The sequence below is a fragment of the Deinococcus sp. KSM4-11 genome (assembly GCF_004801415.1).
GTDB lineage: Bacteria > Deinococcota > Deinococci > Deinococcales > Deinococcaceae > Deinococcus.
Genome location: NZ_SSNX01000004.1, coordinates 112,122 through 167,049, shown reverse-complemented (window position 1 = coordinate 167,049; position 54,928 = coordinate 112,122). Strand labels below are relative to the sequence as shown.

59 protein-coding genes and 3 tRNA genes (1 of these 62 running past the window's edge) are annotated in these 54,928 nt (G+C 65.5%); 29 read left to right on the top strand and 33 right to left on the bottom strand.

Translation table 11 applies throughout. The features are described 5' to 3' along the window. Position 1: 1 nt before the first annotated feature. Complete coding sequence (argR, locus tag E7T09_RS13095) at positions 2-472, top strand: arginine repressor (RefSeq protein ID WP_240741780.1); 471 nt, start codon at positions 2-4, stop codon at positions 470-472. Positions 473-496: 24 nt separating this feature from the next. Here argR and E7T09_RS13090 read toward each other — a convergent pair whose 3' ends face one another. The 6 genes from E7T09_RS13090 to mqnP all read right to left on the bottom strand — a co-directional run bounded on the left by E7T09_RS13090 (position 497) and on the right by mqnP (position 5,406). Continuing rightward, on the bottom strand, positions 497-2,068 hold the full coding sequence (locus E7T09_RS13090; protein ID WP_240741779.1) for a cell wall metabolism sensor histidine kinase WalK: 1,572 nt from the start codon (positions 2,066-2,068) through the stop codon (positions 497-499). Between the two features lie 209 nt (positions 2,069-2,277). Continuing rightward, positions 2,278-2,955, bottom strand: coding sequence for a response regulator transcription factor (locus E7T09_RS13085; protein WP_010887388.1), 678 nt, complete (start codon positions 2,953-2,955; stop codon positions 2,278-2,280). A 45-nt stretch (positions 2,956-3,000) separates the two neighbouring features. Continuing rightward, a complete protein-coding gene (locus E7T09_RS13080; RefSeq protein WP_136389643.1) occupies positions 3,001-3,585 on the bottom strand; it encodes an adenylate/guanylate cyclase domain-containing protein in 585 nt (194 codons plus the stop codon). Between the two features lie 114 nt (positions 3,586-3,699). Then, positions 3,700-4,155 carry a hypothetical protein gene (locus E7T09_RS13075; protein ID WP_136389642.1) on the bottom strand — a complete coding sequence of 152 codons (456 nt, stop codon included), beginning with the start codon at positions 4,153-4,155 and terminating at the stop codon, positions 3,700-3,702. A 79-nt stretch (positions 4,156-4,234) separates the two neighbouring features. Then, positions 4,235-4,537, bottom strand: coding sequence for a hypothetical protein (locus E7T09_RS13070; RefSeq protein WP_136389641.1), 303 nt, complete (start codon positions 4,535-4,537; stop codon positions 4,235-4,237). Next, positions 4,519-5,406, bottom strand: coding sequence for a menaquinone biosynthesis prenyltransferase MqnP (gene mqnP, locus E7T09_RS13065; RefSeq protein ID WP_136389640.1), 888 nt, complete (start codon positions 5,404-5,406; stop codon positions 4,519-4,521). The genes E7T09_RS13070 and mqnP overlap by 19 nt, the downstream gene beginning before the upstream one ends. A 136-nt stretch (positions 5,407-5,542) precedes the next feature. On the opposite strand from mqnP, the gene E7T09_RS13060 reads away from it, so the two are divergent. The 3 genes from E7T09_RS13060 (at position 5,543) to E7T09_RS13050 (ending at position 5,852) form a co-directional block, all read left to right on the top strand. Then, positions 5,543-5,619: transfer RNA gene (locus tag E7T09_RS13060), tRNA-Pro, on the top strand. Positions 5,620-5,655: 36 nt separating this feature from the next. Beyond that, positions 5,656-5,729, top strand: a tRNA-Gly gene (locus tag E7T09_RS13055). A 46-nt stretch (positions 5,730-5,775) separates the two neighbouring features. Then, a tRNA-Arg gene (locus E7T09_RS13050) sits at positions 5,776-5,852 on the top strand. Positions 5,853-5,948: 96 nt separating this feature from the next. Here E7T09_RS13050 and E7T09_RS13045 read toward each other — a convergent pair. Beyond that, positions 5,949-7,034, bottom strand: a complete 1,086-nt coding sequence (locus E7T09_RS13045; protein ID WP_240741778.1) for a site-specific integrase — start codon at positions 7,032-7,034, stop codon at positions 5,949-5,951. A gap of 291 nt (positions 7,035-7,325) precedes the next feature. Continuing rightward, positions 7,326-7,547 (bottom strand): helix-turn-helix transcriptional regulator, encoded by a 222-nt coding sequence (locus tag E7T09_RS13040; RefSeq protein WP_168734837.1) that lies wholly within the window; start codon positions 7,545-7,547, stop codon positions 7,326-7,328. 143 nt (positions 7,548-7,690) lie between these two features. Here E7T09_RS13040 and E7T09_RS21920 point away from each other — a divergent pair, with 143 nt between their 5' ends. From E7T09_RS21920 to E7T09_RS13005, 8 genes are all read left to right on the top strand, one after another. Then, positions 7,691-7,852 carry a hypothetical protein gene (locus E7T09_RS21920; RefSeq protein ID WP_168734836.1) on the top strand — a complete coding sequence of 54 codons (162 nt, stop codon included), beginning with the start codon at positions 7,691-7,693 and terminating at the stop codon, positions 7,850-7,852. 2 nt (positions 7,853-7,854) lie between these two features. After that, positions 7,855-8,178, top strand: coding sequence for a hypothetical protein (locus E7T09_RS13035; RefSeq protein ID WP_136389637.1), 324 nt, complete (start codon positions 7,855-7,857; stop codon positions 8,176-8,178). A gap of 109 nt (positions 8,179-8,287) precedes the next feature. After that, complete coding sequence (locus E7T09_RS13030; RefSeq protein ID WP_136389636.1) at positions 8,288-8,515, top strand: hypothetical protein; 228 nt, start codon at positions 8,288-8,290, stop codon at positions 8,513-8,515. A 511-nt stretch (positions 8,516-9,026) separates the two neighbouring features. Further along, complete coding sequence (locus E7T09_RS21915) at positions 9,027-9,203, top strand: hypothetical protein (RefSeq protein ID WP_168734835.1); 177 nt, start codon at positions 9,027-9,029, stop codon at positions 9,201-9,203. A 176-nt stretch (positions 9,204-9,379) separates the two neighbouring features. Then, positions 9,380-9,832 carry a hypothetical protein gene (locus E7T09_RS13025; protein WP_136389635.1) on the top strand — a complete coding sequence of 151 codons (453 nt, stop codon included), beginning with the start codon at positions 9,380-9,382 and terminating at the stop codon, positions 9,830-9,832. A gap of 627 nt (positions 9,833-10,459) precedes the next feature. Next, positions 10,460-11,197 (top strand): hypothetical protein, encoded by a 738-nt coding sequence (locus tag E7T09_RS13020; RefSeq protein ID WP_136389634.1) that lies wholly within the window; start codon positions 10,460-10,462, stop codon positions 11,195-11,197. A 352-nt stretch (positions 11,198-11,549) separates the two neighbouring features. Beyond that, positions 11,550-12,407, top strand: a complete 858-nt coding sequence (locus E7T09_RS13015) for a hypothetical protein (protein WP_136389633.1) — start codon at positions 11,550-11,552, stop codon at positions 12,405-12,407. An 892-nt stretch (positions 12,408-13,299) separates the two neighbouring features. Beyond that, complete coding sequence (locus tag E7T09_RS13005) at positions 13,300-13,587, top strand: hypothetical protein (RefSeq protein WP_136389631.1); 288 nt, start codon at positions 13,300-13,302, stop codon at positions 13,585-13,587. A gap of 44 nt (positions 13,588-13,631) precedes the next feature. On the opposite strand, the gene E7T09_RS13000 is transcribed toward E7T09_RS13005, so the two are convergent. From E7T09_RS13000 to E7T09_RS12940, 13 genes are all read right to left on the bottom strand, one after another. Beyond that, complete coding sequence (locus tag E7T09_RS13000; protein WP_136389630.1) at positions 13,632-14,111, bottom strand: hypothetical protein; 480 nt, start codon at positions 14,109-14,111, stop codon at positions 13,632-13,634. Next, a complete protein-coding gene (locus E7T09_RS12995) occupies positions 14,108-14,323 on the bottom strand; it encodes a hypothetical protein (protein ID WP_136389629.1) in 216 nt (71 codons plus the stop codon). The genes E7T09_RS13000 and E7T09_RS12995 overlap by 4 nt, the downstream gene beginning before the upstream one ends. Next, the gene (locus tag E7T09_RS12990) at positions 14,320-14,574 is read right to left on the bottom strand and encodes a hypothetical protein (RefSeq protein ID WP_136389628.1); all 255 of its coding nucleotides are present in this window, start codon (positions 14,572-14,574) and stop codon (positions 14,320-14,322) included. The genes E7T09_RS12995 and E7T09_RS12990 overlap by 4 nt, the downstream gene beginning before the upstream one ends. Then, entirely contained in the window at positions 14,571-14,846 is a 276-nt protein-coding gene (locus E7T09_RS12985) for a hypothetical protein (RefSeq protein WP_136389627.1), read from the bottom strand. Before E7T09_RS12985 ends, E7T09_RS12990 begins: the two co-directional genes overlap by 4 nt. Before the next feature lie 363 nt (positions 14,847-15,209). Beyond that, positions 15,210-15,920 carry a hypothetical protein gene (locus tag E7T09_RS12980; RefSeq protein WP_136389626.1) on the bottom strand — a complete coding sequence of 237 codons (711 nt, stop codon included), beginning with the start codon at positions 15,918-15,920 and terminating at the stop codon, positions 15,210-15,212. Beyond that, entirely contained in the window at positions 15,917-16,225 is a 309-nt protein-coding gene (locus tag E7T09_RS12975) for a hypothetical protein (RefSeq protein ID WP_136389625.1), read from the bottom strand. Before E7T09_RS12975 ends, E7T09_RS12980 begins: the two co-directional genes overlap by 4 nt. Further along, positions 16,225-16,974 (bottom strand): hypothetical protein, encoded by a 750-nt coding sequence (locus E7T09_RS12970; protein WP_136389624.1) that lies wholly within the window; start codon positions 16,972-16,974, stop codon positions 16,225-16,227. Before E7T09_RS12970 ends, E7T09_RS12975 begins: the two co-directional genes overlap by 1 nt. A 174-nt stretch (positions 16,975-17,148) precedes the next feature. Then, a complete protein-coding gene (locus E7T09_RS12965; protein WP_136389623.1) occupies positions 17,149-19,224 on the bottom strand; it encodes a hypothetical protein in 2,076 nt (691 codons plus the stop codon). 269 nt (positions 19,225-19,493) lie between these two features. Then, positions 19,494-19,892 carry a hypothetical protein gene (locus tag E7T09_RS12960; RefSeq protein WP_136389622.1) on the bottom strand — a complete coding sequence of 133 codons (399 nt, stop codon included), beginning with the start codon at positions 19,890-19,892 and terminating at the stop codon, positions 19,494-19,496. A gap of 429 nt (positions 19,893-20,321) precedes the next feature. Then, positions 20,322-20,570, bottom strand: a complete 249-nt coding sequence (locus tag E7T09_RS12955; protein ID WP_136389621.1) for a hypothetical protein — start codon at positions 20,568-20,570, stop codon at positions 20,322-20,324. 265 nt (positions 20,571-20,835) lie between these two features. Beyond that, positions 20,836-21,216: a hypothetical protein gene (locus E7T09_RS12950; RefSeq protein WP_136389620.1), complete on the bottom strand. Its 381-nt coding sequence runs from the start codon at positions 21,214-21,216 to the stop codon at positions 20,836-20,838. Next, positions 21,207-23,840: a hypothetical protein gene (locus E7T09_RS12945; RefSeq protein WP_136389619.1), complete on the bottom strand. Its 2,634-nt coding sequence runs from the start codon at positions 23,838-23,840 to the stop codon at positions 21,207-21,209. The genes E7T09_RS12950 and E7T09_RS12945 overlap by 10 nt, the downstream gene beginning before the upstream one ends. 181 nt (positions 23,841-24,021) lie before the next feature. Continuing rightward, positions 24,022-24,384, bottom strand: a complete 363-nt coding sequence (locus E7T09_RS12940; protein ID WP_240741777.1) for a helix-turn-helix domain-containing protein — start codon at positions 24,382-24,384, stop codon at positions 24,022-24,024. Positions 24,385-24,599: 215 nt separating this feature from the next. Here E7T09_RS12940 and E7T09_RS12935 point away from each other — a divergent pair, with 215 nt between their 5' ends. From E7T09_RS12935 to E7T09_RS12905, 7 genes are all read left to right on the top strand, one after another. Continuing rightward, a complete protein-coding gene (locus E7T09_RS12935) occupies positions 24,600-25,526 on the top strand; it encodes a hypothetical protein (protein WP_136389618.1) in 927 nt (308 codons plus the stop codon). Between the two features lie 598 nt (positions 25,527-26,124). Continuing rightward, complete coding sequence (locus tag E7T09_RS12930) at positions 26,125-27,126, top strand: LacI family DNA-binding transcriptional regulator (protein WP_136389617.1); 1,002 nt, start codon at positions 26,125-26,127, stop codon at positions 27,124-27,126. 151 nt (positions 27,127-27,277) lie between these two features. Further along, the gene (locus E7T09_RS12925; protein ID WP_136389616.1) at positions 27,278-28,561 is read left to right on the top strand and encodes a glycoside hydrolase; all 1,284 of its coding nucleotides are present in this window, start codon (positions 27,278-27,280) and stop codon (positions 28,559-28,561) included. Between the two features lie 8 nt (positions 28,562-28,569). After that, positions 28,570-29,253 carry a glucosamine-6-phosphate deaminase gene (locus tag E7T09_RS12920; RefSeq protein ID WP_240741776.1) on the top strand — a complete coding sequence of 228 codons (684 nt, stop codon included), beginning with the start codon at positions 28,570-28,572 and terminating at the stop codon, positions 29,251-29,253. Then, positions 29,250-30,239, top strand: coding sequence for an N-acetylglucosamine kinase (locus E7T09_RS12915; protein ID WP_240741775.1), 990 nt, complete (start codon positions 29,250-29,252; stop codon positions 30,237-30,239). The genes E7T09_RS12920 and E7T09_RS12915 overlap by 4 nt, the downstream gene beginning before the upstream one ends. Beyond that, positions 30,239-31,048: an MOSC domain-containing protein gene (locus E7T09_RS12910; protein WP_136389615.1), complete on the top strand. Its 810-nt coding sequence runs from the start codon at positions 30,239-30,241 to the stop codon at positions 31,046-31,048. Before E7T09_RS12915 ends, E7T09_RS12910 begins: the two co-directional genes overlap by 1 nt. Before the next feature lie 167 nt (positions 31,049-31,215). Beyond that, entirely contained in the window at positions 31,216-32,124 is a 909-nt protein-coding gene (locus tag E7T09_RS12905) for an EamA family transporter (protein WP_136389614.1), read from the top strand. A 1-nt stretch (position 32,125) separates the two neighbouring features. On the opposite strand, the gene E7T09_RS12900 is transcribed toward E7T09_RS12905, so the two are convergent. After that, positions 32,126-32,479: a VOC family protein gene (locus tag E7T09_RS12900; protein ID WP_168734834.1), complete on the bottom strand. Its 354-nt coding sequence runs from the start codon at positions 32,477-32,479 to the stop codon at positions 32,126-32,128. Beyond that, positions 32,476-32,811, bottom strand: coding sequence for a DNA-binding protein (locus tag E7T09_RS12895; protein WP_136389612.1), 336 nt, complete (start codon positions 32,809-32,811; stop codon positions 32,476-32,478). The genes E7T09_RS12900 and E7T09_RS12895 overlap by 4 nt, the downstream gene beginning before the upstream one ends. A 109-nt stretch (positions 32,812-32,920) precedes the next feature. On the opposite strand from E7T09_RS12895, the gene E7T09_RS12890 reads away from it, so the two are divergent. From E7T09_RS12890 to E7T09_RS12860, 7 genes are all read left to right on the top strand, one after another. After that, positions 32,921-33,706, top strand: coding sequence for a histidinol-phosphatase HisJ family protein (locus E7T09_RS12890; protein ID WP_136389611.1), 786 nt, complete (start codon positions 32,921-32,923; stop codon positions 33,704-33,706). Between the two features lie 57 nt (positions 33,707-33,763). Then, positions 33,764-35,509, top strand: a complete 1,746-nt coding sequence (locus E7T09_RS12885) for a helix-hairpin-helix domain-containing protein (RefSeq protein WP_136389610.1) — start codon at positions 33,764-33,766, stop codon at positions 35,507-35,509. Positions 35,510-35,652: 143 nt separating this feature from the next. Then, complete coding sequence (locus E7T09_RS12880) at positions 35,653-36,807, top strand: ABC transporter substrate-binding protein (RefSeq protein WP_136389609.1); 1,155 nt, start codon at positions 35,653-35,655, stop codon at positions 36,805-36,807. 74 nt (positions 36,808-36,881) lie between these two features. Further along, positions 36,882-37,856 carry a branched-chain amino acid ABC transporter permease gene (locus E7T09_RS12875; RefSeq protein ID WP_136389608.1) on the top strand — a complete coding sequence of 325 codons (975 nt, stop codon included), beginning with the start codon at positions 36,882-36,884 and terminating at the stop codon, positions 37,854-37,856. A gap of 4 nt (positions 37,857-37,860) precedes the next feature. After that, positions 37,861-38,790 carry a branched-chain amino acid ABC transporter permease gene (locus tag E7T09_RS12870; RefSeq protein WP_136389607.1) on the top strand — a complete coding sequence of 310 codons (930 nt, stop codon included), beginning with the start codon at positions 37,861-37,863 and terminating at the stop codon, positions 38,788-38,790. Beyond that, the gene (locus tag E7T09_RS12865; RefSeq protein ID WP_136389606.1) at positions 38,787-39,554 is read left to right on the top strand and encodes an ABC transporter ATP-binding protein; all 768 of its coding nucleotides are present in this window, start codon (positions 38,787-38,789) and stop codon (positions 39,552-39,554) included. The genes E7T09_RS12870 and E7T09_RS12865 overlap by 4 nt, the downstream gene beginning before the upstream one ends. Before the next feature lie 7 nt (positions 39,555-39,561). Next, on the top strand, positions 39,562-40,263 hold the full coding sequence (locus tag E7T09_RS12860) for an ABC transporter ATP-binding protein (protein ID WP_370293949.1): 702 nt from the start codon (positions 39,562-39,564) through the stop codon (positions 40,261-40,263). Between the two features lie 65 nt (positions 40,264-40,328). On the opposite strand, the gene E7T09_RS12855 is transcribed toward E7T09_RS12860, so the two are convergent. Continuing rightward, complete coding sequence (locus E7T09_RS12855; protein WP_240741774.1) at positions 40,329-41,510, bottom strand: tetratricopeptide repeat protein; 1,182 nt, start codon at positions 41,508-41,510, stop codon at positions 40,329-40,331. A gap of 241 nt (positions 41,511-41,751) precedes the next feature. Beyond that, complete coding sequence (locus E7T09_RS12850; RefSeq protein WP_136389604.1) at positions 41,752-42,540, bottom strand: hypothetical protein; 789 nt, start codon at positions 42,538-42,540, stop codon at positions 41,752-41,754. Between the two features lie 163 nt (positions 42,541-42,703). On the opposite strand from E7T09_RS12850, the gene coaE reads away from it, so the two are divergent. Then, the gene (gene coaE, locus E7T09_RS12845) at positions 42,704-43,339 is read left to right on the top strand and encodes a dephospho-CoA kinase (protein WP_136389603.1); all 636 of its coding nucleotides are present in this window, start codon (positions 42,704-42,706) and stop codon (positions 43,337-43,339) included. 1 nt (position 43,340) lies between these two features. Here the strand turns inward: coaE and E7T09_RS12840 are convergent, their stop codons facing one another. From E7T09_RS12840 to E7T09_RS12810, 8 genes are all read right to left on the bottom strand, one after another. Continuing rightward, on the bottom strand, positions 43,341-45,002 hold the full coding sequence (locus E7T09_RS12840; protein ID WP_136389602.1) for a CTP synthase: 1,662 nt from the start codon (positions 45,000-45,002) through the stop codon (positions 43,341-43,343). 113 nt (positions 45,003-45,115) lie between these two features. Next, a complete protein-coding gene (locus E7T09_RS12835; protein WP_136389601.1) occupies positions 45,116-45,955 on the bottom strand; it encodes a PilW family protein in 840 nt (279 codons plus the stop codon). A gap of 10 nt (positions 45,956-45,965) precedes the next feature. Continuing rightward, positions 45,966-46,478, bottom strand: a complete 513-nt coding sequence (locus E7T09_RS12830; RefSeq protein WP_136389600.1) for a prepilin-type N-terminal cleavage/methylation domain-containing protein — start codon at positions 46,476-46,478, stop codon at positions 45,966-45,968. Positions 46,479-46,497: 19 nt separating this feature from the next. Next, positions 46,498-46,959 carry a type II secretion system protein gene (locus tag E7T09_RS12825; protein WP_205747013.1) on the bottom strand — a complete coding sequence of 154 codons (462 nt, stop codon included), beginning with the start codon at positions 46,957-46,959 and terminating at the stop codon, positions 46,498-46,500. After that, complete coding sequence (locus E7T09_RS12820) at positions 46,956-49,007, bottom strand: DUF4900 domain-containing protein (RefSeq protein ID WP_136389599.1); 2,052 nt, start codon at positions 49,005-49,007, stop codon at positions 46,956-46,958. The genes E7T09_RS12825 and E7T09_RS12820 overlap by 4 nt, the downstream gene beginning before the upstream one ends. A 288-nt stretch (positions 49,008-49,295) precedes the next feature. Continuing rightward, a complete protein-coding gene (locus E7T09_RS12815; RefSeq protein WP_136389598.1) occupies positions 49,296-51,425 on the bottom strand; it encodes an ATP-dependent RecD-like DNA helicase in 2,130 nt (709 codons plus the stop codon). Positions 51,426-51,450: 25 nt separating this feature from the next. Further along, positions 51,451-51,585, bottom strand: coding sequence for a hypothetical protein (locus E7T09_RS22460; RefSeq protein ID WP_255578431.1), 135 nt, complete (start codon positions 51,583-51,585; stop codon positions 51,451-51,453). Between the two features lie 208 nt (positions 51,586-51,793). Beyond that, a complete protein-coding gene (locus tag E7T09_RS12810) occupies positions 51,794-53,581 on the bottom strand; it encodes a diguanylate cyclase (RefSeq protein WP_168734833.1) in 1,788 nt (595 codons plus the stop codon). Positions 53,582-53,677: 96 nt separating this feature from the next. Between E7T09_RS12810 and sbcD the strand changes: the two genes are divergently transcribed. After that, positions 53,678-54,856 carry an exonuclease SbcCD subunit D gene (gene sbcD / locus E7T09_RS12805; protein ID WP_136389596.1) on the top strand — a complete coding sequence of 393 codons (1,179 nt, stop codon included), beginning with the start codon at positions 53,678-53,680 and terminating at the stop codon, positions 54,854-54,856. Between the two features lie 31 nt (positions 54,857-54,887). Further along, positions 54,888-54,928, top strand: the 5' end (the start) of a protein-coding gene (locus E7T09_RS12800; protein ID WP_136389595.1) for an AAA family ATPase. It continues 2,701 nt past the right edge of the window; 41 of the gene's 2,742 nt are visible here — the first part of the coding sequence; the start codon lies at positions 54,888-54,890; the stop codon falls past the right edge of the window.

The window sequence follows — 54,928 nt, the reverse complement described above, 5'->3', positions numbered from 1 at the left end:
CGTGCCCGCCGCGCTCAGCAAGGAACAACGCCAGAAACGCATCCAGGACATCATCGCCCGCGAGGGGATCTCCACGCAGGGGGAACTCGTGCAGCGCCTGCGCGAGGGCGGCATTCAGGTCACCCAGGCGACCATCAGCCGCGACATCAACGAGCTGCGGCTGGTGCGCGTCCCGGTCGGCAAGGGACGCCACCGCTACGCCCTGGCGCAGATGACCGGGCACAGCAACGTCGAGGGCGAACTCGCGCGGCTCTTCCAGAACTTCGTGCACGACATCGACCGGGGCGAGAACACCCTGGTGATCCGCACCGCCGACGGACACGCGACCGGCGTGGCCATGCTCCTCGACCGCCTGCGCCGTGACGACATCGTCGGCACCATTGCCGGTGAGGACACCATTTTCGTCCTGGCCCGCACCGTCGCCGAGGGTGAGGCGCTGATGGAAGAACTGCACGAACTGATGCTGGGCTGAGCGCCTCCGGCGCCACCAGGCCCGTTACGGCACGTCCTCGTCATCCAGATCCGGCAGGTCGCCCACCGGCAGCTGCACGTGCACGGCCGTGCCCTCGCCCACGGTGCTCTCCAGCCAGATGCGCCCGCCGTGGGCGTCCACGATCCCGCGGGCAATGCTCAGGCCCAGGCCCGCGCCGCCCTGATCCCGGCTGCGGCTGTCCTCCAGGCGGTAGAACCGGTCGAAGAGGCGTTCGAGTTGATCCTTGGGAATGCCCGGCCCGTCGTCGCGGACGCTCAGGCGCACCTGCGCGCCGTCCAGCACCGCCTGACTCTGCAGGGTGATGGTCGTGGATCCGGCCTTCAGGGCGTTGCTCACGAGGTTGATGATCACCTGCTTGAGTCGATCCGGGTCGCCCTCGAAGGCCACGTCCTGACCCATCACCTGAATGGTCGTGTGCTGCGCCTGCGCGAGCGGCCCGAGTTCCCGCGCCAGTTCCGACAGGAACAGCGTGGACAGGATCGGGGCCTTCTGCATGACCAGCGCGCCACTGTCGCTGCGGGCCAGTTCCAGCAGGCTGGCGATCAGGTTGGTGAGCCGCTCGGACTCGCTGCGGATGATGTTGAGACTCTCCTGCTGCTGCCCGGTCGGACTGGTGCGACGCAGCAGATAACTGGCGTGCCCGCTGATGGCCGTCACCGGCGTCCGCAGTTCGTGGCTGGCATCGCTGGTGAATCGCCGCTGCGCCTCGAAGCTCGCCTCCAGGCGGCCCAGCATGCCGTTGAGCGCCTGTGCCAGCGACTGCACCTCGTCGCCCGTGGCGGGCACCGGAACGCGCTGCGCAAGGGTCTGCCCGCCGATCTTCTCGGCCGCCCGCTGCACCAGCCGCAGCGGCTGGAGGGCCTGCCCGGCCAGCAGGAAAGCACCCGTGCCCGCGATCACCAGGCCCGCCAGGAACAGCAGGATGATGACGCTCCTGAGCTGGTTGAGGGTGGTGGCCAGGTCGTCCACGGGGCGGCCCACGAACACCAGGCTCAGCACGCTCTCCTCATCGCCGGGCAGCGCGCTGGTCGCCTGACGCACCGGAGCCAGCACGACCAGCAGCCGCACCATGACGGGCTGCGCGTTGAACGAGTCGCGGCGCGGGTAGTTCAGGTACAGGCGGCCACCGCTGGAGCGGATCAGCTCGGTCAGCTGGTCGTCGGTCAACTTGACCGGGAACGCGCAGTCGAAGCCCAGGGAACGCCGGCTGAAATCCTCCACGCGCCGCAGGGTGGCGAGCGTCGCCGCCCGGTTCACGCCCCCCAGCGCCTCGACGAGTTCCGGATGGGTATAGAACAGCAGCTGCTCGACCTGAAGGTTCGAATTCGGGAACTGGTAGCGGGCGGTGAGGCTGGCGTCCGACAGGGGCGTGGTCTCGGCGTTCGACGAATCGCAGGCGCTCAGGGAAATACTGGTGGACGTATTCGCGAAGCGTGAATATTCGCCCAGGAGTTCGTTGTCGAGGGTGTTGAGCAGGCTGGTCCGCATCAGGTACAGCGTGGTAACGCCCACCATCAGCAGCAGGGCCGCCAGCAGCGCCGTGTAGAACAGCGTGAGCCGCCAGCGCAGCGTCACGCCGGAACTCCGTACTGGTCAACCCTGCCCGTGCCGGGGATCATGCGCGGCAGTGTAGCGGGCCTTCAGATGTGATGCTTACTGCCGTCACTTCTCAAGACCTCGGCGCGACCTCTCCAGGGCACGACCAGCGACTGACGATGCCCGTTCCGTCCACCCACCCGTTGGTGTTGGCTGTCCACCAGCAGTGATGCTCGGTTCAGGCCGGCTTACTCCTCGCGCAGCACGTAGCCGACGCCGCGCACCGTGTGGATCAGGCGGCGTTCCCCGCCCTCCTCCAGCTTGCGCCGAAGGTAACCGATATACACGTCCACGACGTTGCTGCCGCCGGTGTATTCGGGCCAGACCTTCTCCTCGATCTCGAACCGTGAGAAGACCTTGCCGGGATTGCGGGCCAGGAGTTCCAGCAGTTCGAACTCCTTGGCGGACAGTTCCACGCGGCGTCCACCGCGAAAGATCTCGCGGCCATCGAGGTTCATGACCAAGTCGGCCACGCGCACCTCGCCGGTCACGGCCGGATTCACGCGCCGCAGGTGGGCGCGCACGCGGGCGAGCAGTTCCTCGATGGAGAAGGGCTTGATCAGGTAGTCGTCGGCGCCGCTGTCGAGGCCCTCGACCTTGTCCTGAATGCCGTCCTTGGCGGTCAGGATGATGATCGGCGTATTGCTGGTCTTGCGGATGCGCCGCGCGACCTCCAGGCCGTCGAGCACGGGCAGCATCAGGTCGAGGATGACGAGATCGGGGTTGACTTCACGGAATTTGGAGAGACCGGTCACGCCATCAAAGGCCACCTCGGTGGCGTAGCCTTCGGCGGCGAGTTCCAGCTCGATAAAACGGGCAATGTCTTTTTCGTCTTCGATGACGAGAACCAGGGGCTTACGTTCCATACCCGCAGTCTATGGACGGCTCTCATGAGAAGAGGGCCGTGGCGCTTAATCAACTTTCATGCGCACGGCGCTGTCCTGGCGCAGTGAGAACGTCTCACACGCGGCACCAAACCCCTGCAATGCCATGGGCGCGCGGGCCTCGCGGATCATGCCCCGCAGGTTCATGCCGGCGATGTTGCCGCACACCAGCGTCTGTCCGGGAACGGCCGCGTCGCACAGGCGGCGGGCGTAATTGACCGGCAGGCCATAGGCACTGCGCTGGCCGCCCACCATGCCGGTCAGCACCTCTCCGGCGGCTACGCCTGCCCTCAGGCGCAGGTCGACACCCAACAGACCCGCCAACGACAGCCGCGCGGTACGGTCATGGGCTTCCAGGGCGGCCAGACAGGCGTGCTCCGTGGAGGGAGCGTCCCAGTACGCGAGCACGGCGTCGCCCTGGTGCTGAAGGATCTGACCGCCGCGCGCCTCGAAACTTAGGATCATGACCTGTACGAACTCGGTCATCAATGACATGTAGTGCGGCAGGGGCAGACGGTGCGCGAGTTCGGTGCTGCCGACCAGATCCACGAGTACCAGGCAGGCTGCCGTGGTGGCGGCGGGCACGCTGGAGAGGGGCAGCAACTTGGCCATGGGATGAACACATCATGGCGGAGGTATGAAGAAAGTTAAAGGGAGATTTCATTCAATATTTAATGAACGCGTTCACAAATGGTTGCCCGCGATCCGAGCCCCAAGAGCCCCACATCAGCGGAAGGAGACGCCGCCATCTTTGCCCAGCACGAAGCCATGCATGGGCGGAACGGTCCGGAACGAGACCCACTCGCCCACCTGCACGTTCGGACCCCCCACGAAACTCGACAGCACCAGCGGCAGCCGCGCCTGAACCACCCAGGTGCCACGTCCGACCGCCAGGATCCGGCCCCGGCCCTCCACTCCCGAAACGCCATGAATGGATAGCACCTCCGCCCGTTCCTGATCGTCCGGCAGTGCGGTCAACTCGTCCAGGATGCCGTGCACCACCACGCTGGCCGGGCCGGGGGGCGCTGCGTAGGGCCCACACCGGTCGAACAGATACAGCACCCGACCGCCGGAGGCGAACTCCAGCAGCGGACTGCCCTCGACCTGCGCGTACAACGTGCCGATAGCCGCGAACTCCGCGAAGCGCTCCATGAACTCACGCTCAGAACTCTCCAGCGTCACCGGACACTCCGGGCGGGCACACACGCGCCACAGTCAGGAGGCTCCGGCTGAGGGAACGGCGAACGAACGGCGGGACTCATCACGGCGATTCTAGCGGGCTGCTGCCGCCCTCTTCGTCCAGCCACGCCAGATCCGGGCGTACCAGCCCGGCAGCGTCCAGCCGCGCGTCCGCCCGCTCCAGCGCGAAGGTGCCCTCGACCTCACGCTGGATGTGGATCAGCACCAGTCCGCGCAGGCGTTCCAGCACCGCCCACTCCACGGAGTCTGGCACCTGCGCGTCGCGCGCGCGGGCCAGCACGGTCAGCGCCCAGACCTCCTGCCCCTCCCGCATGGCCCGTACCGCGTCCGGCGGCACCACGTCCCTCAGGTCAGGGTGCGCCACGCCACATCCACGATCACGCCCGCCAGCATGGTCAGGGCCAACCACATGTTCGCGTCGAAGAACGCCACGTTCACGCGGCCCAGATCCTGCGGATTCACAATCCGGTGTTCGTACAGCAGGATGGCGCCCATGATCAGCGCCGCCAGCACGTACCAAAAACTCGCGCCCGTCACCACGCCCACCAGCAGCAGGCCCGCGAAGGTCAGGGCGTGGCTGACCGCCGCGATCCGCAGTGCGGCCGGAATGCCGAAACGCGCCGGAATGCTCTGGATGCCGTTCGCCACGTCGAAGGCGTAATCCATGGTCGCGTAGATCACGTCCAGACCGACCATCCAGAAGATCACGACGGCCCACAAGGCCCACGCCCCCGGCGCGAAGTGCCCTGTCACCGCGATCCAGCCGCCCGCCGCCGCCGCTCCATCCGTGATGCCCAGCCACACATGACACAGCCACGTGAAGCGCTTCGTGTACGGATACCCGATCAGGAACACCACCGCGAGCGGCATCAGCAGCAGACACAGCGGATTCAGCTGCGCCGACGCGACCGCCAGGAGCACCAGACTGACCACCACCAGTGCCCACGCCTGGGCAGGCGAGACCTTCCCAGCCGGCACCTCCCGCAGCGCCGTGCGCGGATTGCGCGCATCGATGAAGCGGTCGATCACGCGGTTGGCTCCCATAGCCGCCGTCCGGGCCGCTGCCATCGCCACGGTCACCCACAGCAGTGTGTGCCAGCCGGGCCATCCTGTCCCACGCGATTGCATGCTCGCCAGCAACATACCCGCGTAAGCGAACGGCAGCGCGAACACCGTATGCTCGAACTTCACCAGATCCAGGAACGTCTTCACGCGCGTGTCGCCGCTTACCATGCCGCCCTCACAATGCCGCAGGATACGCCCTGCCCGGATCTGAACGCCGACCAGACCTCACGCTTGCCAGACCCCAACCCCACCCGCTGACGAATCCGCACTTCGTCTGCTATCATTCCGGACGCGCGCATGGGAACGAGGCGTAGCGCAGGCCGGTAGCGCACTTGGTTTGGGACCAAGGGGTCGCTGGTTCGAATCCAGTCGCCTCGACCACCCGCCCGGGCAGGCAGGCCGGGCCATGCGCGCAATGCGGGATTGGTGTAGTGGTAGCACAGCAGCCTTCCAAGCTTCTGGCCTCGGTTCGAATCCGTGATCCCGCTCCAGCCTGAAGCTCCCCCACGGGAGCTTTTTGCATTTCACCACACGCACGCGCCCTTAGCTCAGCTGGATAGAGCAACCGCCTTCTAAGCGGTCGGTCGCAGGTTCGAGTCCTGCAGGGCGCGCCACGAGAACCCCGTCTAGTACGGGTTTTTTGTTTAGGGTGTGCGTGCCCAACCGATCCAGATCGCTCCGTTGTGCCCAACGCGTGCCCAACGGAGCTTTCACTTGCCCTTCTCTGAGGGACTGATGAGAGCCGCAACGTCTAGAGTCATGTCCGCCCGCTCGTGCTGGAACACCGTCCGGTATCGATCCAGGGTGAAGGATGCCTTCGCATGTCCGACGTGAGCGGACACGACTTCGACGGGCCGCCCGCTGGCCGCCTGCAGGGAAATAAAGGTGTGCCGGAGCACGTGCGTCCCCAGGTAACGCACCTTCGCCTGATTGCACAAGACACGCATCTGCTTATAGACCGTGTCCGGCAGGATCGGCCCGCCTATCGTGTTTGTAAATACCGCGTCACTGGCCACGTACCGTCTTCCCTGCGCTTCTACGTCCAGCACAGGCCGTTCCTGCCACTCCTGCAGAATGATCAGAGCATCCCCACTTACCGTAATCGACCGGCGAGAGCGGGCCGTCTTCGGGGTCGTCCGGTGCGCCACACCACCCAGGCTCACGAGCGCTTCCCGAACATGGACTACTCCCGTCTTCGCATTGACGTTCTCCCACCGCAGGCCCAAGGCCTCCCCTACGCGCAGACCAGTCGCGAGCATGAAACAGAACACGCTACCCACTCGATCTGGTCGGGCCACCTGATAGAAGGCGCCTGCTTCCTTCGCGGACCAGGCTATCACCTTCTCTTCCTGCGCGGCCGTGCGGGTGTACGCGGGCCGTGCCACATCCGCCGGATTCCTCAGCAGCTCGCCATGCCTCACGGCGTCAGCAAAGGCCCGGTGAAGCAGGTTGTGCACCTGGCGCTTCATGGAGTCACCCAGCGGCTTTCCCTTCGTCTTGTCTTCCGTGCGTGTGTCCTGGAAGGTCAACCCGGCATACAGGGCTTCGAGGTCGCGGGGCGTGATCGTGCCCAGCCGGCGCTTCCCCAGGCCGGGAATGATGTGCCGCTGAATGAGGCTGTCCTGGGCGGCGGCATACTTCGCGGCCAGATTCCCCTTCCGCGCGGCGTGCCATTCGTTCAGATAATCCTTCAGGGTCGTCTGGGCGTTCACGGTGAATTGTCCGCGCGCCGCATCTGTCCGCACGCGGCTCAGGGCGTCCTCTGCTTCTGTCTTCGTGGCAGCGATCCCGGACACACGCTCTACTTCCCCAGTAGGCAGTTCCACGGTCGCCCGCCACTGAAACCGCCCGGAGGGAAGGCGGCGGATCGATCCGCGCCCGTTCCCGCGTTTGGCCTGCTCTTCCTTCCGCGCCATGCCGCTCCCATCACGCACTAAAAAAGGATCGATTCAACGTGCACCACCTGCATAACGTACACCGGAACCGTCTAGGACGACATTTTTACGGGTGAACATTGAAAAGGCAAAGTACACCTGGGCGCGCAATGTACACCCGTCATTTCTGCCGCTTTGAGGATATGGCGGTCTTCAGCGCACTACTTCCAGTACGTCCGAAAGCTCTACGCGCTTACCAGTCAGCTTCTCCAGACCGCCAATCAACTTTCCGAGCGTGTCGAATTCCATGCCCTTCATCTCGCCGCTGGAGATGGCGTAGGCCGTCGTGCGGGAGAGTCCTGATGCCTTCCACAGCGCATAGGTGCTCTTCCCCGAGTCCTCTAAATATTCTTTGACTTTCCAGCGCACGTTCACCCTCCTAGTGTGGCCCCTGCCGGGCTGCACCCATATTACCAGAGGTCTTGAACTATTACCAGAGTTCCGGTACTATCCAGACAGCAGAAAAGGGGCCATCGCCGTAGGAAGCCAGACCCCTTTCTGCGAACCAGGAGGTTCGTATGGCAGTTTACGCAGAGCGCCTCACAGAAGTTCCCGTCACGCTCACCGTCACGGAGCTGAAAGCCCTTCTTGAGTGCGTCCGTGAAACACCGTTCAATGCGCCAGGCCAGAGCAGCGCTGCCAACAAGATCCGTGCAGCCCTCAAGGGGATGAACGTGTGAGCATGCCTGTCCTGACAGCGTTCAACGTGACTCCAGCCCTAAACCTCACGCTGACCATCAAGCACGAAGGGCGCACTATCCGTCGGCGCATTAGCCTGAAGGGTAAGCACGCCGGCATGACCTCCATCCACTTCTACTCTGGAGTACTGCGCTTCCAACGCGACCAACGTGTTACCTACGACGAAGTGAGCGATATGGAGACGGTGTGGGCCGTAGGTGGCCTCTGCCTAACGGCGAGCCGTGAACTCGCTGAGCAAGCTGTCCGCGTCCTGTGGGGGACAAACTACGCCCTTACCAACTGGGCGTGCGAACGGCAGGGTATTTGAAGTCACGCTGCCCGACCGCCGACGTTGATGGTCGGGCAGCGTAGCCGATAGTACAGATGCACCCATCACTGTTAATGCCGCCATCAAGGCGATCCACGTATCCTAGTGAATGGCTAAAAAACCTGACGATACCAGCCTTGCTGTAATCGCCCTCATTCCCCCACCCATTCAGCGTCATGCGGAAGACGTGATGCAAGGGCGTGAACAAATGATGCCCCGCACGACGCAGGTCACTCCTACCGTGACTGTGGTTCATGGCGGCACGCCTCAGCGCCGTGCCGCTGCGCTGGCGTGGGTGGCCGCCATGCTCGCCAAGAAAGGGAAGGTGGAGAAGTGAGCAGGCCAGACGTCACTATTACCCCGAACTCGACGGCCGCCCGACGTGCGGCCCTTCTTGACTGGATCAAAGCTGGCCAGGATGCACGTAAGGAACGGAAAGCATGACGAGAAACGCTTCAGCCTCCACTCAACTATCGCCCGCGCCTGTCACTCCCGCCCCCCGTCCTACCACCGTGCCGTACGTGTCGGAGCACAACCCGGCTGCGGGCCGCCGCGTGCTGGCCATCCTCGGCAAGTACAGCGCCCTGCTCGGCGGTCGCAAGTGACCATCGAGCAGGCGCTCTGTGAGCCACACGCACCTGCCCCTCGTCCTGCACCCATCATCAAGGTCGAGAAGAATCCGGCAGCAAACCTCCGTGTCCGCCAGATCCTCGCGGAGCTAGCCGCCGCTAAGGGCGTGAAGCTGTGACGTCTCCGGCTCATCAGGCCGTCCCCTGCCCGCTGTCGCCTGCCGCCCGGATGCGCGAATGGATCAAGCGCAACGTCAAGCCCGCTGCGGAGCGTGCGGCATGACCACATCAAAGGCCAAAGCCATGTGCGGCGCAGCTAAACCGGCTCTCTGTGAGCCACAGATCCCAGCCCCCCGTCCTGCTCCGATCATCAAGGTCGAGAAGAATCCGGCTGCGAACCTCCGTATCCGGCAGATCATGTCGGAAGCCGCCGCGCGCATGGGCGTGAACCTGTGACCAAGCCGGCGGGCTTCTGGTAGGTCTTGCCCTGCCGGTTCGTCGCCCCGCACCTAGGGCCTTTCTTGCGGCCGTCTCGCGTAGAGGGGCGTGGATTCATCATGGGCTACCTCAGGGGGTGGAGTCATCATGGGGGAGAACGCAACGCGCCGGGCCGCGTGTTGCTAGGCTGAGGAATGGACAGCTTTGACGAACAGTTACAGAAGCGGTTGCAAGCTCGCGCTGACGCTGAGGCCGAAGAGAAGCGCAAGGTAGATGAGCAGGACAAGATCGCTCTGGAACGTGCAGAGCGGTCAGCGACAATCGTGCGCGGCTCCGCCGGGATTGTGTTTAAGAACATTGCTGAAAGCCTTCGGATTCGGGGTTTGGAAGCCGAAAGCTCAGTATCCAGTGTGGAAAAACTTGCAACAATCCAGCATCAAGCGACGGCGACCCTGGAGGTAAAGACAAAAACGGGGCCGCAAAAACGGGGCCGCATCATCGCAACAAAGCATCCCCAGCGCGATACCATCAACTTGAATATGAGTCCCAATTTCGGGGCCATAAAAGACGTTGAATTTGAGCACACCAATAAAGCCGGTATCGAACAGGCTGTCCAAGGATGGGTACTTGATCTGTTAGACAACTGATTCCCAGTTGATAGCGTTCTACGGTTCTCCCTTTCTCTCTGCATCAGCGGGTATACGTACCCAGTACCAGTCACTGTCGGTGGCCCACAAGTGGCGGGTTTCCTCTCGGTAGCGCTCGCCTTCCTTGCGGGCTTCAGGTGTGGCCTCACCGCGCCAGTCCTTGCGCCGTCGCTCTCGCATGGGCGGGCCTCCGGGTCGGAGCGGTGGGCGGTGGGCTGGTAGCTTGAGGGATGCCCAGGCTCAAAGGGATGTACTCAATGGCGGACGCTCTACGGGCTGACGGATCTACCGTGTTCGTGTTCCGACCCGATGATTTGGCGAATTGCCCTGCTGGGATGCACCCCGATGATATGGGCATCCTGATTGATGCGTTCAAGCAACGGGATACACACATTGAGGTTATGACTGGCGATGGCCTGCTCAGCGGGACAGTCGCCAGAGAGCGAGGCCCATTCAACTCACCTCTTAAGTACACGGTGCGCGGAACCCTTGTACCGGACACGCGCTCGAACCTCTTGTCCTGAGTTGCTGGAGAGAGCGCCCAGAGTCGAACTGGGTAATACGCGGATCGCCGACTGGAGCAAACGCAGTTGCGGGGACGCAACTGGTGATTCACTATATTTCTAGATGGCAAAACGGAAGCCGAATCCAGCAGTAACGTTTGCGTTTCGTGTCGGCTGGCGCAGCTGGCTCGTGCCCCCTCTAGATCCGAACTCTGGTATTTTGCCCGAACTCTTGACCAAATCTCCGAACAATTTATACGTACGCTATTCATATCTAAAGAAAGCTGGTTACAACTATACCTTCAGGAATTCCAGCGGAAATATTGACATCCACATACAAAGTGAACTCTGGAGCCGAGCAGTATCAGAGATGTATGAGTGGAAAGTGGCACAGGAAGACGAGCTATTAGGTAACGAGCGCCTAGGAGTGTGGCGTAAATCTTCAGGGGCTTCCGGTCAAGAACTATACGCAAGGGCATGCTCTACCGCATCCGCTAAATACATCTTAAGGAACGCATTAGAAAAATGTATTGTTCAGGCTACCTCCAAAGGCCATGACTACTCGATTAGAGCCCAATCTCCATCAATGTTCGCAATCTCATCAAAAAGAACATACCCATATCCACAATATGGCGCCAACGATGATGTTATTACCTATTGGATTTCACGTACCGATGTGCATGAAATTGAGTGGATTTCTTATTTCGATAGTGGCGGCGTTTACCACTCGGAAACATTAGACTATATTTCTCCGGGTGGTTCTTCAGAATATATCCCTGGCGATCCTACGATCTTGCGTGATTCATCGAATGGCCAGTTCGGTTCTTACCCATCATACGAAGGTGATGACGAAGCCGATTAAAATAAGAACGTGATTACTTATCGAACCACGGCATAGGAAATTGCTACCACCTATCCCAATCAAAATATGAGCTAGCGCTAGGCAGTGCTGACCACCCCAGCGCGTGGCTTTCTACGGTCAGGACGGAATGGCCCTGACTGTCCATGTGCCTGTGTCCATGTGGCCTGGCGTGCGCAGCATGCTCGCTACCGTCCGACCGGGTGATCTGGTGTTCTCTTCGCCGTAATCCCCAGGCTTCCCACCGTTTGCCATATCCGGCCTGACACACCTGGCCTCCGGTCTGCACCATGACCGGAGGCCAGCTTCACTCACCCCACCATCCGCGCTTGATCCTCGAAAGGACGTGCCCACCATGACCACACCCCACGACCTGACGCCCTTCCTGCATGGCCTGAATCCGGATCCGGACGCCATGACCGACGCCCGCGCCTTCGCGTTCATGCAGGTCGACCCGCTGCGCCTGTGGAACCGGCTCGAAGACCTAGTGATGACCTTCGCGCACTTCGCTCAGGATCAGACCGGGCCAGCTCTCCAGGATGCACAGACGGAAGCCCGGCGCGTTCTCGCCTTCGCCGTCTCCGGGCTGTATGCCCTCATGGTGGATAGTGAACCTGCGCACGCCTGGGGCGTCCTGGCGCATGCTCGGCAATGGGCCGTAGGGCGCTGCCACACAACCAGCGAAGCCCTATCCCCGGACACCATGAACACTCTTGCCCCCATCCTCTCTAATCTTTATGCCCTACCCGGCTGGGCCGCTGCCCAGGGGTACCGCGTGGAAGCGGGCCGGCTGGCCGCATGGTGGGTAGTGGCGAGCCTGTTGGAAGCCGCACCCACCCTTGAAGATGGGGACGGCGAAGAAATGATTGCATCTGTACTCGAAGCCCTGCAGGATGGCCCGCAGCCACACGCGCGGGCGGCGCACCTTATGGCGGCCTTCGACCAGGTGCCGGCCGTGCATATCGCGCAGTACGTCGAGGCGCTGGGCATAGGCCGCGCACGGGTCAGTCTGGGTGGAGGCGAAGACTACGAGGTGACCCGCTCAGACTGCACCCTGACGCCCCTGCCGGACGGTGAGGGCTTCCTGTACCTCTACTCCGGAACGCCGGACGCGCTGACGGTGAGGCTGGAACGAGAGGAAATGCGGACGGTCTGCGCGGCCCTAGGCTTCGAGCTGGGCGAAGACACCGGCCCTATCTCCCCGCTGAACTGATGAACTGAAAAGTTTGGAGGCAGCTACCCCGTAGAAAACAGAATGCACACGTGCCGCTCCAGTCGAACCTAGGGCGGTGTACGTTCTAGAGCGTGCGAACACTCCCCATACTCGCCGCCTTGCTGACCGCGTCCTCCGCTATGGCTGCCAAATGGGAGTATGCAATCCTCTACAGCGAAGCGGGATACGTGGAATGGCAACACCCCGCAGGCGTCGTCACGACAGACGATCTAGCTAAGACTATGATCAAAATGGGATGCAAAATTAAGAAGTCACAGAGCGCAAATTACATTGACTTTCTGAACTGCGTTGGCCCTCAAGGGTGGGAGCTTGTGAACATAGTGTCGAAGAGTGAGACAGAGCGGTATTTCTTCAAGCGTGTGAAGTAGTAAATCAGACCCTGAGTGCACCTTGCGCTGCTTTACAACGCTGACACTATGGCCCGCCGAAACGACCGCGCAAAGCGTGGCCCCATGATCCGCGACAGGTGCGCCATACGGTCATGCGGTCACACGTCCCGGTATTCCCGTACATCTTCCGGGCGCCCCCACCGCTGGCCGCCCTGTACGCCGTAGCCCAGGCAGGCCATGCGACCTGCATCTGCCAGCCGTCGCAGCGCGCGGCGCGTACTAGCCTCGCTGGCCGCTGTGTGCAGTACCAGGGTGGACACAGCCAGCGGGCCGCCTTTTACGGCCTCCAGAATTGCACTCTGTACCCGTCCCAGAACTAGGCTCATGCCCACAGTGTGCCGTTTATAGCGTGCTTTTTGCAGTAGTGGAACACTTACAGGAGGATACTCACACATGGCAAAGATCACGGTAGTGACAACCAAAGGTGAGACTCCTACGTTCTCAGGCACGAACGAGAGCATCAGGGCTGTAAACTCGACGTCATGAAAAAAATCAAGACGATGGCAATAGTTCTCGGTCTATTTGCAGCCGGTGTAGCAGTGGGACAGGCAAAGGACGCTATCTCTGAGTTTTATAACGCAGATGTAAGTCAGGCTCAGACTCAGGCCAACTCAACCTATGCGGCTTGGGCACTTAGCCGCACCTCTGGACTTCCGGCTGCATTTGTAAGTAACCAGGCTGAGGACACAAAGGTGCGTTTAGCGTACCTACAGGTGAAGCAGAACGCCGAAATCATACGCCTCCTGACTGAACTCAATACCAAGAAGTAGATCTTTCATATCCTCGATTAACGGCCCTCTGGGAGACTTCTTCATTACGCCATCCCTCCAGCCACGCGACACACGGCCGCATGAAGGCGCCACAGCGCCACGCCCCACCGGGCCACGCGGTGCACCTCCGGCGAGACAGGAACGCAGACGGCCAGAGCGTCACACCACGCGGCGCACGCCTCGAAGTAGGCCGCGAAGTCTGCCGGCCGCGCTGGGCGGGGAATCCACACGCCGTCCCGATCCTCGAAGGCCAGCGCCGCCCAGGCTTCCGCCTCTTCCTTCGCCGGGTGCTCGACGTGCGCCGCGTCCTCGATGTGGGCACACCTGGCCAGCAGGCTGTCCCACAGATCCGGGTCACCATCGGAGACGGCCACCGCGTCCCGGTAGGCGGCGCGGTCTGCCTCGGACAGCCGGGCCAGCCCTGCTCCGATCTTCGCTCCGGTGTCCGCGTTTGCAGCTTCGATCCTGGCCGCGTGCTCGGCTTCCAGGACTTCGACCCGGCCCACCTTGCCGCGCGGCGTCATGGCGTACCCCCGTCCGGGGCGGCCAGCGCCAGCAGCTCCGCGTCCGAGAGGGCTGCGACCCTAGCGCGCATGGTGGCTACATCCTCTGGCGTCATGCCCGCCCACCTCACGGCCACCGCGTCCAGGTCATCGTCTGACAGGCTGGCCAGCCATGACCGCACGCGGGGCCGGGCGTGGTCTTCCAGCGCGTCCAGACGTGTAGCGCGTCTCATAGATCCTCCCAAGACACATCAGCCAGCACCTTCGACGTCCCGACCGGGGCCAGCATCAGCAGTCCGGTTCCTGCCGCGTCCGCACTGCCCGCGTCCTGCAGGTCTTCCGGTGAAAGAGGAAGGGTGCGGTTCCCGTTCACCTCGCGCCACAGGCCCGCGTCTATATCGGCCTCGAAAATGCCCAGCACGTCCCCGCCGTCTTCCTTGCGCTGGCCTTCCAGCCGGGCCACCCGTGAGCGCTGGCCGGTCATGGTGTGCCCCCCTCGAAGGCCAGGGCAAAGGCACGCTGGGCCAGAGTGCGACTGTCTCCGGTGTGTGCCTCTGATACGGCCCAGGACGCTTCCAGCAAGTCTGCATACCCCCGTGCGCCCAGGGCTTCGACCATCTGGCGCTCGGCTTCCGGCAGGGCGCGGGCCAGCTCCAGCGCGGCGCCGGCCAGGCTGTCCCGCCGTGGCCTGGCACCCTGGAGCCGGGCCACGTGCCGACCTTCCAGGACTTCGAGACGCTTCCTCTTCGCCGTCATGCCGACCCCCTGGCCAGGGCGGCTACGCGGGCCGCTTTCTCCCCAACGATCCGCCCTGCGACCCGCTGGAAGGTGGGCGTACCCGCTTCCTCTTGCACAACCTGCAGAACGGCGAGCAGGAAGCTGGGCAGATCCGAACGGCGCACGTGTGATGCCTCGAAGTCTCGGCGCTGGGCTTCGAGCTGGGTAAGCCGCTTACCCCGCGTCATGCCGTCACCGCCACGCCCAGCGCCCGCAGGCGCGGCTCAAAGGCCCGCAGGGTCGAGGGATCATCGAAGTGCACGCGCACGACGTCCGACACTGTGGCCCGCCGTGGAAGATGGGCCTCGATGTACCACGGGTGGGCGTAGACCTCCCCTACTTTCAGCTTCTCCAGAGGTCGCTCTGGCCATCCCCCCAGAGCCCGATCCAGCCCCACGACAGCTCACTGGGACGCTGTACAGGCGACGGCAGGCGGGCCACCTGACCCCCACCGCTCGCCATGCGGTGCCACATCCCGCGCGCCCGGTCTGGGTCACGTTCCCAGACGGAGGACAGCAGCGCAGAGAGCTCGATACCAAGGCGCTCCGTGGTGTACGTCGTGGTCATCCAGAACGTGCCACTCCACAGCACGGGCAGCACCCACCCCTGATCCCCCTCGAAGAACGTCGCCTCAGGGATGACGTTCAACTCAACAGCGACCTTGAGGTCAGCGAGCGCGAAGTAGGTTGCGGGCTCTTCAGCCATGTAACCGTAGGTCACGACGTCGGGCAGCGGGTGGAAGGTCAACCGCTCCAGGAAGGCCCGGAGAGGATCGTCAAACGTCTGCCCCGGGCGGTCGAGCCGCATGGACAGTTCGCCGTGCTCCAGGAGAGCCGTCAACCGTTCCGGGGTCATGCGAACCCAGAACCGGCACCCGCGCAGCGCTTCGGCCAGGTGCGCGCGCACCTCCTGCGTGTACCGCGGCACCGACCAGCCGTGCGCCTGGGCGTGCTGGGCGATCACCGGCCGGGCCTGCTCCTGGGTCAGTTCGATCAGGAAGGGGTGCGCGCCCGTGGGCACGCCGCCGGCAGACTCCATCACGGCGCCCGTCATGCGGGCCGCCCCAGGCGCGGGCCTGTGTCCTTCCCTTCGCCGTTCACGGCTTCCAGAGCAGAAATACGAGCTTCCAACTCCCCGACCTCGACAATCCGCGCGTAGGCCGCTGCCCCCTGCGAGATGCCATGCAGGGCGCGCAACACCGTTGCGTCTTCCACGCCCTCACCATCCAGAATGTCGCCCACTCGGGCCAGGGCACGCCATAACAGCGCACGGGCGTCCTCAAGGGTGCCCGGCTGGGCGCGCCGCTTAGCCCTCTTCGCCTGCCGGGCCTTCGTTGGATCCGCGTTCGGGTTGCCCATTACTCCCCCCCTCGGAACGGCGCAGGAGTCACGCTGTCAACTTCCGCCAGCGCCTCAGCAATGACCAGCGACACGGGCCGGTCAAAGTAGCGGAGCAGCGGCACCTGAGCCACACTCACGGCATGGTGCGCGGGTCGGCGCGTCAGGGGCTCATACACGCGAGTCATCCCCTGGGCATGGCGTCCATTCGGTGTTTGCGTCAGTGCGTCCGCAGCGCCCTCGCCCAGCTCGTCGAAGAGGGCATTCCAGGCCGTGCGCCCTGCTGATCCGGAATGGCTGGGAAGCCCGGCGAGGTGCTGAGGAATGTCAAATGCGCTCATGGCCTGTGCCTGGGCCGCTTCCAGGTCGGCGGCCCAGACCATTCGGGAGGCCGCGATCCGGGGCAGGTGCGAGCGCAGGAACGCGCCCAGCTCCATCAGCAGCCCGTCTGTTTCCTTGCGCCGGGCCTGCAGGTCATGCACGCGCACCTTAAGCGCTTCGAGGGCTTCCCCGCGGACTTTCTGAGCCGTCAGGCCCTCTAGGTGCACGCGGGCGCGCTCGATATGGCTGCGCTGTTCCGTGAGCATCGAAGCCAGCGCGGCCCGCTTGCCTTCGAGCACGGCAAGGCCGGCGAAGTTTTTCGACCCGCTGACCTTCATGGCCTGGATTTCTGCGAGCTGTTCCGCTTCCAGGTGCGAGAGTTCCGCCTCGTCGGTGGTGAGGTCTGCGAGGGCTTGCCGGGCGTCGTCTATCTGGCGAAGGAGTGTCATGCATACAGGATGCATAACATCCGCCCGGCACGTCATGCCGGACGGGTGGGACAGGGGAAACAGGGGATATGAGCACTGGCCTTTTTGCGTTCCCGACGCAGTTTTGTCAACCCCTATTTGAGGTAAATCAAAGATGTCAGGTACTGCGCCCCTAGTCAGCCCCCCAGGCATTGTCTATGCTGGGACAACATCGTTATCTGGGGGGGATGATGGTGTGAAAGATGACCACACAGACTCACAGATAGCAGGGCCCCTGTCGGTTGTACCTCCAATTATGAAGAAGGTACTATCGAGGGATAAAGCATGATAATTAAAGTCAGTACCACTCGGTGGTGGGTTGAGTGTGCAATTCATGTTGAACGCATACTGAACCTCATGATGAGATCCGTCAGCGTAAATATAGTGGATTACTAGCCCTGTACCGGCACCGCCAACATAAGCTTTTGGAATGTCTACATAGATAAGGACATTAAAAGCAAAATTGTTGGTTGAATTCGGGAATTGAGAGGCAGCTAGCAAAGAACCAGATCCTGATACGATGAGCTTGCCCGTACTTGAAACATTGTAGTTGCATTGAGAACCGTTGGCCTCTGAGGCAGATGAGAAGGGCTTCGTCGGAACGGAATCCGGCTCACTTTCACGGTAAGAATGTACATCAGCTCGAAAGACCAGATCGCATGTCACGTCTAATCTACAAGCTGGGCAATGTTCAGTGTATAACTTAACTCCGCCAACCCACCTAGTCAACGGCACCGCGTTGCTCCTCAGTTTGCCAACTTTAACTATGACGTCGCCTTCGGAGCCCAAATCTTTAGTGGGAAGATTAGAAATAGTAATGTGATCATTGTTCCACTCGGTCACATTGACGTTTTGGCCATTAATAGTCACAGTTGGCTTCTCAACAGAGCCAAACTCACCCGATATATTGAGTTTTTGATCCGGCTCATTTACACTCATCTGTTTAATGCTCGGAGCCAGGATACCGAAGGAACCCTGAAGTCGATAGAGGCCCAACTTAGTGGTAGTGATTCTACCACTAATCACATCGACGCTCTCAAAGGTATCTATCCCATGCTTCGCCATAGAAGCAAAAATGGCACTCGCGCTGAACGGCCGATTCGGCGGCGTTACCTTCTCGAACTCATTCAATCCCGTTGCACGGTCAAAGAAATAGCTGGATGCCCTAAAAGAAACTTTACCGCCAACGCTAGAATCCCACCCGGCCATAGTAGCCACACCCGCATTACGCAATACGCTTTGCAGCGATACAGCGGCAGTACTACAGGCATCCATGAAGGCGAAACTATTAGAACTGAATTTCGATTTCCAGTATTTTTCGATGAACTTATCGGTGACAGCGTAGTGAGTAGCCTCGCCGTCACAATTCACCTCAACGTCAATGCCTCGACGACAGAGGTCATCGTCGTAAAATGCCGACCGCCTGTCTAGAGCGGTCATGCGTACCAAAAAGCCATCTCGTATCTCCTGACTGTATTTGATCTCCGACCGCTCGTCCACCTTCGTCTTCGTCCACAGTGCAAAGCCGGGTACGAGCACTCCACCGTCAAGAACATTGTTCGGCGCACCATGGCTCGAGAAGTACAACACGCCCATCTTCGGTAGCGTCTTAAGGTTATCCACAGTGGGATCAATAACTATAACTTGGTAACGGCCATGATACGCAAGTGCTTTCTCTACAGTGCCTGCCGAGGATTCAAACGCAGACCCCATGGCTTCCATTACCACCGCTATTTTATCCTCCGGCAACTCGAAGTTATCGGTCGAAGCTGGCCTGATCACCGTAGCGTTGGCGAGGTGTAATTGCGGCGCTAGCCCTTGCGGTGTGAACGGAGATGTTCTCTCCGCTAATGGGGATGACGATGTGGGAGCGGAACCGGACGCGGGGGCAAGATCTGGCTCTCGGTTCGTTGCCAGCAAAAGCGGCTGACCATCAACGTAGAAAGCTGAAATTGAACCGTCAGCCTGGAGTGTGACTGATTTAAACTCGGGCCGGGCGCGGAGGAACGTCACCAACGCCTGGCGGTACTCAGGCACCCCGCCCCGCATGAGTTCATTCGCCTTCGTCTCGACTGCATTGATAGACGCCAATCGCACTGCATCGGAAATCGTAGTTACGTTTCCGTTCCCGTTGTTCGAATTCGAAGAGGATGGCTGTCCACAGGCGGCGAGGGTGAGAACGGCAACGAGGGCAAGATTACGACTGATCAAAATGAACTTCGAGGCAGTCATCGGGTGACCTCTCTGAACGTCTCGGGAGTGGGCGGAGGCAGGGTGTGATTCTGGACGAGCAGGGTAGGGCACGGTAACGCAATCCACCTCTGCAGAGTTTCGGGAGGCTGGTTGACAATGTGATAGTGAGGTTGATGTCGTAGGACGAGCCCATAGCATCTTACCAAGGGCTACAATTCGTGAGTGATTTGAAGTTTGATCACTTGCCATTATCGTCACCTCATTGATTGAGAGTGTTGCACTCACATCGTTTGAGCTTGGACGCGTTTTTAATTCTGAGTCGAGACTTTTACCATCACATTGACTTTCTGTGTATAAACTTGTAAAGCTTTACCCTGAACTGTAAGCGTAAAGTCTTTTGAACCCGCGTAACTGTTATCGATAAAGACGTTGAGCGTCCCAGATGCCCGGCCGATTCCCACCTCTGACTTCTCGGCATGAACGCCAACAGGTGGACTTACGAGCTCGAGGCTAATCGGCACGGTCAGGGGAGACGCGATGATATGCATCACGGAAATCACCAGCGGAGTCGCTTCGGTATCCCCCTGCTTGACCACAAGTGATGCCGGTGCCGACAGGCTGAACTGTATGGTCGCTGCTGCGATGGCCAGATTGCCACAGCCTGTGAGCACTGTCGGTGCCGCCAGCGTAAGAAGTGCGACCGTCACAGTGGGACACCATCTGCGCACTCGTTTGAACCCCAACATAGAACCCCCTTTATCTCCATTTGCGACTCTGGCCTATGACACGCGTCCGTAGGTTCGTCGGCAAAATGTGTAGGAATTGTCCTGAAGTGATGTCACACCCTCTTGATAAAGGTCGCTGGCAGAGCGCCTCCCTCTAACCATTCGATAGAGGTTGCGGAAGGACGTCGGCTGGGGAACAGTGCATAGATATTTCTGAGCAACACATGACTTATGACGACAGCCTGACTGTAGGGGGGGATAGTAATATATCACACTTTTTGCTCACAAGCAACACAGCGGGTTCAACGGGCCCTATTCCGCGCTGGCGCCAGAACCCGAGAGGCATAGACGCTGCGTTCGCGGTGCCGCAGCGTTCACGCCTCAGTCAGGCTGCACCATGACCCGATTGACCTACAGCAGTGCGTCCCAATCCACCGACAGGCCGCGCGCCTGCGCATAACGAGCTAGCGCGTCAGGTGTCACGTACCGCCACCCGCGCCCTTCGACGATCTGCCAGGACGGCAACGCCCCCACCCTCAGCGCTGTCTTGACAGTCTCTTCCTTGAGGTTCAATGCGCGGGCCACCTGGCCGGCCGTCAGCCCTTGCGGGATGCCCTCAGGCACCTCGCATTCAGACCAGGGGGGGATACCCGGCGTCATCCTCTCCCCTCCCTACCTAGGGACAGCAGTGCGTCCATGTCCCGCTGAATGCCCAGACGGGGCAGGAGCGCCAAGGCGCATAGCTTGCCCGTATACGTGATCTTGCCAGCCCTTGTCATTCCACCCATGTCAGCCACCATGCGGGCCACATCTCGACGGGCGGGGGTGGGAGCACCTTCTTTCGCTGCAGTCAGGATCTGCCGGCGCAGCCTGCCCGCTGGCAGCGACCGAGCGTAAGCAGTCAGGACGGCCCACTGAAGGCCCGTCATGCCGCCCACGCTCCTCGCGCTGCCCAGAGCGCTTGAATGTGCCGTTCAGGGTCGCTACCCACGGCATACAGAGCGGCGCTGGCCAGGACGTAATCGCCCAGGTTGCCCACCATGCCTCCTGCAATAGACGCAGGGTAATTTAGGTGGTTTCCCACGGCGGCGTGCACGAGCCTTGCCAGGGCTTCAGGTAAGGGCGGCAGGTGCTGGCCGCCCGTTGCCTGTATGGCGGCCATGAGCGCCGCCTTCTGCATCTTGATCTGTTCCGCGAGCTCCGGTGTCACGGCCCCCTGAGGGGCGCGGGCAACCAACCGGCTCCCTTCGACGGCCAACCGCACGCCGCGCCCTTCAAGTTCCCTCAGCAGCTCCGTTACTCCCATGCCAGCACCTCCTCGTGGTCAACCTGGGAGGGGATCAGAGCGGCCGGGTGTACATTGCGCGGTTCCGGGTGTACTTTGACATTTGAACGTACACCCTGTTTTTCATCGTCCAGCACGGCTCCGGTGTATGTTGTGCATGAGGTGTACGTTGAATCGTCCCTTTTTTGCAGGCTGTAGCGTTCCCCGTCTTTGGAGCGCCCAGCCGGGGTGACCAGGTACCCGGTCTTACTCAGGGCAGGAGCGAGCCTTCGGAGGCTTCCACCCAGGCCACGTGGAGTCCGAGGCCAGGACTGAGGAGGCCGCGAGTCTGGGTATTCTCTTTCTCCCAAAATGGTAAGTAGCTTTTTTACCGTACCTGTCCACTCGTCCTGATCGTCCATGAAGCGCCGGAGCGCTTCGGATACCGGGTCGCCTTCAAGTACCGCACTGGCTGTCTCCGTCTGCATTTCCGCGTAGGCAGCAAGGAACGTTCCAGCCTCCCACGGCATGGTCGCTTCTCCTGCCACGATCAAGCGAGCGAAGTCCGCAAGGCGCGGAGATTCCGCGAGCTCTGTTGTCTCAAGGTTGCGGAGGCTTTCAGCCAGGGCCGTCAGCAGTGCCCCAAGCATGCGGGGCCGGGCCTCTTCAAACGCCGTCCAGAAGGCCCGTTCGGTCAGCCTCTCATTCGAGGGGATCCGGTGCAGTGTGACTGTTATGGCCCGCTCTGCGAGGTCAGGCCGGGTCATCAGATCGGGAATCCCATTCACGATCACCGGCCTGACAGCTTCGAGAATTGTCTCTTCGCTGTCGCTGTAGAGCGTCCGGGAGGCCACCGCGCCGCCCGTCGAGAGCACACACAAGCCGTCACTTAGCCAGGGCGGGATGCTGGAGAGATTGTCGTAGCTCTGGACGTGCCCGCTCTGCGCACCCACGAACAGATCCTGCTCAGTCTTCGGGGGGCGGCGGCGTTCCGCCTGGTGCGGATCGATCAGCCGCTTACACAGGGATGCCAGCGTGCTCTTTCCCGTGCCCTGCTCACCCGTCAGGGCGAGGAGTGGATACGGCCCCATGCCGGACACGCCAGCGGCCAGCCACGCGGTACACATCATGAGGCCGCGCGCGTCGGTGTTCAGGAAAGCGGCCAGCTCGCCCAGTTCCCCGCCCGTGATCGGCGTGGGCAACGGCAGAAGTCCTGCTGGCCGGGTGAAGCGCACGGGGCATTCCTCGGCAGGAATAACCTTCCAGTACCCTGCCCCGACCTCGACGGCCTCCCAGGAGGGTGTGCCCAGGTCAAGGTAACTGCAGCCGTCCAGGTGCTTCACCCTCAGGCCCGTGTGATGCTGCTCCCCTTCCCGGCGCGCAATCGCGCCCATAACGCCCAGCGCTTCACTCATGCCCTGACTGTGGATCGGGCTGCGGTCACGATCCCAGACGAGTTTCGTGAAGTAGTCCCGTGAAGCTGGCCCACCCAGGCGATAGTGCTCACGCCGGCCCTCCACGCTGACGGTGATGTACCCGACGCCGGCCTGATCGTGCCAGAGTTCCGCGCCGTCTTCCTGGACGTATTGAAGCAGGCGCGTCCCCACGTTCGGACGCCGACCTTCCTTCTCACCGCTGTCCGCTTTGTCAGGTTTGGGCAGGCTGGGCACGTCGTACCCGCACACATCCCGGAGGTAAGGCAGGCCCCGGCCTTCGCCCCCGCCCGTCTCTATGGCGGTCGCCCAGCGGGCGAGTTCGTCTCGCCACTGTTCCGGAGTGCGGGAACCGTCCGCACACCACACGCTGAACACGGCAGCAGAGGCAAGGCCGTCCAACATCCCAGCGAGGTCACCGGCCCGTGCTCCAAGGTTCAGGAATGCGGAGGCGGCATCATGCCGGGCGGGCGGTGCCTTCGACGTGGCCACATGTAGGAGCAGTGGCACGGCGGCCGCGTCAAGGTCGCCGGACGTGCTGGCCTTCGCCATAGTGACCTTCGTGGGCGTGGACTTCACCTGCGCCGCGAGTTCCTGAAGGCGCTGGGCGGGGTTGCGGGTGATCCATTCCCCCAGCTCGTCTACCGGGATTGGCTGGCCGTCCGGCGTTTCGAGGAATGTTGCGCCCAGGCGCGGCCGAATGCCCTTCTGGCCAGACAGCGCACGGCTGTAAGGCGTGATGATCCAGCGGCCGTTCACACCGGCCGTACCCATCGGGTACGTTTCGACGTTCTGCCGCAGGCCCGCGAGTTCTCGGATGCGGGCGAGGGCGTGAGCCATGACGGGCCAGGGCAGCTTCGAGTCTGAGAACGTCCACACGTGCCAGCCCTTGCCGCTGGAGCTGCGCTCTGGGTACGCGTTTAGGTTCAGGCCCGCGCATGTTTCCAGCACTGCGCGTAGGGCTTCCGGCATGGCGTCACCGGGAAAGTCCTTCGCGTCCAGGTCGAGTGCTCCCACGTCTGTTCCGTCCTCACTGCCAGGCAGGTAGCCCAAGGCGTTGTCTGCCGTGCGCCCGTTTTCGCCCAAGTGGGCGGACAGGGATTGGAGAGTGACGGGGGCGCGTTCATAGGTCTTGACCTGTTTATGGCCCTCGGCATCCCGGCCAGTGACACGGCCGTGCTTCATGGGGTTCATGGGAAAGAACTGCGCGAAGTCCTCTGCGATGCTGGTCATGCTTGGCCCCCAAAGGGCGCACGGAAGCCGGGGCGAGCCATGAGCATGTCCAGCACCTTCAGGCCCGCGCCAATGTTGCCGGGACGCTGGGCGTCCAGTACGGCAAGCGTGTACAGATCTGTTAGTCTTCCAGTGTTCTGCCCGTTGCCCGCGCTCGCATCATGCCCGTGATGCGGCGCTTTCATTTGGTGCTCCCAGTACCGTTCAGGAAGTCATCAATGGCCGTCAGTGGGATCAAGATTTTTCGGCCCACGCGGATGCTTCGGAGCTGGCCGGTGCGGATCAGTTCGTAGACGTAATTTCGCCCGATGCCGAGCATCAGTGCGGTTTCCTCTGGTTTGCGGGTAGATCGATTGGTGCCGAGGGCTGCCCCGGCTTCGTGCGGGCTGAGGGTGATGCGATTGACCGGCTCTTGAACTACTGTCATATCTGCGGCCTCCTCTGAGGTCGTGTCCGAATGCTCTGTGAGAGGGGCATTCAAGTAGTGGGCGGTGCGGGTGTGGTGTTCTTGGTCGGATAACACGCCCGCGTCGTCTTTTTTCATTGCTTGCTTTGTGCCCGGTGGCCGTCCGGTGTCCGCTGATCTGGAGTAAACGCAGCACACGAGTTGCTCTGCGGTTCGTTCCCTTGCGCGGCGGCTTTTGCACTACATAGTCATTCCCCCTCAGGTGCTCGCCCCAGCCGGGATGAGCGGTGTACACACGGTAGAGAAAGGGATGTCATAACACAAGGTGCCATAAGTGTGACATGCTATGGCGCATGCCAAGGACGCCGAAGCATCTCCCAATCGGACACTTCAGACAGCGGAGAGCTAAGACCGGCTACACATTCTCTCAGGGCGTGTTCTGGAAGACTCCGGCCATTGAAGATTTTGACAAAAACCCGTTTTACGACAGCGCAAATATAGTAGAAGTTATAAAGCCAGTTAGTGCAAGCAAAACAGCTGACGACTATTACGATTTTGATGGATATAGCTCTGAAACCGTTCTTGCTGACTTTATCAAAGTAGTAGATTCTGTTAGTGCACTTAGATTTTGTAACTCTTATGGTCTTCCTTGCCGTTGCGACGGGATCTTTATTGATGAAAGACCAGTTGCATACGCCTATTTCGAAGGAAACGATATATCTAACATTTTGAATGAAGCTTATACGCTTAGAATATGCCAGATTATTGTAAATGCATATTCTAAAGACGATGAAAAGGCACAGGCTGAATACTTCGAGAACAAATTCGAAACAAAAATCACCCCCCTTTTCGGAGATGACAATTTGTTTACGTTTTGCGAGATAGCTACAAAACGTGAGACAGAATTTGTTGGAGTTATTGGGTTCGGATTCAGTAACAATGTGGCTCTTGACGGAGCGATGCAATTTCTCAGAAAGATCGTAGAGAAGAAGATGCGCGCGAGCGGAGCGACCCTCACCCTTCTCCCGCGGCAACGGGGGCAGGGTTCCAAAATGCGGTTGCAGGCATTCGTCGTGCCTGACGATCTGCTGGGCGTCATGTGGCACCGATTCACGGATGGGGCAGGGACGCGAGAAACCATTGTGGAATGCGAGATATGCGGCCAGTGGTTCAGGGCGCTCCGCGCGGATGCGCGAAAGTGCAGCGACAAGTGCCGGCAGCGTAGCCACAGGAACGGCACTTCGACGCCGCGAAAGAAGAGGGCGGCATCCACCCAATGATTTGTGCCCAACCCGTGCCCAACCGATACGGGATGAGCCGGGCCAATCGGGGAGATGATCGGGTGGGCAAACGATCAATGGGGCAAAAAAACGCGGCCCAGGCGGATGATACGGGGCATGGGGATATGCCCAGGGATGGGCCAGCATGAGGAAGCGCCACACTTCTAAGCGGTCGGTCGCAGGTTCGAGTCCTGCAGGGCGCGCCAGCCATCGACGCCGTCCAGCACGGGCGAGCGCCGAGGAGACCCCAGGGCCGCACTGGCCTTCTGGGGTCTCCGACTAGAATGGTTCACGCACATTTTCCTTTCTGCCTATCCGTGAGCGACAGCCCTTCCAATGATGGGCGTGAAGGGCAACCCGGTAAGCAAAAGATGAGCTGCCGGCCCGACTGACTAATTTAAATGGCATGACAAGCATTTTCAGAAACCCAGCACTGTTCCGGGCAGCTGCAATATCCTGTCTGCGAGGCGTTTCGATTCTTGGCCGATTTGACAGTCCGAGCGACGAGGCCCTAGTCTACTTATCGCTTACATGTAACGTTTTCATCCCTGCCTACCAGGATCTGGTCAGCGCTCTTCCGTGATGTGAAGGAGTCGATATGCCCCCACCACAAGATGCTTCCCGGACTGCCGGGATCCGCGAGGTGGCGCGGCAGGCGGGGGTATCGATCGCCACGGTCAGCCGGGTCTTCAACGCTGGCTCGACGGTGCAGCAGGAGACGCGCGAGCGGGTGCTGGAGCGTGCGCAGGCCCTCGGCTACCACCCCAGTCCGCTGGGTCGCCATCTGGTGCTGGGCCGCAGCGATCTGCTGGGCGTGATCCTTCCCAACAGCGGATTCCCCCTGTACGGAGCGGTGTTGCAGGGCATCGAGGACACCATCCGGGATGTGGGCATGAGCGTGCTGCTGGTGTCAGGCCTGGATGATCCGCAGGTCGAGCGGCAGGCGGCGCGACAGCTGCTTCAGCACGCCGTGGATGGCAGCATCGTCGTGAATTCACGGGCGGGCACGATGCTGCCGCGCCATCGGAATCGGGCCTGGGTGCACGTGGCTCCGGAGGATCCTGCGGTACCGCACCGGGTCGAACTGGACAACAGGCAGGGAGGGCTGCTGGCCGCCCTGGAACTGCTGGCCGGGGGAACGCGGCATCCGGCCTTCGTTGGAGCGCCGGGTCGGGAAGCGGCCGAACGCGAGCAGGGCTTCATGGAGATCATGACGCGGGCGGGTCTCATGGTGCACCGCGCGCCCGGCGATTACACCGAGGACTCGGGTCTGCGGGTGGGCATGTCCCTCCCGACAGAGGTGGACGCGGTGTTCGTCGCCGGTGACCTGATGGCCGCCGGGGTGCTGCGCGCCCTGCATCAGGCGGGCCGACGGGTACCATCCGAGGTGACGGTTGTGGGCTTCGACGATTCGCTGATCGCGCCCCTGCTGTACCCCCGCCTGTCGAGTGTGCGGCAACCGGCATATGACCTTGGCGTGGCGGCAGCGCGACTGGCATTGAACCTGATTGCCGGTGAGGCTGGGCCGGATGTGCTGCTGGAGCCCAAACTGGTAAGGCGGGAGTCAAGCGCGCGGGTGCCACCGCCGAAACCGCCGTGATCAATCTACCCCTCCATTTCCACACATAACCCCCGCCCAGGTAGACCCTCGTTCAGGAGATGAGCATGAACAGTAACGTTTTCATTACGGCCGACCTTTATGACTACGCGTGCGCCGTCCTGCTCCCCTCCCCTCTCCTCCCGGAAGTGCCATGGCCCGCGTAAAGATCGCCTACATCGGCGGCGGCAGCACCAGGGCGCCCGGTACCCTCGCCTCATTCCTCCGGCAGGCGGCCAATTTCGCCGGCTCGGAGATCGTCCTGCACGACGTCGATCAAAGTCGGCTCGACCTGGTCTGCGCGCTTGCGCGGCGCATGGCCGAGGTTCAAGGCGCTGACCTGACCTTCACGGCCACCACGAATCGCCGCGCCGCGCTGGAGGACTGCGACGGTGTGCTGTCCAGCTACCGGCCGGGCGGCTTCGAGGCCCGCGCGCTCGACGAGCGCATTCCCCTCTCGCACGGCGCGGTGGGCCAGGAGACGCAGGGCGCCGGGGGCTTCTTCATGGCGCTGCGGGCCGTGCAGGTGGCGCAGGGGCTGGTCGCCGACATGGAGGCCGTGTGCCCGGACGCGTGGCTGTTCAACTACACGAATCCGGTGAACATCGTGGCGCAGGCGGTGGCCGACCACTCGCCAGTGCGGGTGGTGTCGCTGTGCGAGGGCCCGATCGTCTTCCCGCGTGAGATCGCCGAACTCGCCGGACTTGACCCCCACCTCGTGCGGGCTACTATGGTCGGCCTGAACCACGCGTGCTGGAGCGCGGAGGCCACCTACGACGGGGCGCCGATGCTGCCGCTGCTGGCCGCGAGCCTGGACGGCGAATTGCCGGACGCCTGGGCGCGGCGCTGGATCGAGCTGGCCGTGGCGATGGACGCGCTGCCCGCGTCGTACATGAAGTACTACTACTTCGAGCAGGACATGGTCGCCGAGCTGCGCGCCAAGTCCACCACGCGCGCGCAGGACATTCAGGCCGAGGTGCCGGACTACTGGGCGCACTACCGCGAGCAGCTCACGGCGGACACGCCAACGCTCGACCCCCAGCGCTCGCGCGGCGGAATCTTCGAGCTGGAGGTCGCAGTGGACGTGATGGACGCCCTGTTCAACGACCGCGCCGAGGTCTGGCCGTGCAACGTGGTGAACCGGGGCGCGCTGGCGGACTTCCCGGATTCTCTGGTGGTGGAAGGCCCCTGCGTGGTCGATGCGCGTGGCGTGCAGCCCGTCGCGGGCCACCGCTTACCCCCAGCGGCCCGCGCGCTCACCGGAGCGCTGGGTGAGTACCAGCAACTTGCCGCGAACGCCGCGTGGGACGGCACCCGGCGGCAGGCGATCCAGGCCCTGGTCAGCAACCCGCTGGTGCGCACGCTGCCGCTGGCCGAGACCCTGTACGCGGAACTGGCCGCTGCCCACCGGGCGTGGCTGCCGGAGCGGCTGTGGTGACGCCGGGCGTGACCGTCCGCACCCTGCCGGACACGCTGATGCTGGCGGAGGTGGCCGCCGACTGGCTGGCCCAGCGCGTCGCCCTCAAGCCGGAGCTCACGGTGCTCGTCGCGACTGGGCAGACGCCGATGGGCATGTACGGGCGGCTGGCCGCGCGGGTACAGGCGGGCACGCTCGACTGTTCACAGGTCACCGCCGTGCAGCTCGACGAGTATTCGGGACTGGCCCCCGAAGACCCGCGCCGCCTGCGGGACTGGATGATGACGTCGTTTGTGACGCCGTTGCGTATCCTGAAGGTCGTGCCGCTGGACGACCCCGCCACCTTTACCGCCGAGCTGGAGGCGCTGGGCGGCCTCGACGTGGCGATCCTGGGCCTGGGGCCGAACGGACACCTGGGTTTCAACGAACCGCCAAGCGGCCCGGACGCGCCCACGCGCGAGGTCGCCCTGACGCCCGAGAGCCTGCTCAGCAACCGCCACTACTGGAATGGGCTGGACGTGCCCACACGGGCCGTGACAGCCGGGATGGACGTGATCCTGGGCGCGCGCGAGACGCTGCTGCTCGTCAGTGGGGCGCACAAGCGGGCCATCCTGGGCGCCGCGCTGGACGGCCCGGAAACGCCCGAGGTGCCGGCCAGCTACCTGCGCCGCACGGCCCTGACGGTGCTCGCCGATCAGGAGGCCCGACCGTGACGGGCAGCGTGGACGCCGTGCTGGGCCTGGATGCGGGCAACACGAAGACGATCGCGCTGCTCATGGACACCACGGGCCGCGTCCTTGGCTGGGGCCGGGCCGGGCCGGCCAACATCTACACCTCGGTGCCTGACGCCGTGCAGAACCTGATCCAGGCGGCCGAGGCGGCCTTCGGGCAGGCGGGCCTGCGGGGCCGCACGCTCCGGGCGGCCGTGCTCAGCGCGAGCGGTGCGGACTGGCCTGAGGATTTCGCCCTGCTGCGCGACGCCGTGGAGGGGCTGGGCTGGGCGGAACGCACGGACATCGTGAACGACGCCGTCGGAGCGCTGCGGGCCGGGTCGGAGGACGGCCTGGGCGTGGCCGTGGTGTGCGGCACGAGTTCCGGCACCGCCGCCCGCGTGCCCGGCGGCCGGGTGTGGCATTCCTCGTACTGGCAGGAACCCGAGGGCGCCGAGGATCTCGCCCGGCAGGCCCTGCGCGCCGTGTACCGTGCGCACCTGGGCATCGACCCGCCCACCACGCTGAGCGCGCGGGCCGTCGCGCTGTTCGACTGCCCGGACGCGGACGCCCTGCTGCACCGCATGACCGGGCGCACCCAGCCGCCCGTGCCGAACCTCGGTCGGCTCGCCCGCGCCCTGCTCGACGAGGCCGACGCGGGCGACTCCACCAGCCGCCGCATCGCCGTGCGGCACGGGGAGGCGCTCGGCGACTACGCCCTCGCGGCGGCGCGGCAGGTGGGCCTGCGGGGTGGGTACCGGCTGGTCACCTCCGGCGGGGTGATGCGCCATCCCAGCACCCTGCTGCACTCGGCCCTGGTTCAGCGCGTGCAGGTTGGACATCCAGACGTCACGTGGCAGGCCAGCGCGCTCGAACCGGCCTGCGGAGCCGCGCTGCTGGCCGCCGAACTTCACGGCACCCGAATCACCGGCGAGCAGTACGCCACCCTGGCCGCCACCGCTCCTCACGCACAGGTCTTCGAGACGTGATGGCCACCCTCGCCGCTCTGTACATCTACCCCGTGAAATCCTGCGCGGTGGTGCCGCTCACCATGGCCCGGGCCGAGTCGCGCGGCCTGGCAGGAGACCGCCGCTGGGCGCTGGCCGGGCCGAGCGGTCGCCTGCTCACCCAGCGCGAGCAGCCGCGCATGCGCCTGATCGAGCCCGTCTGGGACGGCACGCTGCGCGCCCTGCGGGCCCCCGGCCGGCCGGAGTTGCCGCTGCCCGCCGAGCCGCTCGGCCCGCGCGTCCCGGCCACCCTGTGGGGCGAGGCCATCGGCGGGCTGAGCGTCACCCCGGACGCCGCCGCGTGGCTCCACGCGTTCCTGGGCGTGCCCTGCGACCTGGTGGCCCTGCCGCAGGACGCGTCGCGCTGGCAGGAGGGTAAGCCGTTCCGCGCGCCGCTGGGCTACGCGGACGGCAATCCCTTCCACCTCATCTCCACTGCTTCGCTGGCCACGCTGGGGTCGGCCTCACGCTCGCCCCTCGACTTCCGCCCGAACTTCGTGATCGACGGGGCGCCCGCCTTCGCGGAGGACGGCTGGCGCCGCCTGCAGATCGGCCCGGTCGGCTTCCAGGCGGTCGAGTCGTGTGCCCGCTGCAGCGTCGTGAACGTCGATCCGGACGGCCACATGACGGCCGAACCCCTGCGTACCCTGGCCCGGCAGCGTCGTCAGGGCCGCGTGATCCTGTTCGGTCAGCACCTCATTCTGGAGGGCGAGCCCGGCGCGACCGTGCAGATCGGGGACACGGTGACGGTGCTGGAGTCGTCCCCGGAACCCAACCCGTGCTACGGGTGAGCGGCCCAGGACGGGCACACCCCAGCAGATCAGGTACTTCAGACGATCCATCGCTGCTGGACGGCAAGTAAGGCCGGAGCAGATCGCTCTAGCATGGAACGTGTTGTCCAGCACTGCGGGATGCCCCGGAGCGGGCCGGGCGTACACTCGCGCCCAGTGATGACGTGATGCGCGCGCCCGTGACCCTGCCCCCCCTGAATGCCCGCGCGCTGGCGCTGGCGTTGCTGATCACGTTCATCTGGGGCGTGAATTTTATCGTCATCAAGTGGTCGGTGGCCGGGGCTCCGCCGCTGCTGGTCGCCGCGCTGAGATTCATGGTCGCGGCCTTTCCCGCCGTGTTCTTCGTGCCGCGCCCGCAGATGCCCGCACGACTGCTGTGGGGCTACGGACTGACGGTCGGCGTGGTGCAGTTCGGACTGCTTTACCTAGCGATCCAGCTCGGCATGAGCGCCGGCCTGGGCTCGCTGCTGATGCAGATGCAGGCGTTCTTCACGGCGCTGCTCGCCGCGCGCGTCTTCGGGGAACGCATTCAGCCGTGGCAGGCGGTGGGCATGGCCGTGGCCTTCGCCGGGATGGGCGTGATCGGTGCCCTGTCCGGCGGTGATCTCACGCTGGTCAGCCTGCTCCTGACGCTGGTGGCCGCGCTGGGCTGGGCCGTCAGCAACCTGCTGGTGCGGGCGTCGGGCGGGGCGAACATGTTCTCGCTGGTCGTGTGGAGCGCCCTGATTCCGCCTATTCCACTCACGCTGCTGGCCGGTATCACGGGCGGCTGGGCGGCCGTGGGTCACACCCTCATGCACTCCGGCCCTGGCTTCTGGGCGGCCATCGTGTTCATGGGCCTGGGGAACACCGTACTGGGCTTCGGGGTGTGGGCGGCGCTCATCCAGCGGCACGGCGCGGCCCGGGTCGCGCCGCTGTCGCTGCTGGTCCCGGTGTTCGGATTGATCGCCAGCGCCCTGGCCTTTCACGAGGCGTTTCCGCCCGGCAAGGCCCTCGGCGCGGCGCTGGTCTTCGCAGGGCTGGTGCTGCATGTGTTCGGCCGGCGGTGGTGGCCCGCGCGAACCGTGCCGGCGTGACCTACTCCCGCTGCCGGTAGACGGTCAGCGCGTGCCCGTCCAGGTCGCGGGCATCGACGGCCTCACCCCAGCCCATGCGCTGCAGCTCGCCCACCGGCGCGCCCGCCGCCAGCAGGGCGTCCCGTGCGGCGGCCACATCTGGCACCGCGAAGCCCAGTTCCACCCCGCCCGGCCGTTCCTGCGCGCCACTCGCGTCCAGCGGCTGGAGGATCAGGGTCAGGCCGCCCGCGTCGAGCATCACGAACTCCGGCGAGGCCCGCTCCGCGTCGAGCAGGCCGAACACCGAGCGGTAGAAAGCGCGCGACGCCGCCGGGTCACGCACGGCCAGCGTCAGGTTCTTGAGCTGGCCGCTCACGCCTGCGCCTGCTCGTCCAGCGCCTTGACGACCCCTTCGCTCCATGTGCGTCCGGCATCTCCGCCCCACAGCAGCCATGCGATGTACCCGCGCGAAGGTGGCTTGCCGTCTTTGCCATTCTGGTCGAGATTATCAACCGAATGCCGGGGGAAATACCGGCTGATGTGCCTAACCTTGCGGGCCGTGACCGTGCCCCCGGCCGCGAGCAGACGCGCGGTCGCCTCGCCCACCTTCGTGCCGCCGAAGCCGTGCTCGGCCCGCAGTTCCAGGCCGCGTTTCGCGTTGGCCTGCACGGTCTTCGGGACGCTGAGATCCACTGTCGTCTTCGCCATGTCCTACCGTGGACGCGGGGAGCCAGGCAAGTCCGCAGGCGACCCCACAGTTTCAAGGACGCGTGAGCACCTGCTCCCGGAACGCGCCCTTTGACCTACCCTGATGCCCATGTCCTCCCCGCTGTTCGATTCGCACATGCACACGCCCCTGTGCGGGCACGCGACCGGCACGCCCCGCGAGTACGCCCAGGCCGCCCTGGACGCCGGGCTGGACGGCATCTGCTTTACCGACCACAGCCCGATGCCCGCGTGGTACGACGCGCCGTGGCGCATGCGGCAGGATCAGCTCGCGCAGTACATCGACGACGTCTGCGCCGTGCAGCAGGAGTTTGCCGGGCGGCTAGACATCCGTCTGGGTCTGGAGGCAGACTTCCACCCCGGCACCGAACGGTTTGTGGAGGGCCTCCTTGGCGCGCATCCCTGGGATTACGTGATCGGCAGCATTCATTACCTGGGCGCGTGGGGCTTCGACAACCCGGAGTTCGTGGCCGAGTACGAGTCGCGCGACCTGACGGGCCTGTACCGTGACTACTACGCGCTGGCCGAGGGCGCGGCGAGAAGCGGCCTGTTCGACTCGATCGGGCACCTCGACCTGCCCAAGAAATTCGGGCACCGCGATCCGGACGGCGCGGCCGCGCTGCACGCGCTGGACGTGATCGCCGCGCACGGCCTGAGCCTGGACTTCAATACCGCCGGGTGGCGTAAGCCCGTGCACGAGGCGTACCCCGCCCCCGACCTGACCCGGCTGGCCGCCGAGCGGCACATTCCCTTCGTGCTGGGCAGCGACGCGCACCGGCCCGATGAGGTCGGCTACCACTTCACCGAGGCCATGAAGCAGATCCACGACGTGGATGGCCGGATCGTGACCTACCGGGGACGGACACGGCACGGCTGAAGGAGGAAGCGGCCGTCCGTCTCAGAGCCCGGCCCCGCCGACCGCTACTCTGAACGCATGTCCGACATCACGAGAAAATCGCTGGTGGGCGTCCTCAAGACCACCGCCGACCTGCTCGACCTGCTGGGCGTGGGCGACGATCCGTTCCGCGCGCAGGCCTTCCGCAGCGCGGCGCGCAGCCTGGAGGGCGTGGACGCCGAGGTCGAGGCGCTGGCCGCGCGGGAGTTCGCGGGCATCCCGAAGGTCGGGAAGGCCATCGCCACGGATCTGGTGGCGTACGTGCAGACCGGCATCTTCGGGCCGCTGGAGGACGCCGCGAGCCTGATTCCGGCGGGCGTGCTGAGCCTGTTCCGGGTGCGGGGGCTGGGGCCGAAGAAGATCCGCGCGCTGTGGGACGCCGGCATCGACTCGCTGGAGGGCCTGCGCGAGGCCTGCCGGGACGGACGCGTGGCGGCGCTCAAGGGCTTCGGGGCCAAGAGCGCGGCGTCCTTTCTGGAGGCGGTGGAGTTCGCCCTGAGCGCGCAGGAGCGCCAGCACCTCAGCACCGCGCTGGAGGTCACCGAGGCCCTGTGCCGGCGGCTGGACGGCCTGGAACCCCGGATCGCGGGGGACGTGCGGCGGGGCCTTGACACCGTGCGGGTGGCGCGCGTGACCGTGACTGCCCCGCCCGAGGCCGTGCAGGAACGCCTGAGCGGCGTGGTCGAGGATCTGGCCCCCGTCGAGGGCAAACCGCTGTTCGCCGGGCGGGTGGACGGCGTGCCGGTGGAGATCGCCTACGCGCCCACACCGGACATCCGCGGAGCGCTCGACCTGATGATGGGCGGCAGCACTGCGTACCGCGAGGCCCTGCGCGCCGAGGCGAAGGGCAGAGGCTTCGACTTCAGCGGGCGCGGCCTGAAGGGGGACGGGCAGGTGCTCGACACGCCCACCGAAGCGGACGCCATGCGCCTGCTGGAGCTGCCCCTACGCTCTGCCGAGTACCGCGAGCCGGAGCATGACGGCATCTGGGAAACCCTCCCCCCGCCTGAGCAGCTCGTCACAGTGTCCGACCTGCGCGGCATGCTGCACACCCACTCCACATGGTCCGACGGCGCGGCCAGCATCGCCGACATGGCCGCCGAGACCGTCCGGCTGGGCCACGGGTTCCTGGGCACCGGTGACCACTCGCGCGCCGCGCACTACGCGAACGGCCTGAGCATCGAGCGGCTGCACGCCCAGCTGAAGGAAGTCCGAGAGCTGCAGGCGGCCGGCGTGCCCCTGGTGGCGGGGGCGGAGGTGGACATTCTCGACGACGGCACCCTGGATTACCCGGACGACGTGCTGGCGGAACTCGATTACGTGGTCGCCAGCGTGCACAGCCTGTTCACGCTGGACGCCGCCCGGCAGACCGAGCGCCTCGTCCGCGCGGCCAGCCACCCGCTCGTGACCATCCTAGGCCACCCGACGGGCCGCCTGCTGCTGCGCCGCCCCGGCTACGCGCTCGACCTGGACGCGGTGCTGGAAGCCTGCGCCGTGAACGGCACGGTCGTGGAGATCAACGCCAACGCCTACCGCCTGGACGTGGACTGGCGCGTCGCCCTGGCGTGGCGGGATCGTCTGAAGTTCGCCATCAACACCGATGCCCACGTGCCCAGCGGCCTGAAAGACGCGAAGTACGGCGTGATGGTCGCGCGCAAGGCCGGGCTGACCCCGGCACAGGTGGTGAACACGCTGGAGCGCGACGCCTTCCTGACGTTCGTGGCGCAGCAGCGCGCGGGACGGAACGGATCCCAGGGCGTGTCCACGCAGCCCATGTCAAGTTGACTTGGCTGAAGAGCGCAACCTACACTCGGCTCGTCCTCTTCCGTCTGGGCGCTGTCCCGCCCGCCCCATCCCCGTTGCGGCGCGGATTTCTCGTTCAGATCGGGCCAGTCTCGCCACCGGCCCTGCACCACAAAGGAGTGTCCATGAAGCGAATCCTGACCGCCACCCTCGCCCTGACCCTCGGCGCCACACACGCGCAGAAGGTCGACACCATCACCATCGGCGTGGCCGTGGCGCAGACGAGCAACACCGCCCTGCTGGGCCAGGAGCAGGTCATCGGCGCGAAGTTCGCCGAGAAGTTCCTGAATGCCCGTGGCGGCATCAACGGCACGCCGTTCAAGCTGGTCTTCCAGGACACCGGCGGCGACGAGGCCGGCACCATCAACGCCTTTCAGAACCTGATCACCAAGGATCGGGTCGTGGGCATCGTCGGTCCCACGCTCTCGCAGCAGGCCTTCGCGGCCGATCCCATCGCCGAACGCGCCAAGGTGCCGGTGCTGGGGCCGAGCAACACCGCCAAGGGCATCCCGCAGATCGGGGACTTCATCGCCCGCGTGTCGGCCCCGGTCGCCGTGGTCGCTCCGAACGCCGTGAAGCAGGCCCTGAAGCTCGATCCGAAGATCAAGAGCGTGGCCGTGCTGTACGCCCAGAACGACGCCTTCTCCACCTCCGAGACGGGCACCTTCCAGGAGACCGCCAAGGCCCAGGGCCTGAACGTCGCCACCGTGCAGAAGTTCCAGACGACCGACACGGACTTCACCACCCAGGTCACGGCCGTACTGAACGCGAACGTGCAGCTCGTGATCATCTCGGGCCTCGCGGCCGACGGCGGCAACCTCGTGAAGCAGCTCCGGCAGCTGGGGTACAAGGGCCTGATCATCGGCGGCAACGGTCTGAACACCTCCAACATGTTCCCGGTATGCCAGCAGCTGTGCGACGGCGTGATCATCGCCCAGGCGTACTCTCCGGCGCAGCCCAGCGCCGCCAACCAGGTGTTCGTCAAGGAATACACGGCGCAGTACAAGAAAGCGCCCCCGCAGTTCGCCGCGCAGGCCTACGCCGGCGTGCAGGTCATGGTGGAGGCCCTCAAGGCCATCGACCGCAAGAAGAAACTGAACACCTGGGACCTTGGCGACCTGCGCGTGGAGCTGAACAAGCAGATCCTCGCCGGCAAGTACAACACGCCCCTGGGCCCCATCTCCTTTGACAAGGAAGGTGAGCTGAACCAGCAGGAGTTCTACGTCGCGCAGATCAAGATGAAGGACGCGAAGAACGGCTCGTTCGTGTACCTGAAGTAAGGCCGACAGGATCCGCTTCCGTCTCCGCCGTCAGCTTCCTCGCAGGCTGACGGCCTTGTCCTGAAGGAGCCCGCATGGAGTTCAGTCAGTTCATCCAGAACCTCATGAACGGCCTGGCAATCGGGAGCGTGTACGCGATCTTCGCGCTGGGATACACGCTGGTGTTCTCGATCCTGGGCATCATCAACTTCGCGCACGGGGCGGTGTTCACGCTGGGCGCGTATTTCACGTACACGCTGGTGGTCGGGCAGTTCGAGAACAACGGGCTGCTCAAGGGCATCAACCTGTTTCCGAACGGCTCACCGCTCTCCGGGCATCCGCTGACCTTCGCGTTCGCCACCCTGATCGGGGCGATTCTGGCCGGACTGGTCGCCGTGCTAATCGAACGCCTCGCGTTCCGGCCGATGCGGTCGCGCGGGGCCGATCCGCTGCTCGCGCTGGTCAGTTCGCTGGGAGTAGCGCTGGTCATCGTGAACCTGATCCAGCTGCTCGTCGGCGCCGAGATCTACAACTTCCCGTCGGACGCCTACGGCAGCACACCCCCGGCGCTGTCGTTCACGCTGGGCGGCAAGATCGTGATCATCCGCACCGTGCAGGTCATCATCTTCGCGGTCAGCCTGGTGATGCTGGTCATCCTGGGCTATGTGATCGGCCGCACCAAGATCGGCAAGGCGCTGCGGGCCGTCGCGGAGAACCCCACCACGGCGTCGCTGCTCGGCATCTCAGTCGACCGCTTCATCGTGATCACCTTCTTCCTGTCGGGCTTCCTGGGCGGGCTGGCCGGCACACTGGTCGGCACGGCGTTCGGGGTGGCCGGGCCGTACTTCGGGGTGGTCTATGGCCTCAAGGGCCTCGCGGTGATCGTGCTGGGCGGGCTGGGCAGCATTCCCGGCGCAGTACTGGGCGGGCTGGTCATCGGCCTGGCCGAGGCCTTCGTGCCCGCACAGTACTCGGCCTACAAGGACGCGGTGGCCTTCGCACTGCTGTTCGTCATCCTCCTCGTGCGTCCACAGGGCCTGCTGGGCCGCAGCGCGATCCAGAAGGTATGACACCATGACCGATTTCCTCGCCACCTACGGCTTCCTGCTGGTCACCATGATCCAGGCGGGCCTGCTGGGCCTGAGCCTGTACTTCCCGCTCCAGGCGGGGCAACTCAGCCTCGCCAGCCCTGGGTTCTACGCGCTGGGCGGCTACACCGCGGCGATCATGCTGACCAACCCGGCGTTGTCCGGCCTGCGCGACTCGCTCGGCAACGGCATCTTCCCACTGACGTGGCTGGTCGCGGCGCTGCTGGCCGGCGTGCTGGGCCTCGCGGTGGGTATTCCGGCGCTGCGGCTGCGCGGCATCTACCTAGCGCTGGCGACCATCGCCTTTGTCGAGATCCTGCGTGTGATCAGCCTGAACCTGACCATCACCGGGGGGGCCATCGGGATCTTCGGGATTCCGCAGCCCTTCGGCATTGCCGACCGCTGGCAGTACGTCTTCATTTTCGGGCCGCTGCTGATCCTGGCGCTGCTGTTCGCGCGGCAGCTCGAACGCTCGCGGGTGGGCCGGGGGCTGCGCGCCATCCGAGAGGATGAACTCGCTGCCGATGCCATGGGCGTGCCACCAACGCAGTACAAGGTGCTCGCCTTCGTGATCGGCGCGGTGCTGGCCGGCATCGTGGGGGCCATGAGCGCGCCGCTGCTGAGTTCGTGGAACGCCCGGCAGGGCACCTTCGACGCCAGCATCGCCACGCTGGCCTTCGTGCTGATCGGCGGGTCGCGCAACATCTGGGGGCCGGTGGTGGGCGGCGCGCTGCTGACGGCCGTGCCGGAGGTGCTGCGCTTCCTGGCCGACTGGCGCCTGGTCATCAACGGGCTGGTGCTGGTCGTGGCGAGCCTGTACCTGCCGCAGGGCATCGTGGGCGCGCTGGAGCGGCTGGGCCGTCCCCGCCCGCCGCAGCGCCCCGCCCCGGTGCAGCCAGCGGAGGTCAAGCCATGACCGCTGCGCCCGTGATCCTAGAGGCGCGGAACATGACCCGGCGGTTCGGCGGCCTGGTCGCCGTGAACGACGTGTCCTTCGACGTGCGTGAGGGCGAGATCTTCGGCCTGATCGGCCCGAACGGCGCGGGCAAGACCACGCTGTTCAACCTGATGACCGGCCTGACGCCCCCCAGCAGCGGCACGCTGAGCTACCGGGGGCAGACGGTGACGGGCCTGCAGCCCAACCGCGTGGCGGCCCTGGGCCTGAGCCGCACCTTCCAGAACATCCGCCTGTTCCGGGGGCTGAGCGCGCTGGAGAACGTGAAAATCGCGCAGCACCAGCGCACCCACACTGGGCTGTGGCGCGGCGTGTTCGGCGGCGCGCGGGCCGAGGAGGCTCAGGTGGAACGCCGCGCGTGGGACCTGCTCGACCTGGTGGGCATGGGCGACCGGGCGGGGGAACTCGCCGCGAACTTCAGTTACGGCGACCAGCGCCGCCTGGAGATCGCCCGCGCCCTGGCGACCGGGCCGCGCGTGCTGCTCCTCGACGAGCCCGCCGCCGGCATGAACACCAGCGAGAAGGGCCAGCTAACCAGCTTCATCCGACAGGTGCGCGACCAGTTCGACCTGACCGTGCTGGTCATCGAGCACCACGTGCCGCTGGTCATGAACCTGTGCGACCGCGTGGCCGTGCTGAACTTCGGGCAGCTGATCGCAGTGGGCGACCCCGCCAGCGTGCAGCGCGATCCGAAGGTCATTGAAGCGTACTTGGGAGGTGAGTGAGATGGCCCTGCTCGACATCGAGCACCTGAGCGTGAACTACGGCGCGATCCAGGCGGTGCGCGACCTGTCGCTGACCGTGGAGGAGGGCGAGGTCGTGACGCTGATCGGCGCGAACGGTGCGGGCAAGACCACCACCCTGCGCGCCGTGTCGCGGCTGCTGCGGCCCGTATCGGGCACCATCCGCTTCGCCGGGCGGGACATCACGCGCGTGCCGGCCGACGAGGCCGTGAAGCTGGGCATCGCCCAGAGCCCCGAAGGGCGTCAGGTGCTCGCGCGCCAGAGCGTACAGGACAACCTCGAACTCGGGGCGTACACCCGTCCGGCGGCCGACATGCGAGCCGACATAAAGCAGATGTACGAGCGCTTTCCACGCCTGGGCGAACGCGCCTCGCAGCTCGCGGGCACGCTGTCGGGCGGCGAGCAGCAGATGCTCGCCATCGCCCGCGCGCTGATGAGCCGCCCGAAACTGCTGTTGCTGGACGAGCCCTCCCTGGGCCTCGCGCCGATCATCGTGCGCGAGATCTTCTCGATCATCCGGGATCTGAACGCACAGGGCGTGACCATCCTGCTGGTCGAGCAGAACGCCAGACTCGCCATGAACGCCTCGCACCGCACATACGTCCTCGAAGCCGGGCAGATCACGTTTACTGGCAACAGTGCCGAACTCGTGAACGACGAGCGGGTGCTGCACGCCTATCTGGGCGGCTAGGAGGCCCACCATGAAGCGGAGCCGCTCCAGATCGGGGCGGCTCCGCTTCATGGGGAGGGCTCAGTTCAGCTCGTGCCGACGCGGGCCAGGCCGTCCTGGGCGGGCTTGTAGTTCGGATTGAGTTTCAGTGCCCGCTGGTAGTTCTCACGGGCCTTCACCTTGTCGGGCGCCATGATGCCGGCCCCCCGCTCGTAGCTCAGGCCCAGGTAGTACGCGTATTCGGGCGTGTTGCTGCCCAACGCGGCGGCGCGCGTCAGGTTGTCACGCGCGGACTTCAGGTCACCGCCGTCCAGGTTCAGGCGGCCCAGGTAGTAGTAGAACTCCGGGTAGCGCAGGGGGTCGAGTTTGATGGCGGCCGTCAACTGGGCATTGGCCGTGACCGTGTCTTTGGACAGGTAGCTGACCACTCCATACTCGCCGACGGCGTAGGCGTTGTCCGGAGCGAGTTTGGCGGCCTGCGCGGCCTCGGGACGGGCCGCCGTGACGTTGCCGCTCAGGGCCAGCAGCTTGGCGTAGTACGCACGGTTGTAGGGATCACGCGGGTCGGCGATCACGGCCTGTTGCAGGTAATCCAGCGCCAGCGGCAGGTTCCCGGTCGCGTAGTACATGTCGCCCAGGTTGTACAGGAAGATCGCGTTGTCGGGGTTCAGGGTGCTGGCCTGCTTGAACGCGTCGATGGCCTGCGGGCCGTCGCCCTGGAGTTTGTACACGTAGCCGCGCTCGTTCCAGACCTTGCTGAGGCTCACGCTGCGGTCGGTGCCCGTCTGGGCCTGCGCGAGCGTCTCGGCGTCGCTCAGCACCCGCAGCGCCTCGGCGAGGTTGCCGGTCACGCTGGCGCGGTCTCCGGCCCCGATGTACTGCTGCTGGTACGCCTGCGACAGGGCGATGTACGCGCTGATGTTGCGGCTGTCCACCGTGATGAGCTTCTTCAGGGTCTCGATGGCGGCGCTGTACAGCCGCAGCTTCACCTGCGAGCGGCCCAGGCCCAGCAGGGCGTTGCCGTTGCCGGGTTCCAGTTCGGACGCGGCGCGGAACGCCACATACGCCTCGTCGTACTTGCCCTGCTCGTAGTAATAGACGCCCAACGCCACGTAGTTCGCGGCGGGAATGGTTCTGGGCTGCGGCGCAGCCGGTACAGCCGGGGCTGGCGTGGTCTGGGCAGGGGGCGTGGCCGGTTGATTCTGGGCCGCGGCACCCAGCGGCGCACTCAGCACTAACAGGCTGATGAGGGTGGGGCGTACGTTCACTCGGAAACCTCCGTGGGGATCAGACGTAAGGGCGCTGGGATCCCCCAGCCCACGTCCTGCCCCGATGGGACATGATCGCATGATACGGGAACACACTTCAGGGCCGGGTGAAGTGGCAGTGAGGACAGCGGGCCGCAACCGGCCCTGGGCCAGTCTCGCTGCAGCGTTTGACGGTCATCTGACGAACACGTGAACCGCGAGCCCGACCGTAGTGGCCTGGCCCGCGTCCATAGTCAGAAGCTCAGTTTGTTGACTGGTGTTCCCTGAGCCCGATGACCATCCGGTAGCCGGGCAGCTGCTCCTGCCAGTAGGTCAGGAGAGTAACGATGAACAGGATCACGCCGAAGATTTCCAGGGATTCGGACACGGTGATCAGGGCCAGCATGGGAGCGCTGTCGAAGCCGTAGGCCTCGTCGATGACGCCCTTGACGACCTCCAGGCCCAGCGCACCGGACAGGTAGATCGCGCCGGACAGCACCATGCCGTTCCGGGTGCGGGCCTGGAGGTTGCGCAGGAAGGGAATCGTGGCGAGAAACACGAGCAGGGCGAGCGGGCCGAAGACCAGAATCCAGGCGTAGTGCAGGCCGCCGCTGGCGTGGCCGCCCATCAGGTGGCGCAGGATCGGCACGGTGCGGTCGTGCAGCTGCGCGAACTCGTCCAGGCCCAGGTAGCCGAACACGGCGCTGAGGCCCAGCCAGACGCGGGCGAACCGGTCGGCCTGCGCGCGTCTGGCCTGACCGATCGCCCACAGCAGGGCGCAGGCGATCCACAGGATCACCGCCGAGAACGCCGAGGGCAGGTTCGCCTCGCCGCCCAGGTCGAACAGGCTGGCCAGCAGGTCACGCGCGAAGAAGTCCGGAAGGGACAGCTTGGCAAGCTGTGTGACGACGCTCAGCGGAATCAGCAGGCACGCGGCCGTCAGCAGCGCGCGCACCAGGGTTCGGGCAGGGAGGGTGGTGGCCACGGGGGCCGTGAGTGGCAGTGGTTCGGCGGGTACGACCGGGCGGGCTGTGAGGGGCTGTGTCGTCATGTCCGTTCATCCTCCGTGGGTGATCTCGTGCGTCACAGAGGGCAGAAGTCCGCCCCCGGCCCGTTCATGACATTCCCATGATGAAGTGATGATAGGGGATGAAGTACGGCTGACCTACAGCACACCGGGTTCCCCCTTCAGGGGGCTGCTACAGTCCAGAGAAATGACGTTTCTGACGCGCCCGCCGACCCCGTTTCGCCGTCTGGGTCTGACCGGCAGCATCGGCGCGGGCAAGAGCACGGTGGCGGCCCTGCTGCGCGCCCGCGGCCTGACCGTGCTGGACGCCGATGAGCAAGCCAGACTGGTCACGGATGAACCGGAGACGCTGGCCCAGATCGGGCTGGCCTTCCCCGGCACAGTGCGTGGGGGCGTCCTCGACCGCCCGGCGCTGGGGGCCGTGGCCTTCGCCGATCCGGCCCGGCTGGCGCAGTTGAACGCCATCGTCCATCCGCGCGTGCGGGCCAGAATGGCGGCGCTGGAGACCCAGGCCGCCGCACGTGGCGCGCGCTGGATCGTGCAGGACATCCCCCTGCTGTTCGAGGGCAATCTGGAGGCCGGCATGGACGCCGTGCTGGTCGTGGACGCCCCGCTGGAGATCCGGGTGGCGCGCGTCATGGCGCGCAGTGGCCTGGGCCGCGAGGAGGTGCTGGCCCGCGACGCCCGACAGATGCCCGCCGACGAGAAACGCCGACGGGCATCTGTGGTGATCGAGAATGCCGGAACCCGGGAGGAGCTGGGGATTCAGGTGGACGCCGCGCTGCAGACGCTGGGGATCACTCCTGAGCTGCCCAGAGCCTGAATTACACCTGGGCCGTCTGGGCCACTGGATTCACCGGCTGACCGTTCTGGGCCAGGGCGGCCTTCACGAACCCGGCGAAGGGCGGGCTGGGCCGCATGGGGCGGCTCTTGAACTCCGGGTGGGCCTGGAGGGCCACGAAGAACGGGTGCCCGTCGATCTCAATGCTCTCGACCAGTCCCGCACCACGCCCGTTCATGCCCGGCGTGACACCACTGATGGTCAGGCCGGCGCTCTGCAGTGAGCCGGTGTACGCGGGGTTCACCTCGAAGCGGTGGCGGTGGCGTTCGCGCACGGTGCCGCCCTGCGGGACGCCATACAGCGCCGCGATAGTCGTGCCGGCGCGCAGTTCCATGGGCCAGTCGCCCAGGCGCATGGTGCCGCCCATCCCGGCCACGTCGAGCTGCTCGGGCATCAGGTCGATGACCTTGTGGGGCGCGTACTCGTCGAACTCGGTGGAGTTCGCGCCCGCGAGCCCGGCGACGTTGCGGGCGTACTCGATCACGGCGATCTGCATGCCCAGGCAGATGCCCAGGTACGGCACGCCGCGCGTGCGCGCGTACTCGGCCGCGCGGATCTTGCCCTCGATGCCGCGGATGCCGAAGCCGCCGGGCACCAGGATGCCGTCGGCGTCCCCGAGTTGCGCGGCGAGGTCACCCGCCTCAGCGAGTTCCTCGGCGTTCACCCACTTGATGTTCACGCGGGCGTCGTTGGCGATCCCGGCGTGCGTCAGGGACTCCATCAGGCTCAGGTACGCGTCGGGCATGGCCGTGTACTTCCCCGCGATGGCGATGGTCACCTCGCGCGCCGGCTGCTTGATGGTGCGCACGGCGTTCGTCCACACCCCCAGGTTCGGCATGGTGCGTTCCAGGCCCAGCAGGTCCTCGACCGCCTTGCCCAGGCCCTGTTCCTCCAGCGCCAGCGGCACCTCGTACACGTGCGACACGTCGTAGCTGGAGAACACCCGGTTCTCGCGCACGGACGTGAACAGCGCGATCTTGCGCGTGATCTCGGGCGGCAGTTTCTCTTTGCTGCGCACCATCACGATGTCCGGGCTGATGCCGTAGGAGCGCAGCGCCGCCACCGAGTGCTGGGTGGGTTTGGTCTTGAACTCGTTGCTGGTGCCCAGGTACGGAACCAGCGTCAGGTGCAGGAACAGCACGTTGTCCTCGCCCTCGTCGAAGCGGAACTGCCGGATAGCCTCCAGGAAGGGCAGGGACTCGATGTCGCCCACCGTGCCGCCCACCTCGATCAGCACGATCTCTGCGCCCGCCGATTCCCCCGCCGCGCGGATGCGGCGCTTGATCTCGTCGGTGACGTGCGGAATGACCTGCACCGTCTGCGACAGGTAATCCCCGGCGCGTTCCTTGCGGATGACTTCCTGGTACACCTGCCCGGTCGTGATGTTGCTGCCCGGCGGGATGTCCAGATCCAGGAACCGCTCGTAATTGCCGATGTCCAAGTCGGTTTCCGCGCCGGACGCGGTCACGAAGACCTCGCCGTGCTCGTAGGGACGCATGGTGCCCGCGTCGATGTTGATGTACGGGTCGATTTTCACGGCCGACACGCGGTAGCCGCGCGCACGCAGCAGGGCACCCAGGCTGGCACTGGCGACGCCCTTGCCGAGACTGCTGACCACACCGCCGGTCACAAAGATGTACTTCATGTTCACTCCGAGCGTCTGGCCCCCAGGAGCGGTGGGGTGGGGCCAAAATGAAAAACCGGGGCGCTCGGCCTCCGGGATTTCAGGATAGCACGCCCACCCCAGGGAGAAGACAGTCAGTTGGGCAGCTTGCCCAGGTTGCGCGGTACGGCCCCCACCGTGGTCACCGAGGCGGCGGCGTCGGTTCCCCGGTTCGGCACGATGACGTCCCACCGCCCGATGTGGCGCGAGACGGCCAGGTTCACGGTCACGCTGATCTCGCCGGGCTTCTGCGTCCACGTGCCCGAATCGTTGAGGTTGCTGAGGTCGAACAGCGGCGGGGTGCCCGGCAGGGCCAGCGTGGGCGGCTGCACGTAGTCGAGCAGCAGGCGGGCCTCGCCACCCGCCGGGGGCGTGTACGTGGCTCCTCCAGCCGTCGGCAGGGTCGCCATCAACGGAGCCGCCGCATACGTGCTGCGGTATTCGACCAGTACCCAGCGGTCGGCGTTCACGGCGTCCGGGCCGGGATTGTCCGCGCCACCGACCGCGCCCACCCAGGTCGTGCGGGGCAGCGGATAGTACGCCAGGAACTGGTAGCAGGAATCCGGGTCCAGCACGCTTGGCGCAATCACACAGGGAGTGCCCACCTGCCTGGGCGGGCGCACGAAGGCCACCACCGGCCAGGTGGTCTCCCCCACCCGCCAGGTGCTCCCGCCGGGCCGGGCGGTCGTGGCCGCCGCGCCCAGATTCAGATCCGTGTCCTGCGGGAAGACGTACACGGCCTCACGCAGCTGGGCCACCAGGTAATTCTGTGCAATCTGGCTTTCCTGCAGCAGGTCGTTGCGGCCCTGCAGATCCGTGGCGCTGCGTGACGATGAGATCAACAGGTCGCTGGCGACCGCCAGGATCACCAGCCCCAGCGCCAGGGCGACCAGCAGCTCGATCAGGGTGAACCCGGATCTGTGGGTTACGGGCATGGTGCCGGACTCACGGGCGGTCGACCAGCACGGTCAGTTGCGACAGCACGCGCCCGGTGTCGTCCGAGCGGGTGACCTGGACGCGCCGCAGCGGAGCACGGTCGGCCGGGCTGAGCGGATACGCCGGATCACACTGGCCGCGCCACGGCACGCCGCCCAGGTTCTGGCCGTCCGGATCGAGATCCGTGATCTGGATGTCCAGAGGTGGGAAGGTCACGGGCAGCGGCGTCTTCACGCACACCTGGTCGTAACGGGCCACGCTGAGCCACTCGCCCCGGATGGTTTCCAGCGCCCGCTGCGTGACCTGCGTGGCCGTCACCTGGTCGTTGCTGCGCCGCGTGAGCCCGAAAAAGCCGGTCAGGGGCGTCAGAACGACCAGCACGATCACGCTCAGCAGCGCGATGGTCACGATGATCTCGATGATCGTGAAGCCCGCCTGGGGGTCCCGTGGCCTGACGGCCGGAGCGGCCTGTCCGGGAACCAATGGGATCACCTCCGGGGCCAGCTGGACGGTCGTTCCCATACCGGGCTTGCCCACCTGGTCAGTCCTGCGTGGCACTGATCATCACCTTCCCTGTGATCCCCACGACCTTCACGTACAGCCGCAGGTCGGCGGAGGCAGGACTCTGCACTTCCCAGACGGCTCCGTCCGCGCCCAGCGTCCCGAAAGGAGGCCGGTACGTGACGCTGGGGCCGCCCTCGACGGCCGTGACGGTGACGCCGTTCGGCACGTCCAGGGCCTGCGGCGCGCCGGCACCGACCATACGCGTGTACCGGGTCTTTGCGCTGTCCAGGGTCAGGGTGCTGGCCTGGCCGGAATTCTGCGCGTCCGCGCGGCTGCGGCGCAGGTCACCGGCCAGCTGCGAGGCCGCCTCGCGCAGCTGGCTCTGACGCAGGCTGCGCAGCAGGGTCAGCCCGAAGAGACCCATGAGGATGCCGAGAATCGCCAGAACCACCAGGATCTCGACCAGGGTGAAGCCCGAGCGTGGGCCGTGCGGGTTCACGAGCCGCCCTCGCCGATCGAGACCGAGTCGCCCTGAAGGCGGATGCCCCGGCCATCGTCCGGCCCCATCTTCTTCTCCGAGCCGTCTGGCTGGGCGGTATATAGCCCGATGGTCCAGTTCTGCTGGGTGGGGAACGCCGGTGGAGCGTAGCCGTCGGCGGTGCGCTGGTCGTACACGAAATTCCGGCCGTAGCCGTGCGTGGGGCCGCTGGCGTCGAACTGCCCGAAGGCCCCGTAATAGTTCTCGATCACGCCGCCCAGCAGTTTCACGCTGCCCAGCGGCGTGCCCTGGTCGAAGCCCTGAACCTGCACGGCCCCCTGACTGGCCATCAGGATCGCGTCGATTTCGGGGTTCTCGCTCAGGCTGGGGCACGTGCCGTCGCCGCCGGGGCACCCGCGTGGACTGACCAGGTTCACGTTCCCGGCACTGGAGTACACGCCCAGGATGTTCGTCGCGTTCAGGGCATCGCAGGGGGCGGGGGCCGTGGTTGTGTTCTCGCCGCTGCAGGGCGGGTCGGTGTAGGTCAGGGAACTGGTCACGTTGACGTCGCCGCTGGCGGCCACGGTGATGCCCGCGAAACTGGCGATGCTGGCCCCCGCCGGGATCGGCTGTGCGGCATTCGGGCCGCCGTTCAGGTTCTGGATGCTGCCGCCCTGCACGGAGATCACGCCATTGAAGCTCGCCTGCGGACTCGACGCGGTGATGACACCTTCCGAGTCCCGGGCCGCGCTGACCCAGGTGCCGGAGGTGTCCAGCAGCCACAGCAGGCCATCCTGGCCGTACGAGAGCTCAACGGTCTTGCCGCCCTGCGTGTACGTGATGCGCTGGCGTTCCACGCCACCGATCAAGGCGCGGGACAGTCTCAGTTCCGTGACGTCCCCGCTGAGGAGCAGGCCACCCTGCCTGGCCGCCAAGTTCTGGTTCTGGTTGTTCGAGGGCAGCGGCACGAAGTCGGCGTCCCACTGCACGGTGCTGTTGAACTGCGGGGCGTTGTCACCGGACACGGGCGCATCCACCGAGGGGGTCATGGCCCCCACACCCACGAAGGCCTCGGCGGAGGCATCGAAATAGGCGCCGGGCTGAGCGGCGACTGTGCAGCCGTCCCCGGTCGAGCCGTCCGTCGCGGTGACGGCGCCGATGTCCCCATCCGGGCAGCCGGCGCTCGTGACCGGCCCCCAGAAGACTGGCTGGCCGCTGGCGTTCCCCTCGAACAGGAAATGCTGGTTGGTGTGAACCGGGCCGCTGAACAGCGTCCGGGCGGTGAAGTTGATGCGGTCGCCGCGATCCTCGGCGTCGGCGCTCTGGAAGTGGTGGTTGGTGAACAGGGCGTACTTCGCGAACGAGCCCCGGCCGATCCGCAGGTAGTACGTGACGTCCGACCCGTCGGTCGTGGCGCGCGCCCGGACGCGCTGCGTGGCAAGCGGCGTGATGCCCTGCGCGGTCACGGACGGCACGGTGAAGGTCAGGCGGTAGCCTTCCGGGTAGCGCCGCAGTTCGGTGGGCACCAGCCCGAAGGTGGCGTGGTAGGTGCTGCCGTCCTGACTGCTGCCCGTATAGTCCCGCTGGGCCGTGCCGGAGAACATGTTCATCCAGTAGGTCTCGCGGTCGCTGGTGGCCGTGTTCCGGAAGCCCTGCCGGGCAAAATCCGTCGCGCCGACTGCCAGATCGAAAAGGCCCACCTGCGCCACATTGCCCGACAGGCCCTGGGACGGGAACGTGCAGACCGTGGTGCCCGCGCGCGTGGCTGCTGGCAGCACCGTGACACCACACAGGTCACGGATGCGCGCGTCGACCACGGAGTTGCCCACGCTGGGCGGAATGCTGGAGGAATCCAGCAGGGCCTTCATGGTGCGCAGCCGAGCCTGCACCTGCGCCACACCGGATTCCGCGGCGTAGCGGGCCGCCAGAACGCGCTGCTGGTCGGCGCTGGAACGGCGGGTCGAGAGCGTCACCTGGGCTGTCACGGCCATGATTACCGCCAGGATCAGCATTACGAACAGCAGCGAGACGATCAGCGTCGCGCCCTGCGTACGGTGGGAAAACCTCATTCCCCGAGTATGGAGGAAGACTCAAGGAGCCCTCACACCCGGCTGGGGGTCAAATTTACAAAACCCCACATTCAGGTGTATTCCTGTCAGGGTTCTGTCAGAGGCCGTGTGCTTGCAACATCCCCGCGCATTCCCGACCGGTTTCGGGGGTTCGAAGGCCGCCCAGAGCCGTTTGAGCTGCTGAATGCGCCGCACGTTCAGGGGAAGTCCCGGTCGTCAGGTCGGGGCCGTATAGGTTGACCAGCACACGGCCCGCGTGAAGGGCCCGCCCGGAAGCCCGTGCTGCCCTCACCGGGCGCGGATGCGTTCGAGCAGCGCCGTGTTGCGCACCTCGCGCTGCCGGGTCGCGGCCGTCTGCCACGCGCTTGCGGAGCCCGCCGAGTAGAAGCGTTCGCGGGCACGGGTCAAGGCCGTGTAGACCAGGTTACGAGACAGCATGGGCATGTGCGCCTCGTGCAGCACCCCCAGCACCGTGCTCCACTCCGAGCCCTGCGCGCGGTGCACGGTCAGGGCATAGCCGAGTTGCAGGTTGAACAGTTCCGCTCCGGCGAGTTCCACGATGTTCCCGTCGAAATCCACGGTCAGGCGGCCGCCGTCGGCCTTGAGCACGGTGCCCAGGGTGCCGTTGAAGACCTCGTTGGTGTAGTCGTTCTTGGTCTGCACGACGGCGTCGCCGGGCCGCGCCTCGCCCTCACCGATGCGGACGCCGCCCTCGCCGGGGTTGAACAGGCTCTGGAGATGGTGGTTGAGGTTGTCCATGCCCAGTGGCCCCTTACGCATGGGCGTGAGCACCTGCACCTGCGACGGCCCCCCGAGTTCGCGCACCATCAGGGCCACGCGCCGCGCGCCGCCGTCCGGGTCGGTCTCCGTGAGGTTGAGCCGGGGATCTCCCCACTCGGGCGCGCGGCCGTGCAGCAGGCCGTGCGCGGCGCGGATGATGGGATTCTCGGCCGCCTGCCGGTACACCTGGGTCAAGCGGACGGTGGGCGCGGCCTGCGCCACGGCCAGCAGCGGAAGCCCGGCGTCCACAGGGGGAAGCTGATCGGTGTCTCCGACGAGCAGCACGCGCGCGCCGGGCGGCACCGCCGCGAGCAGCGAGAGCATCAGCGCGTCGCCCATCATGGAGACCTCGTCCACGATGAACAGGTCATAGGGCGCCGGCTCCAGGTGGTTGTGCCGGAAGCCCGCCGGGCCGTACCCCAGCAGGCGGTGCACGGTGCTCGCACTGCGGCCCGTGACCTCGCCCAGGCGGCGGGCGGCCTTGCCGGTCGGGGCGCACAGCGCGACCTCCAGGCCCAGCCGCTCGGCGAGGTCGGCCACGGCGCGGGTCGTGGTGCTCTTCCCGGTGCCGGGGCCACCCGTGAGCACCACCAGCCGGTGATCGATGAGCAGTTCCAGCACGCCGGATTGCTCCACGGACAGCCCTGCCGCCGCGCCCGCCGGAACGGTCCACTCCTCGCCAGCCGGGGGCGTGGCGATCAGCGTGCGGATCAGTCCGGCCAGCTTCTTCTCGGCGCGCAGCACATGGGGCAGGTAGATGCGGCCCTCCGCGCCACTCTCGCCGTCGAAGAGGGGGAGCTCGTCGGCGCTCAGGCGGCCGAGTTCCACCGCCGTGTCCACCGCCAGCCGCGCCTGGGGCAGCGACACGCGGGTGTAGTGCAGCACACCGCGCTCGGCCCGGTCGCGCGGCAGGAAGGAGTGCCCGCCCTGCTGCCCCGCCTGTTGCAGGGCGTACACGGCGGCGGCGGTCAGGCGCCGGGGATCGTCCATCGCTCCGCCCTGCGCCTGCCACAGCTTGTCGGCCGTCAGGAAACCGATGCCCTCGACCTCGGTCAGGGCGAACAGATCGGCGGTCAGGCGTTCCAGCGCCGCCTCGCCAAAGTGCTTCACGGCCCGCTGCGCCTGCGAGATGCTCAGGCCCAGGCCCTGGAGGCCTGCCAGCAACCGGCGTTCCAGGCCCTGCTGCGACCAGCTGGACGTCATCTTGTGCAGCGTGGACGCCGTGACGCCCGGCACCTGCAGGAGCTTGTCGGGTTCCTGCTCCAGGATGTCGAAGGTACCCGGCCCGAAAGTCCGGGCAATCCGCCCGGCGAGCACCTTGCCCACGCCACCCACACGTGCTTCGAGGTACGCGGCGATCCCGGCCTCGGTCAGGTCGACCGGCTGCGCCTCCAGCACCATGTTCAGCACGCGGTACTGATAGCCGTACTCGCGATGCTCCTCCATCACCACGTCCGCGCTGAAGGCGTCCCCGGCCTCCAGGGGCGGCATCACGCCGATCACGGTCGCGTCGGGATCCTCACCGTCGGCGTTGCGGATCTTGGCCGTCATGACCGTGAAGCCTGTATCCGAACGGAACCGCACCCGGTTCACGCCACCCGACACGCGCAGGGGCTCGGTGGCAGGCGGGGCAGGCATAGGCCTCAGGATAGCGGTCGGAAGCTCAGCGGCGGCACAGGTGGGCCGCCATGCGCCGCACCCACTCTGGACGGGCCTTCACCGGGGGTAAGGAGAGGGCGACATTCTGCGTTTCTTGAAGGCGGGCCTTCGTCATCAGGTTCAGATCGGACACGTACATCCAGCGAGTCTATCCTTATGGCGATAGTTTCACCATGAGATGGAGCCCTATTGCCATGACATAGGCTGCGAATACAAATGACATCAGCTGAATAAAGATGCAGTTCCACGAATTCCGTGGGCGGTTCCACAGGTGGCTCGGTGCAGTGGTCATGCCCGCAACGGATCGGAAAAGTTCTCGTCCACGCGGCAGCGCGGCGTGAAGGAGGTCAGCGCCGTTCTGGCGCCCCCAGCACATCCGGCTGGCCGCTGCCGTCCCGAGAGGTGGCGCGCAGCGTGCGCGTGCTGACCACGCGGTTTCGGCCCCGGTGCTTGGCGGCGTACAGCGCGTGATCTGCCGTGCTCATGAGCGTGGCGGCGTCGAATGGGAACACCGTGTGGTCGGCCACGCCCAGCGACACCGTGACCGGCCCCAGCGCCTCGCCCGCGTGCGTCAGGGTCAGCGCCTCAACCGCCCCGCGCAGGCGCTCGGCCACCCCTTCCGCCGCGAGCAGATCGTGTCCCGGGAGCAGCAGCGTGAATTCCTCGCCGCCGGGCCGGGCGGGCGTGCTGCCCCGCGGCGCCAGGTCGCGCAGTGTGGCACTGACCTGCACCAGCGCGGCGTCGCCCGCGTCATGGCCGAAGGTGTCGTTCAGCCGCTTGAAGTGGTCGATGTCGAGTGCGATCACGCTCAGCGGCGTGCCGCCCTGTACGGCATCGTCCACGGCGCGGTGCAGATCCTCTTCCAGCCGGCGGCGGTTGTACAGGCCCGTGAGGGGGTCGCGCACCGACTGCTGGAGCAGGCGTTCCTGAAAGCCCAGGCTGGCCAGCGCTATCGTCACCTGTCGCGTCACGGTGAGCAGCCGCGTCCGGCCCTCGTCGGTCCAGGCGCCGCCGGACAGCCCGGTGTCGACATGCAGCTCACCCAGCGTCTCGCCCTGTGAGATCAGCGGCGAGCATACGGTCGCGTCGCCGCCCACACCCGGCAGTGCCCCTTGTCCCTGATCCCCCTGGACGTCCTCCCCCCAGGTCAGCAGCGGCACCGGCCCATCCCGTTCCGGAGGCTGGTGCAGGAGCGTGCCGCGCGTTCCCGGCAGCAGGTCGGGCAGGGCGCGCGCCAGGATGACGGCGCCCTCGTCCAGGCTGCGGGCCGCCTGCATGGCATCGCTCAGGCGGCCCATGCGGACCCTCCACTCGTTGCGCCGCGCCAGGTCGAGGGCGTAGGCGTCGGCTTCCTGCCGCGCGACGTGCAGCTGCTCGCTCATGGCGTTGAAGGTCTGTGCCAGGGTACGCAGTTCGAGCGGCCCGCCCGCCGGCACGGTGATCAGGGTCTCGCCCCCGCTGATCCGCCGGGCCGCACCAGTTAACGCGTGGAGTGGCCGGATGAGCACGCCCGCCCCGGTCAGGGTCGTGACCACGCTCAGCAGCAGCAGCGCGCCGCCCGCTCCATACAGCGCCACGCGCAGCACCCGCAGGTGGTACACGGCCTGGGCCTCGCGCTGCTTCAGGCGCGTGGTCTGCCGCGCACTCAGGACGCGGATCTCGACGCGTACGGCGTCCAGCAGCTTCTTGCCGCGCTGGCTGGACACGATCAGGGCCGCCGCCTCGGCACTCGATCGGCGGGCCACGATTTCCGGCACGGCCACCTCGGTCTGCCAGCGGGTGAGCAGCTGCTGAACCCGGTCGACTCCGGCCACATCCAGCGCATACCCGGCCGCACGGTCCGAACCGAGCTGCGCCCGCAGGGTGCGGAAATCGTCGGGCAGGGCCCGCCGGGCCTCATGGTACGGGTCGAGGAAGACGACGTTCCCGGCGATCACGTAGCCGCGCACGCCGGTTTCCATGTCCAGCGCGTGCAGCAGCAGGCCGTTCAGGGTTTCGAGCTGCGTCCGGGTCTGGGTGGCCTGGGTGGTCGCCTGCACGCGGGCATCCAGGGCGCGCAGCAGGAACCCGAACGATGCCAGCAGCATGCACCACAGCGGCACCTGAAGCAGAAAGAGGACGCGGCGCAGCGGCATTACCGTACGGTAATCTGACAGTCCTGTCAGGAGTCTTCCAGTGGCACGGCGGGCGCGTCCGGACTCGGACGCCACCCATGCTATGTTTCTGGCGTAATGCGCGTCCTTCATACCGCTGATTTCCACGCGGGGCGGCTCCTGCGCGGGTACGACCGCACGCCCGAAATCCACGACGCCCTGACCGAGATCGCGGCCCTAGCCCAGTCCGAGCGGGCCGACGCCGTGCTGGTGGCCGGCGACCTGTTCGACACCGGCAACCCCTCGGCCGACGCCGAACAGGCCGTCTTCGATTTCTTCCTGCGGCTGCGCGACGCCGGGATTCCGGGCATCGTGATCGCCGGGAACCACGACAGCGCGGCGCGGCTTGCCTCGGTCGCGGGCCTGCTGGGCTGGGTGGGCATCCAGGCGGTGGCCCAGCCGACGGCAAACCCCGTGGACATGGTGCGCATCGTGCAGACGCGCAGCGGCGAGACCCTGACCGTGGGCGCGCTGCCCTTCCTATCCGAGCGGCGGCTGGTGAAGGCCGCCGATCTGCTGGGCGGCGACACGGGCGCGTGGCGGCAGAAATACCGCGAGGGCATGGGCTTTTTCCTGCGCCGCCTGGGCGAGGGCTTTCAGGCCGGGCACGTGAACATGCTGATGGCCCACGCCACCATGGATGGCGCGCAGCCCAGCGGCTCAGAGCGCACCATGCAGTTCGACCTGACGAACAGCTACACCCTGTCCGGGCTGCAACTTCCGGCCGGCGCGCAGTACGTGGCCCTCGGGCACGTGCACAAGCCGCAGCAGGTGTCGGACACGCCGCCCGCGTACTACCCGGGCAGCGTCATCCAGCTCGACTTCGGTGAGGCGGGCGAGAAAAAACAGGTGAACCTCGTGGAGGTGGACCCCGGACGGCCCGCCCGCGTGCACGCCCTGCCACTGGCGAGCGGCCGGGAACTGCGCACCCTGCGCGTGGAACTGGAGCACGTCGAGGCCCGCCTGAGCGCCCTCAGGGGCTTCGAGGGCCTGCTGAAGGTCATCGTGAAGGCCCCGGCCGGCACGGCTCTGCCTGGCCTGAAAGACCGCGTGCTGAAGATCATGCCGAACACCCTGGCCGTGGAACTCGACGCGCAGCAGGACGACCTCGCGATCCCCGAACTGAAGCGCGAGGGCCTGAGCCTGATGGAGCTGTACGAGCGCTACCACCGCGAACGCCGGGGCGAACTGCCGGACGACCTACGCGCCGCGTTCAAGGAGGCCGACGAGGCCGCCCGCACCGAGGACGTCGCGTGAGGGCAGGACTTGGGCGGATGCTGAAGGCTTCATGCGTCCGCTGAAGCTGGAGGTTCAGGGCTTCACGGCCTT

Excerpts from the sequence above, each read along its gene's own strand:
- E7T09_RS13085 (WP_010887388.1), bottom strand. The coding sequence starts at position 2,955 with ATGGAACGTAAGCCCCTGGTTCTCGTCATCGAAGACGAAAAAGACATT.
- E7T09_RS13080 (WP_136389643.1), bottom strand. The coding sequence starts at position 3,585 with ATGGCCAAGTTGCTGCCCCTCTCCAGCGTGCCCGCCGCCACCACGGCA.
- mqnP (WP_136389640.1), bottom strand. The coding sequence starts at position 5,406 with ATGGTAAGCGGCGACACGCGCGTGAAGACGTTCCTGGATCTGGTGAAG.
- E7T09_RS21920 (WP_168734836.1), top strand. The coding sequence starts at position 7,691 with ATGGCAGTTTACGCAGAGCGCCTCACAGAAGTTCCCGTCACGCTCACC.
- E7T09_RS13035 (WP_136389637.1), top strand. The coding sequence starts at position 7,855 with ATGCCTGTCCTGACAGCGTTCAACGTGACTCCAGCCCTAAACCTCACG.
- E7T09_RS13030 (WP_136389636.1), top strand. The coding sequence starts at position 8,288 with ATGGCTAAAAAACCTGACGATACCAGCCTTGCTGTAATCGCCCTCATT.
- E7T09_RS21915 (WP_168734835.1), top strand. The coding sequence starts at position 9,027 with ATGACCACATCAAAGGCCAAAGCCATGTGCGGCGCAGCTAAACCGGCT.
- E7T09_RS13025 (WP_136389635.1), top strand. The coding sequence starts at position 9,380 with ATGGACAGCTTTGACGAACAGTTACAGAAGCGGTTGCAAGCTCGCGCT.
- E7T09_RS13020 (WP_136389634.1), top strand. The coding sequence starts at position 10,460 with ATGGCAAAACGGAAGCCGAATCCAGCAGTAACGTTTGCGTTTCGTGTC.
- E7T09_RS13015 (WP_136389633.1), top strand. The coding sequence starts at position 11,550 with ATGACCACACCCCACGACCTGACGCCCTTCCTGCATGGCCTGAATCCG.
- E7T09_RS13005 (WP_136389631.1), top strand. The coding sequence starts at position 13,300 with ATGAAAAAAATCAAGACGATGGCAATAGTTCTCGGTCTATTTGCAGCC.
- E7T09_RS13000 (WP_136389630.1), bottom strand. The coding sequence starts at position 14,111 with ATGACGCCGCGCGGCAAGGTGGGCCGGGTCGAAGTCCTGGAAGCCGAG.
- E7T09_RS12995 (WP_136389629.1), bottom strand. The coding sequence starts at position 14,323 with ATGAGACGCGCTACACGTCTGGACGCGCTGGAAGACCACGCCCGGCCC.
- E7T09_RS12990 (WP_136389628.1), bottom strand. The coding sequence starts at position 14,574 with ATGACCGGCCAGCGCTCACGGGTGGCCCGGCTGGAAGGCCAGCGCAAG.
- E7T09_RS12985 (WP_136389627.1), bottom strand. The coding sequence starts at position 14,846 with ATGACGGCGAAGAGGAAGCGTCTCGAAGTCCTGGAAGGTCGGCACGTG.
- E7T09_RS12980 (WP_136389626.1), bottom strand. The coding sequence starts at position 15,920 with ATGACGGGCGCCGTGATGGAGTCTGCCGGCGGCGTGCCCACGGGCGCG.
- E7T09_RS12975 (WP_136389625.1), bottom strand. The coding sequence starts at position 16,225 with ATGGGCAACCCGAACGCGGATCCAACGAAGGCCCGGCAGGCGAAGAGG.
- E7T09_RS12970 (WP_136389624.1), bottom strand. The coding sequence starts at position 16,974 with ATGACACTCCTTCGCCAGATAGACGACGCCCGGCAAGCCCTCGCAGAC.
- E7T09_RS12965 (WP_136389623.1), bottom strand. The coding sequence starts at position 19,224 with ATGACTGCCTCGAAGTTCATTTTGATCAGTCGTAATCTTGCCCTCGTT.
- E7T09_RS12955 (WP_136389621.1), bottom strand. The coding sequence starts at position 20,570 with ATGACGCCGGGTATCCCCCCCTGGTCTGAATGCGAGGTGCCTGAGGGC.
- E7T09_RS12950 (WP_136389620.1), bottom strand. The coding sequence starts at position 21,216 with ATGGGAGTAACGGAGCTGCTGAGGGAACTTGAAGGGCGCGGCGTGCGG.
- E7T09_RS12945 (WP_136389619.1), bottom strand. The coding sequence starts at position 23,840 with ATGACCAGCATCGCAGAGGACTTCGCGCAGTTCTTTCCCATGAACCCC.
- E7T09_RS12940 (WP_240741777.1), bottom strand. The coding sequence starts at position 24,384 with ATGAAAAAAGACGACGCGGGCGTGTTATCCGACCAAGAACACCACACC.
- E7T09_RS12935 (WP_136389618.1), top strand. The coding sequence starts at position 24,600 with ATGCCAAGGACGCCGAAGCATCTCCCAATCGGACACTTCAGACAGCGG.
- E7T09_RS12930 (WP_136389617.1), top strand. The coding sequence starts at position 26,125 with ATGCCCCCACCACAAGATGCTTCCCGGACTGCCGGGATCCGCGAGGTG.
- E7T09_RS12925 (WP_136389616.1), top strand. The coding sequence starts at position 27,278 with ATGGCCCGCGTAAAGATCGCCTACATCGGCGGCGGCAGCACCAGGGCG.
- E7T09_RS12910 (WP_136389615.1), top strand. The coding sequence starts at position 30,239 with ATGGCCACCCTCGCCGCTCTGTACATCTACCCCGTGAAATCCTGCGCG.
- E7T09_RS12905 (WP_136389614.1), top strand. The coding sequence starts at position 31,216 with ATGCGCGCGCCCGTGACCCTGCCCCCCCTGAATGCCCGCGCGCTGGCG.
- E7T09_RS12895 (WP_136389612.1), bottom strand. The coding sequence starts at position 32,811 with ATGGCGAAGACGACAGTGGATCTCAGCGTCCCGAAGACCGTGCAGGCC.
- E7T09_RS12890 (WP_136389611.1), top strand. The coding sequence starts at position 32,921 with ATGTCCTCCCCGCTGTTCGATTCGCACATGCACACGCCCCTGTGCGGG.
- E7T09_RS12885 (WP_136389610.1), top strand. The coding sequence starts at position 33,764 with ATGTCCGACATCACGAGAAAATCGCTGGTGGGCGTCCTCAAGACCACC.
- E7T09_RS12880 (WP_136389609.1), top strand. The coding sequence starts at position 35,653 with ATGAAGCGAATCCTGACCGCCACCCTCGCCCTGACCCTCGGCGCCACA.
- E7T09_RS12875 (WP_136389608.1), top strand. The coding sequence starts at position 36,882 with ATGGAGTTCAGTCAGTTCATCCAGAACCTCATGAACGGCCTGGCAATC.
- E7T09_RS12870 (WP_136389607.1), top strand. The coding sequence starts at position 37,861 with ATGACCGATTTCCTCGCCACCTACGGCTTCCTGCTGGTCACCATGATC.
- E7T09_RS12865 (WP_136389606.1), top strand. The coding sequence starts at position 38,787 with ATGACCGCTGCGCCCGTGATCCTAGAGGCGCGGAACATGACCCGGCGG.
- E7T09_RS12850 (WP_136389604.1), bottom strand. The coding sequence starts at position 42,540 with ATGACGACACAGCCCCTCACAGCCCGCCCGGTCGTACCCGCCGAACCA.
- coaE (WP_136389603.1), top strand. The coding sequence starts at position 42,704 with ATGACGTTTCTGACGCGCCCGCCGACCCCGTTTCGCCGTCTGGGTCTG.
- E7T09_RS12840 (WP_136389602.1), bottom strand. The coding sequence starts at position 45,002 with ATGAAGTACATCTTTGTGACCGGCGGTGTGGTCAGCAGTCTCGGCAAG.
- E7T09_RS12835 (WP_136389601.1), bottom strand. The coding sequence starts at position 45,955 with ATGCCCGTAACCCACAGATCCGGGTTCACCCTGATCGAGCTGCTGGTC.
- E7T09_RS12830 (WP_136389600.1), bottom strand. The coding sequence starts at position 46,478 with ATGGGAACGACCGTCCAGCTGGCCCCGGAGGTGATCCCATTGGTTCCC.
- E7T09_RS12820 (WP_136389599.1), bottom strand. The coding sequence starts at position 49,007 with ATGAGGTTTTCCCACCGTACGCAGGGCGCGACGCTGATCGTCTCGCTG.
- E7T09_RS12815 (WP_136389598.1), bottom strand. The coding sequence starts at position 51,425 with ATGCCTGCCCCGCCTGCCACCGAGCCCCTGCGCGTGTCGGGTGGCGTG.
- E7T09_RS22460 (WP_255578431.1), bottom strand. The coding sequence starts at position 51,585 with ATGTACGTGTCCGATCTGAACCTGATGACGAAGGCCCGCCTTCAAGAA.
- E7T09_RS12810 (WP_168734833.1), bottom strand. The coding sequence starts at position 53,581 with ATGCCGCTGCGCCGCGTCCTCTTTCTGCTTCAGGTGCCGCTGTGGTGC.
- sbcD (WP_136389596.1), top strand. The coding sequence starts at position 53,678 with ATGCGCGTCCTTCATACCGCTGATTTCCACGCGGGGCGGCTCCTGCGC.